Source organism: Phormidesmis sp. 146-33 (assembly GCF_052939515.1).
The window spans coordinates 1-57,671 of record NZ_JBJPHU010000033.1; the positions used below are offsets into that span (position 1 = coordinate 1).

Here is a 57,671-nt window from a genome sequence, read left to right on the forward strand (position 1 = left end):
TGCAAAATCGTACTCCAGCCTTCCCCTTCTGTTTGTTCGGGGCTGGCTCCGGTGTATTCATACCAGCGTTGGTTGTAGTATTCGTGATAGCCGTCGGGTCGCGTGATCCAAAACATTTGCGGCATCGTATCCGCCAGATTGCGAAATAGCAGTTCACTTTGTTGTAGGGCTTCTTCTGCTTGTTTGCGTTCGTCTTCGACGCGCATACGTTCGCTGATATCGATCACAACCCCAATCATTCGCACGGGTGTTCCTAACTCGCTGTAAAAAACTTGTCCTCTCGCATTTACCCAGCGCAACTCATCTGTATCAGCCCGAAACACTCGGTACTCACTTTGCCAATCCATAATCTGCTGCTGCATGGATTCTTGAAGGCTCTGTTCGACTCTAGAGATATCGTCTGGATGAACGCGATCGCGCCATCCTTCATATCTGCCGTCGTAGCTGCCCGCCGCAAACCCAAACATCTCTTCTAGCTGCTCATTCCATCGGCTGATTCCCGTTTTGACATTCCAATCAAAGCTGCCAATCTTTCCGGCTTTTTGAGCGAGTGACAAAAATTCTTGACTGACGGCTAATTTTTCTTCGGCGCGCTGGAGATCGGTCATGTTTCGACTAATCACCAAGACCGTCTCGACCAAACCATCCGCCCCAAATTCGGGCATCAGGGTCGCATCAAAATATCGCACCCCATTGATCCCTGGATACTTAAACTGCGCCGCTCGCTCCTGTCCGGTCGCAAACACCGTTTGTAAATTTTTTCTCCACACCGTGACCACTTCTGGCGGCATTCCCATTTCCTGGTGTGTCTTGCCGATAAATTGATGAGGCGCAACCCCAGTGATGTGTTCGATCGCGGGACTCACATAAAGATAGCGAAGGGCGCGATCGTATCGAGAAATCAGATCCGGAAGTTTGGCTAAAATCCCGGCGATCTGTTGTTCCTGATTACGCAAAAACGCTTCCGTTTGGAGTCTTGATTCTGTAGCGTCGCTCATTAGTCGCTCATGATTGGGAGTGAAAGAGGGAGGTCTGACGCACAGGGCAGTTTTGAGAAACGATCGTGGACTGATCCAGGTGAGCAAGTCACGAAGGCGCAACCACAGGTTTTCTACCCCTTTCCTGGCTGGGCTAGACTAGCCTATACCTCTGGACGTAGCGACACTTCCTCCTCAAGGTATAAACACGACGCGACGACCTGCGATTTGCTGTAAAAAGATTGTTACAAATTTCTGACATTTGACTTGACATCGCTAACGGAAACGCTACACATGAAAGAGTAGGGTCACTTTTAAGCACGCAGCGATCGAAGTTGTCGAGCAGTCGTCAGAGAACGAAGAATGTCGAAAGTGATCTGAGCGGTGCAACGCGATCGAAAAATTCTTACAATACTAAAATCCAAAAATCAATCATGAAACTGTTCAACATTTTCAAACAGGTGATGGCGGGATTTATTCGGGCGATGCTCAATCGCTGGTGGGTTGAGGTTACCACGGCTGATCCCCAATGCACTTACTATTTTGGCCCGTTTAACAGCGCATTAGAAGCCCGAAAAGCGTATCCCGGCTATGTCGAAGATCTCGAAGGCGAAGGGGCACAGGGGATCACTGTTACCATCAAGCTTTGCAGACCTGAAATTTTGACGATCTGCGCGTCGGGCGTTGAGTTTTGAGATAGACGCTGGGCAGGAGACGTTAGACTTTTGAGAAGAATCAGCATCAAGAATTCCTGGTTCGCTATCTCGCGTCTCATGTCCCTGGTCTTCGGTCTTCCCAATGGCAAAGTCACGCAAGCTTGAAGAAACTTTGGCGCTTTTGACGGCTGTGTGGTCTGATCCCACTTCGGAGGAAGCGATCGCTACACTGCATCAAGTTCTCAAGAGTAAGTTTGCGATCGCCGTTTCTCAAGCCACCAAAATTATTGGTGACGCTGAACTGTATGATCTAATGCCAGCTTTGGGCGAAGCCTTCGATCGCTTGATGGTCAATCCTGCTGAAACGGATCAAGGCTGTCAGGCAAAATTTCGGATTGCGAAGGCGCTCTATCAACTCAACTACAGCAATGAAGACCTGTTTTTGCGGGGCATTCGGCATGTTCAGATGGAGTCCGTCTGGAAAGACAAGCAAGATACCGCAGCGAGTTTGAGGGGAGTCTGCGCGCTGGGACTGGTGAGAATGAACTATCCCCACGTTTGGAGCGAACTCGCTGACCTCTTGGCCGATCCGGAGACAGATGCACGAGTCGCCGCCGCACGAGCCATCACCTACACCAACGACGATCGAGGCGTTCCGCTGTTGCGATTGAGAGTCCAGATTGGGGATCAGCCACCCGTGATTTCTGAGTGTCTGTTGGGGCTGCTGACGTTGGCACCGGGGCGATCGCTTTCTCTCGTGACTCGCCAACTTTACGCCCGCAAATCATCTCCTCTGCGCGAAGACACCGAGATTGCAGAAGTGGCCGCGATGGCTCTGGGTGAGAGTCGCCTACCCGCAGCCTTTCCCATTCTTCAAACCTGGTGGCACCAAGTCAAAGATGCAGAACTCAGACAAACCGGACTGCTGGCGATCGCGATGCTTCGACAAGACGAGCCGTTAGACTTTTTGCTGTCACTGGTTACGAGCAGACGGATTCAGGACGCTAAGGACGCGATCGCCGCTCTGAGCCTCTATCGCCAGGATCAAGACTTGTGGCAGCGAGTGAATGAGGCAATCAATCAACGAGAAGATGCCAGCTTGCTAAATCATCGGGAATTTTAGACCTTGTGATTTTTTAGTTTCTAGAATTCACGATGTTGAGGGCGACGGCCTCCGCGACTTTGATCCCGTCGATGCCCGCCGAGAGAATGCCTCCTGCGTATCCGGCTCCTTCTCCAGCGGGATAGAGTCCTTGAGTGTTGAGGCTCTGATAATCTTCTTTGCGCTTGATGCGAATGGGCGAAGAGGTGCGAGTTTCGACTCCAGTCAAGACGGCATCGTGCATAGCAAATCCAGCGATCTGTTTGTCAAAAGCAGGGAGAGCTTCGCGGATGGCAGCGATCGCATACTCTGGCAAACTCTGACTCAAATCGCCCAAATGTACCCCTGGCGCATAAGACGGCTTGACGCTGCCCAAAGTCTGAGAGGGACGATCGGCGATAAAATCTCCGACCAACTGCCCTGGCGCTTCGTAGGTGCCTCCACCCAGTTCAAACGCTCGTGATTCCAAGCGACGCTGAAAGTCAATGCCTGCGAGCGGATGACCGGGATAATCGTCAGGGGTGATGCCGACCACGATCCCACTGTTGGCGTTGCGCTCATTGCGAGAATATTGGCTCATGCCGTTGGTCACGACTCGTCCCGGTTCGGAAGTCGCAGCCACAACCAATCCACCCGGACACATGCAAAAACTATAGACCGATCGTCCGTTTTGACAGTGGTGAACCAGTTTATAGTCTGCCGCGCCCAGAAGTTTGTGACCTGCTTTTTCGCCAAAGCGGCACTGATCAATCAACGTTTGGGGATGCTCGACTCGAAAGCCGATCGAGAAGGGTTTGGATTCGATATAAACGCCGCGATCGAAGAGCATCTGAAAGGTATCTCTGGCACTGTGTCCCACTGCGAGAACGACATGATCGCTGCGGAGATATTCCCCATTCGCCAACGTTACGCCTCTCACCTGTCCGGCTTGAATGTCGATCGACTCCACCCGACTTTGAAAGCGAATTTCGCCACCGAGAGACTCGATCGTCGCCCGCATTTTTTCGACAATGCCCACCAGCTTGAAGGTGCCAATGTGCGGTTTGTTAATGTAGAGAATCTCTGGAGAAGCGCCCGCATTGACAAGTTCATTTAAGACCTTGCGCCCGTAGTGTTGAGAGTCTCGCACCTGGCTGTAGAGTTTGCCGTCTGAAAATGTGCCCGCGCCGCCTTCTCCAAACTGCGCGTTGGACTCTGGATTAAAGTCTTCTCTCTTTTTCCAAAAGCCAAAGGTGTCGGCAGTGCGTTCTTTTACCGATTTGCCGCGTTCTAACACGATCGGGCGAAATCCCATTCTCGACAGCATCAAAGCCGCAAACATGCCGCAGGGGCCGCTGCCAATGACGATCGGGCGTAGTGTCAAATCGCTGGGTGCTTGAGCAACCGAACGATAGCTAATATCGGGAGTGACCATCACATGAGGGTCTTTTTTGAAGCGTTGAAGCAGGCGCTGCTCTTGAGGCGTTTCCACATCCAAAATGTAGACCAGAGCGATCGCGTCTTTCTTTCGAGCGTCGTAGCTGCGTTTGAAGATCGAATAGCGGATCAGGTCTTTGGGACTGATTTGTAGCTTTTTGAGAATGGCTGTCTTGATCTCATCGTCAGGGTGATCAAGGGGAAGCTTGATTTCGGTTAGCCGTAACATACTCAGAAATTTCTGGACGATCTTAGTCATAGCGCAAACTGTGACGCTGTGGGGGGATGGGGTGGAGAATGGTGGAGTTGGGGGTTTGGTACTTCGTTAAGGAACGCGAGTTTATTAACCTGAGATTCTCTAAATATGCTTGGTCAGTTGATTTTGGCTTCGTTTCAATGGATTGCAGCCCCCTAAATCCCCCAAATTTGGGGGACTTTAAAGCTCAAAACCGTTTTGAATTCCAGAATTCTTTTGATCTCAAAGTCCCCCAGCATGGGGGATTTAGGGGGCGAAGTAACTTGGCAATAAACGATCTTATTTAATTCACAATCCTAAGAGAGGGATGAAGGATAAGCAGTCGGTCAGGAAGGATAAACGATCGGGCAGGAAGAATAAACGATCGGGCAAGAAGAATAAACGATCGGGAATGAACGATTAGCCGTTGGGCAAGAAGAATAAACGATCGGGAATGAACGATTAGCCGTTGGGCGAGAAGAATAAACGATCGGGAATGAAGAATAAACGATCGGGCGGGAAGGAATCGCTCCTAAATTGCTAGAGCGTTTGTTGATCGGTCTAAACTATCCAAGATCAAGCGTCTAAATTTGAGAGGTGAAATGGTGAAGATTGGCTTTTTAGGAATCGGGCTGATGGGGCTACCGATGGCACAGCGTTTGATCGATGCGGGGCACTCGCTCACGGTCTACAATCGTACCGCTTCTAAACTGGAATCTTTGACGGGAGCAACCATCGCTCATTCTCCCCAAGCGGCGATCGCCAACTCAGACTGTGTGATTCTCATGCTCACAGATGCTTCAGCGATTCAGGTCACACTGCTTTCTGATGCTGCGAAGCTGACTAGAAAAACGGTGATTCAGATGGGGACGATCGCCCCTTTAGAAAGTCAAGCCATTCGAGATCAGGTGGTGGCTGCGGGCGGCGACTACTTAGAAGCCCCTGTGTTGGGCAGCATTCCAGAAGCGCGATCGGGTTCACTCATGATCATGGTGGGCGCAGAGCCACAACAGTTCGATCGCTGGCTACCCGTGCTGCAAGTTTTGGGATCAGATCCCGTTCTCTTAGGTTCAGTCGGATCGGCGGCGGCGGTAAAATTGTCGCTCAACCAGCTTATTGGATCTCTGACGAGTGCGTTTGCGGCCAGTTTGGGATTAGTAGCGGCTCAGGGCGTGGAGGTCGAAGCTTTTATGAAAATTCTTAGACAGAGTGCGCTGTATGCCCCAACGTTTGATAAGAAATTACAGCGAATGCGCGATCGTGACTACTCCAAGCCCAACTTTCCGACCAAACATTTGCAAAAAGATATCAATCTATTTCTCACAGCCGCCCAGTCTGCAAAGCTCGAAGTCAGCAATGTCGAAGGCGTTCAGAAAGTTTTGGAGCGAGCGATCGCCCTGGGGTTATCCGATGCCGACTATTCAGCTTTGTTCTCCGCGATCGTTCCTGAGTAGAGAGAACGGCAAACCGCTAACATAAAGGTAGTCAGCTATTTACAAGGTTTTGTCCTATGCCTCCCCGTTGGTCTCGTATTCCCGATCGCAAAGACGCTGATTATCGTCGCCTGGACGATCGCATGACCTTTGCAACTCATGTGCCGCTATTCACTGCCTGTAATTCGGGGTTGTGGTTTTTTAAGATCATTCAAAATCACGATTGGCCCTGGGCAGTTGGAGTAACGGGCGGTTGGGCGGCGATTCTGGTGGCTCATGCCATCTATGTGTTTGCGATCGCCGACTATTCTGAACCGTCTCCCGCTACACCCGCGCCCGCAACAGGCTTTAAGCCGAAAGAAAAAGTGACGAAATCAGCCAAAAAGTAGAGTTTTTGCAACTAGCCAGACGCTAGAAGGATCGGATACAAAACAACTCTAAACTGACTTTTTTTATGGCAAACCTAAGTACCTCTGAAGCGATCGAGAATCTAGCCGCCGAAATTGGTGAAAATGTCTACATTGATGTTGCTAAATGGCATCTCTATCTGTCAGACGCTCATCTGCACACCGTTTTGGCAGAAAAGCTCTATCCTCTGCTCTCTAGCGGCTCGATCCAGGAAGATCAGATTCTCAAAGTTCTGCAAAGCATTCCCATTAAATTAGGGGGCGGCAAGCGAGAAGTGCCCTTGAGCGATCTGGTGCCGATGCAGTGTCAGGTCAGTTTGCTGGATTTGCTAGAAGAGTTTCAGCGCAATCTGTAGGCGGTTTCTTCAAAATAAAAACTCGATTTCTTCGCCTCGTCACTAACCGTTTCTGCCTCCTAACTCCCATTTATGGGAGACTTTAAGACATTTACACAAAAAAGGGATAGAAGACGGTTAAATCTCTACCCCAAAACAAACACAAATCATCTCAACCAGAACTCTGAAAGCGGCTAGATCTCAACGTCTACCGCTAATTTTTTGCCTAACGCTAGAAGTTGGGGCGATCGTTCCCTTTCCTCAGTCGATCGCAGCCAGACAAAATACAATTCTTGAGCTTGAGCCATTGTCAAATTGAATTGAAGCTTTTGCCCAAACTCAATCAACTGCTCAATACAGTGAATCTCCGTCTCAGCCGTCTGGGGATCAATCGGATTCAACAAATTCCAGAGCGATCGCCGCACCAATCTTTCGAGGGTTTGTTTGACTTCGGGAAGATTTAGCTGACAGTGTAGATGGTTGGCTTCGGTGGCGATCGCATCCAATTCGGCAATTCGACTGGCGCTAAGTTCCAGGCTATCGGGATCGCTGTGGTCTTGTTCGAGCGATCGTAGAGCGACAAGTAAGCGATGACCCAAAGCAATCTCAGCCGCGACCTGCAATTCTTGTGGAACGGGCAATTCGTCCCGATGAAACGCCATCAAAACGCCGTAGTTATCGCGATAGACCTGTGTATAAAGCTGATCCAATCGGGTCAACGTTTCTTGACTCAAGAGGCGCATAATTCGATGGCGTTCTTCGGCAAATAAATTTTGCAGACTGTGAGACTGGTTGCCAAACATCTGATTCATCGCCAAAATGGTCTGCGCCGCACTCGCCTGCTTGAGAGAGCCAAACAGAGAATCCTTAAGTTGAGCGTAAGTCCTGCGGCCGGCAAAAGGCTGAATGCAACAGTGGAAATCCCAGCCGCCCAAATGCAGCACCGCAAAAGCCAAATGCTCCGTCTCGCGAGTAATTTCGGACGTGAGTTGAAGCTGTCCGACAGCGAGAGTGAGCGATCCCATGCGCTGAAGCTGGTAATCTAACTGGTGAGCGGCATAGCAGTAAACGCGCTGTTCTCTCGTAAAGGTCTGGAACAAAGAACTGATCGCGTAGTGGGCAGCGACTTGCTCAAAGTTAATCTGTGCCGAGATCACCAACTGCCGATAGACTTCTGCTCCATTTTTAAAGCAATCTACATTACTGGGAGCCAGCGCCAGCCGTTTCACAAAGCCTTTTTCAAGCTGCACGCCTGCCACATCTCCGGCCAGCTCTAGCGCTCTGGAAGCGTAACGAAGAATTTGCGTTCCTTCGGGGCGAGAAAGCTCCTCAAAAAACCAGCCGCAACTCGTGTACATCAGCATGGCGTGACGCTGCATTTCTAACAGTCGTAGCGCGTCGATGCGTTCGATCGCGCTGAGTTTGTGGCGCTGATGTTGAGCAAGAAATCGATTGACATTGGCAGGAGAGCGATCGCGCACCACCTGAATGTACTCATCCCTCGTCAACCAGACATCTTTAAAGAATTTCTTGCCCGTCTCTTCGTAGACTTTGACCAGTTGATCCCGCAGCCAGTCAAGAGAATCGCGCAAAGGTCGCCGCCATTTTTGGTGCCATCCGCCGCCACTCGCGCAGCCACAGTCGTCTTGCCAGCGATCGACTCCGTGGGCACAACTCCAGGCCGTGACGGGTTTGAGTTCGACTTCCCAGGTAGGCGTGTTGAGGCTGAGGTAGTGGGCAAAGTTAGTGACCGTCCAGCCTTTACGAGAAAATTCATGCTCGAAGGCGTAGGCCAGACATTTCTCAGTCCCGCCTTTGTGGTGTCCAAAGGTTTCGCCATCGGTTGCCGCCGCAATTAGCTGAGTCGGACGATGATCCCCGCGCACCGCCTGACCCAATCGCCCCGCCAGATTATGAGAACTGCTGAGAGCGGTATCAAATCCCATATCGCGAGAAATCGGCCCATCGTAAAAGAAGATGTCAATATAGCGGCGTTCTGACTCCTCACTCCTCTCTCCTCTCTCCTCACTGTTCAAGAAACATCGGTAAGGACGAGTCGTATCAATCTGACCACCGCCGACTTCGATCCAGTTGGGAGCGTCGATCGCCCGACAGCGTTGAGCCTGGGAGGGAGCCAAAATGATAAATTGAACGCCTTCGTCTACCAAAGCTTCAAGCGTGGGATAGTCTACGGCAGTTTCAGCGAGCCACATACCTTCGGGATCACGACCAAAGTGCGATCGAAAGTCGGCTTTCCCCCAGCGAATCTGAGTGCGTTTGTCGCGATCGTTAGCCAGAGGCAAGATCATGTGATTGTAAGCTTGAGCGATCGCGTTACCGTGTCCATTCAGTCGCGCACAGCTTTTGCGATCGGCTTCGAGAATTCGTTGGTAGACTTCGACATCGTGACGCTCGATCCAACTCATCAACGTCGGGCCAATGTTGAAGCTCAAATATTCGTAGTTGTTGACGATCCCCACCAGTTCGCCCTGGTCGTTGAGAATGCGGGCAAAGGCGTTGGGGCGATAGCATTCGTGGTGGATTCGCTCGTTCCAGTCGTGAAAGGGGGACGCACTGGGCTGACGCTCGATCGCATCCAAATAAGGATTTTCGCGGGGCGGCTGGTAAAAGTGCCCATGAATCGTGACGTAAACACCGATCGCCGTTTTGAGGGGATGGTTTTCGTCTGGGGTGAGATCAAGACGCTGGGGATCGCCATTCTGCAAACTTGCTGCATTCGTTGCGGGGGCACACAAATCGAGTGAGGCATCAAAAATCGAAGTCATAGAGAAAGTTTTTGGGGTTAGGGAGATGGGGTAAAGCCTGCTGTAGAGGCAGAATCAAACAAATTGCCTCTAGCTAACGTAATTCATTTGTACTATACAGCAAGACTTTAATCGCGGGCGATTCGCAAGCTTCGTCAAAAACACGATCGCCGCAGCCAGGGTAGAAGACCAAAGGATCAGCTTAAAACAGCTTTGAAATTGGATAAAAACTTAACGGGAAACCGATTTTCAGAGTTTGAATCAGTTTCAATCAAACGGAACTATAGCGAAACCCTTCTCACAGACAAATCTGACTCAGCGCTTAGAATTTGGGGGATCAGGTCAGTCTTAAGCGTTACATTCTCAAGCGCTACAGATTTTTGAAAAGGCAGAGCGATCGATAGTCAGGCGTTTCACTCGGCCTTTCAAAAGGAATCGGAACCTGCAACATAACTGATTGAACCGCAAAGCAGAAGTCAACTTAAGGATGGCTTAAGAGTTTTGTACAAGACTTTACGATCGCTTCAGACCTCGAAAGGATTTGTAACTCAAATTGTTGCTCAAATTGTTTGGCTCAAATTGGTGCCTCAAACCGACGACTCAAATCAAAAGAAGCAACTTCCTACAAAGCGTTGCGATCGACTAGGTATTCTAGATCCCGACGAACTCCCTTCACCGATTGAGAAGTTTTAATGTCAGTCAAAAATCTAATTTTTATTTTCCTGCTGCTGTTTGTGCCTGTGTCGATCGCGGCTCACTTTCTGCATTGGGGATCGCTGGTCGTCTTTGTCACGGCAGGTTTGGCGATTCTACCTCTGGCCGCCTGGATGGGCACCGCCACCGAAGAAATTGCCGTAGTCGTAGGAGCCACCCTGGGCGGACTGCTCAATGCCACCTTTGGCAACGCAACGGAATTGATCATTGCCTTGGTTGCCCTTAACGCGGGACTGATCGATGTCGTCAAAGCCAGTCTCACGGGATCAATTATTGGTAACTTGCTGCTCGTGATGGGGCTATCGATGCTGCTGGGAGGACTGCGCCACAAAGAACAGGAATTTCAGCCGATCGTCGCGCGGGTCAATGCATCTTCGATGAATCTGGCTGTGATTGCGCTATTGCTGCCGACAGCGGTCAACTACACCTCAACGGGGATCAGTGACCTGACGATTCAGAAACTCTCCGTTTCGGTTGCCTTTGTGCTGATTGCTGTTTACTGTTTGACACTGCTGTTTTCTATGAAAACCCACACCTATCTCTATGATGCCGGGGTCGCAGAACAGGAAGTTGTCGAAATCGCCTCCGCCAACCTGACCGGAGAAACGGATCGCCACACCGTCAATCTCTGGCTTTGGGTGGGAGTTTTATTAGCCTGCACGCTGCTGGTGGCGATCGAGTCCGAACTTCTGGTCGATAGCCTAGAAGAAGCCACCTCTAAATTAGGATTGACTGCCCTATTTACGGGCGTGATTTTGCTGCCGATCATTGGCAACGCTGCGGAACATGCAACGGCGGTCACAGTAGCCATGAAAGACAAAATGGATCTCTCCGTCTCAGTCGCCGTTGGGTCGAGTCTGCAAATTGCCTTATTTGTAGCTCCGCTTCTAGTGATCGTGGGCTGGATTTTGGGAAAACCAATGGATTTAAACTTCAACCCATTTGAATTAGTCGCCGTTGCGGTGGCAGTTTTGATCACCAATTCGATTAGCTCTGATGGGCGATCGAACTGGCTCGAAGGTATTTTGTTACTTGCTGCCTACGTAGTGCTGGGATTAGCCTTCTACTTTCATCCAGTCGATTAATCAAACAAGCTGAGAAGCGAGGGAGAAATTAGCTCATTTATAAGTTGATGACTTAGAAACTCTCTCATCTCAGCCCAAAAGCGGATTGCAAATCATTACAGCCCTGCAACAATCTAACTGTCAGAAACAAGTAAGAATTTAATAAAAATTTACTAATTCAATAGAGATTGCTGAATTTGGATTAAATTCATTAAAAAAAATTGATTAACTGTTTAGCCTCTCCAGAAGGAAGTAAAACGCTAACTAAAACGATTTGCTACTCACTGTAATCAATCAGTAATCAATTAATTTCTCACGCTTAATTCCATTTGAGAGGCAAGTTCTAAAACTGTTTTCAGGCAATTGCTCTGAACACATTTTTTCCTGTCAAAGAGCAATTTTTTGTATTGGGCAATGACATGGATGAACAAAAAAATACAGACGATCGCACCCTAATCGTCAGACATTTAGAGCAAATAGAACAGCGTGAAGCTGAGTTGTATAAGGCCGTCAGTGAGGACTCTGTTGGACAATCTAGCCTACTTGGTTACTTGGCGGCGCTCTCGACTGCCCTTGAAGAACTGAGGGCCGCTGAAGGGGTTCTCTATCAACAAAATGAGCACCTCAACCACGTCCGGGAGACGCTAGAAACTGAGTATCACCGCTATCAAGACTTATTTGAATTTGCTCCCGATGCTTATTTAATTACTGATATCTACGGCAAGATTCAAGAAGCAAACCAGGCTGCATCAGAGCTTTTTAGCCTAAACTCAAAGTGCTTGGTGGGCAAGGTTTTAGAAAGTTTTGTGCGTGGAGATTATCAGCAAGCTTTTCGATCGTTGCTACTACAATTACAGACGGTCGATCGCATTCAAGAATGGGAAATCAAGCTAATCACTAACAACCAAATTTCTTTTGATGCAGCGCTGACGATATCAGTCGTTAAAGATTGTCAAAATTGCCCGATCGCGCTTCGTTGGCTAGCGCGTAACATCACGGCTCGCAAACAAATGGAGCAGCAACTTCAACAAATGCAGCTTCAAAATCTGGAATTGGTTGAAGCCGATCGCTTAAAATCACAATTCATCGCTACGATGTCTCACGAATTACGCACTCCGATGAATGCGATTCTGGGATTTTCAAACCTTCTGCTGCGCCAATTTCACCATCGATTTGAGCCACAGCACTTGAGGATGATCGAGCGAATTTTTCAAAACGGTCAACATTTACTGACGCTGATTGAGGACATTTTAGACTTTTCAAAACTACGATCGCGACAATTAGAACTTCACTTAGAATCATTTGATTTATGTGAGCTTGTGACAACTCTAGTCGAAGACGTGAAACCGCAAAAAAATCAGAAAAATATTCAAATACAAGTCCATTTGCCTCAAGAATTAGAGATTGTTAACGATCGCAAGCGAGTTCGACAAATTCTTGCCAATCTGCTTTCAAATGCGATTAAGTTCACAGACCAGGGATGGGTCACGATCGAAGTGGAAGTGTGGCGAGATGATCGAGTGGCGATCGCCGTTCGAGACACCGGAATTGGCATCGCTGACCAAGATCTCAAGTCAATCTTTCAAGAATTTCGACAAATCAACCAGACTGCGACCCGCTGCCAGGGCGGAACAGGATTGGGGTTAGCCATCACCAAAGCACTAACGGATCTAATGGAGGGAGAAATTTCCGTTGCGAGCCAACTGAGGCAGGGATCGACTTTTTTGGTTGAGCTTCCTCGCTATTTGACCGATCTACCCGCCCAAACCAGAAAGGCTAGAGAGTTGAACTAAACTAGAATTGGCAGCTTGGGGAGCGGAAGTGCTGGATACCGAAGCGAAAATTTTGCACCGCATTCACATTAAACTCAGTTGTTCTCAATGATGCCGCTCTTTGCTCTAAAGGTAGAGAACGATCGCTCCGCCTCTCTATCGCGTTGTAGATTCGGTTTGTCTTGGTGATGTCTTAAAGTATCGCCATAGAACGATAGGCAAAGGAGCGATCAGATGCCCGATTTGGGAGAGCAAGCCCTCAACAAGGTTGCAGAAATAGGAATTTCTAGCCAACTAGATGAAGTCGAAAAATTGGATGTAGAAATTGAAACCGATCCGCTAAAGCTAGTTTCAGGAGCGGTTGATTCAGTTTCCATCAAAGCAGAAGGGATGGTCATGCAGCAAGACCTCCGGATCGAAGAAATGCAGGTGAATACTGGAAGCGTTTCGATCAATCCGTTGAGTGCTGCTTTTGGCAAGATTGAGTTAAACCGTCCGACCGAAGCGGAAGCTTATGTTGTTTTGACAGAAGCAGATATTAATCGTGCTTTTCAATCCGATTTTATTGGTGAGAAAATGCAAAATTTGGATGTTCATGTCAATGGTCAAGTCGCGACAGTAGACACCCAAAAAGTTGAATTTGGTCTACCTGGAGAAGGCAAAATCGCCCTGAGTACTGATGTGATTTTACAGGACACCCAAGAGAGAAAGCGAGTTGCTTTTACGGCAGTTCCTAGAGTCAGTCCAGATGGTCAGCAAGTCCTATTAGAAGATCTGCACTATACAGAAGGACAAGACCTTCCTCCTGAGTTGACAAACGCGCTTTTAGAACAAGCTAAGAGTCTACTAGATCTCCAAAACTTTGAGCTAGAAGGCATGGCTTTGAAACTTAAAAAATTGGACGCTCAACCAGGAAAGTTAACCCTGGAAAGCGAAGCCCATGTAGAGCAATTTTCTGCCTCGTGATCAACTTATCAAGAGAATTTTCTCAAAGCCGATAGCAACTATTTAACCTCACTTTCTCACCCCACAGGAGACCCTTATGACACGCGCAAGAACCCCTAGCATTCCTCCCATTATTGAGGCGGATGAGGCAGAATATCGAGATAGCGGTGTCCCCAGTACCGTTGCGATCGCTGGTCATCCCCTTCACCCTTTGTTAGTCACATTTCCGATCGCTTTTCTCACGGGCGCTCTGGGCACTGATGTTGGCTACTGGCTCACCAGCGATTCTTTTTGGGCAAGAGCTTCTTTTTGGCTAATCGGAGCCGGGATCGTTTCAGGATTGGTGGCTGCGGCGACTGGAATGAGCGACTTTGTGAAAATCGATCGCGTTCGTGAACACAGTGCAGGCTGGGCCCACATGACTGGAAACGTGGCGGCTCTGGCAATTTCAGCAGCAAGCTTTTGGTTGAGATGGGGCAATCAAACTGGGGCAATTTTGCCCATTGGATTGATCCTCTCGCTGATAGTGGCTACGCTGATTGCGATTACAGGATGGTACGGTGCAGAACTGATTTATCGTCACAAAGTTGCTGTTATTGGCTATGGGCCAAAGCATCGTCCCTAGGGGTCTACTTCTCAATTGTTAGAGGTTTGATTCTCCCGCTTTTGGAGTACTCAACTATTCACTCATTTGAAGGAGGCGATCGCGCCTCTTTTTTTTTATATTTGTACTCATGAAATTTGAGATGTAACTGTTATGAACAAAGACTCAAAACCTGCTGATAATCAATCTGGGATCAACCAACCGATGACTCCCCAAGAGGTCGATCCAGAGCAAAAACGAGCACACAAAGAAGAGTTGGATAAAGAATATTTGGCGAGTAATCCTGGCGATCGCATTGACGAATCGAAATCGCTCGAAGAAAAGGCTCAACAGGTGGCTGTAGATGCTCCTGATATTACGGGTGATCACATTGTGGTTCCGACCTACTTTGTTTTTGAAACGTCAGAGGGTGAGAAGAAGCCACTACACCATGTCAAAGATGCCGAAGAGATTTCGGACATGATTCGTATGGCAAGATTGAACGAAGATGGAGAACAAGTTTGGCGTTAGATCTCTCTACCTTGCCGCTAATTTTTTGGTGATTAGCAGGTAGAAAGAGAAGGAGAGCTTGAGCAGATGTGAGTATCTTGTTCTTCTAAAAGTCGAATAAATAAACCTGCGACACAACTCCCCACTATTATCCCAAGAAGCTTATTTTTTGGGATTTTTGTTTGTCTGATCTCATCTGAATTTGAGTCAATTCTTTCGCTTCATCGTCCAGATTCTTTGTCCTCTACAAAATGACAAACTTTAGGACAAAATCGGCTCAAACTCTTCCCTTTAGCGGGGATATAGGAGAAGTTTTGGGTTAACAATTAGCGAAGCGTTTGATCAAATTCGCGCTAATTCAACTTCATCAAACCCATAACAAACCAAACAATTTAGTAGGAGAAATCTCATGTCTCAAACCGCAGAAACACAACAGCCTGCTCAACATCAAGATCAACGTCCCGGAAAAGAGTCTGAAATGCAACCCTTGCCCCGTAGTCAGGGGTTTCACTACAAAGGAAGTGAAAAGTTACTCAACAAGGTGGCTCTGATCACGGGGGGCGACAGCGGCATTGGTCGTGCGGTGGCCGTTCTCTACGCGAAAGAAGGCGCAGATGTCGCGATCGCTTATCTCAACGAAGATGATGATGCTCAAGAGACCGCAAAAATGGTCGAAAAAGAAGGACGACGCTGCCTATTATTACCTGGAGATTTGGGTGACGAGCAAACTTGTAAACAGGCAGTTCAAAAGACGATCGCTGAGTTTGGGCACCTGGAGATTCTGGTTAACAACGCCGCCGAGCAGCACCCTCAAGAAAGCATTGAAAACATCACCGCCGAGCAGTTAGAACGCACCTTTCGCACTAATATTTTTGCGATGTTCTTCTTAACCAAAGCGGCTTTGCCTCACCTTCAATCAGGTAGCGCTATTATCAACACGACTTCTGTTACCGCCTATCAAGGCAATCAACAACTGCTCGATTATTCGTCTACAAAAGGAGCGATCGTAGCTTTTACACGTTCCCTGTCTCAGTCACTTGTGAAGAAGGGAATTCGAGTAAATGGGGTTGCGCCGGGGCCGATTTGGACTCCATTAATTCCTTCGACTTTTCCAGAAGAGAAGGTGGAGAAGTTTGGTCAACAGGTGCCGATGCAGCGAGCGGGTCAGCCAGAAGAAGTAGCTCCTTGCTATGTGTTTCTTGCCTCTGACGATTCTTCGTACATGTCAGGTCAAATCTTGCACCCCAATGGTGGCGAAATTGTAAACGGATAAAGTGATGAAAAGCTGACAGTTATTTCGCTGAAACGCTAGAGATTTATAAGAACGATCGGGGCTGGTCTTGTTTGCCGTCCCGATTCGTTTTTTTAGATACAAAATCTCGCAATTGATCTCTCAAAATAGGTAAATTTTGTTTTTGATCTGTGGCTGATGATAGAGCGAAGAACTCTCGAAATCGCCCCAGTTGATAGAGTAACCGCCCTGGCTATTTCGCAATGATGAATGTACGCTGAAGGGAATAACAAATTCCAAAAGAAACGCATTCACTTTAAAGAATAGTCAAAATATACTTCACCATGTTTCAAACAATCCGATTTGAAAATGACTTTTTTGATCTAAAAACACCTTTAATTCGTCGCAAACACTCTGCCTTTGAAATCGAAGATTTGCCGGGTTTGTGGCGCGTTCACTGGCAGCTAGGTGACACAACAGTTTTGTCAACTTTTTATACTCGAATCGATCAAGCCTGTCTATTGTGGGGGCTAATCTCAGCCATCATTTTCATCACCGCACAGTTTGCCGCGATCGACTGGGGCACTCAAGCCATTCTCTGGTCAGGACTGACACTCATCGGCACTGCAATCATGGTCAAACTTGCCCGCCGCTGGACAACGATCGAGCCGTTAAATCAAGTCATTGCCGCCTGGGTCATCTTGATGCTTGGAGGTTTGATACTAACTAACCTGAGCGTTTTTCTCGGTTGGGGACAGGTCTTGGCGCAACTCTGCACGCTCTGGCTAGGACTCAATGCACTCGGCTACCTGTATACAGGGCTAAAGATGCGATCGCGGGCCTTTTTCCTCGTAGCGCTCGTACATCTTCTAGGAATTGCCGCTCTACCCTGCGTTGGGGTCTGGCAATTTTTGACCACTGGCATTCTCATGGGGTTTAGTTCGCTGCTGTTGGCTGAGTTGCAGTGGGATTCAAGCGGCGTTTGTGCAAATCATCGTTTGGGCGATTAGAAACACTTAAATCTGCGGGATTTCCTCTTGCTTAAATCTTTCTAAAGTTGGATACTTGAATTACAAACGGTAGCTTAAACTACAGAAATCTCGGAATCCCAGCCCAGTGTTATCCTATGCGACCCTCTCACCACAGCGCCAGTTATCGATTCCACGCCCCTACGCTGGAAGTCAGAGAAAGCGAACTGATTAGCCCTTTTGTGGTTGGTGGTTGGCAGTGTCACACTGCACTGGGTGCAAACCTCCCCACCAATTCTCAGCCAGCCGACAGCATCAAGGGTTTGGCTACTAACAAGTCTGGTCGTGAGTCCTGTTCTGAGTCCCGAAAGGTACGAACCGTCGATCGTCCTCTTCACATCTTGCAAGAAGTCGGGCACATCCACAACGCCAACATTCAGCGTAGTCTCACCCATCGGATACAGATGGCCAAACAGCGCGGCGACCAGCAACTTCTAGATGCCCTGGAGTCAGAATTTAGAGCGATCGCGCCATTCTAACCAGTTTTCTAAATTTGTCTAAACGGTTTTTCTAAGTTTGTAGGTGAAGGTTATGGGTGGTGCGAAGTTAACAGCTTGGTGCCACCTTTTTATATGAACAGCAATGTTGTGTGAACAGCAAAAAGTAACCATTAAGAATGGAGTAAGAAATGTTAAAGCTAAGGATCGTAAATTAAATAAGATCGTTTATCGCCAAGTTACTTCGCCCCCTAAATCCCCCATGCTGGGGGACTTTGAGATCAAAAAATTCTGAAATTCAAAACAGGTTTGAGCTTCAAAGTCCCCCATTTTTGGCGGATTTAGGGGGCTGCAATCCATGCAAACGAAGCCAAAATCAACTGACCAAGCGTATCTAGAGAATCTTAGGCTAATAAACTCACGTTCCTAACACTCTAGTGAATAACTTTCATCCCTCATCCCTCATCCCTATCCCCTAGGTCTAGAACTCCCTGCCAAAGGCTGAGTCACAACCTGATTTAACCCAACTGACTCCAGCAGTTTCTTCCAATTGTCCATTACCTTAGAATCTCTAGAATTAGTGCGCCGCTGATTGACCAAAACGGTTAGTGCTTCGTGCCAAATGCCTGCTTCTGCATAAATTTTGGAATATTGTTCAGGTCTTGATACCTTCAACACCTGAGATAAGGCTGGCTCTAGCTTTGTGCGTTCGACCCAACCTTCAGACCGCAACCCATTATCAGGCGCATCAGGACTACAAGCGATCGTCAGATACCAGTGATACTGTTTGCCCACTTCGAGGGCGGGAGCAGTTGCGGGGAGCGTAAATTCGACAATTCCGGCCGCAGGCAAGAGCAGCGTTGCTTCGTAAACAATCTTCGTGTCGTTGTCTGACAGCAAGAGAAATTGAGCCGTCTGAATAGTTGTCTTGGGCACAGACCAGAAAAAAGTAGGGCGTGGCGCAATCGTCAAACTCAGATTTCCGGGGGGCATCAGTGCCGTTAAAGGCCGGCCGGCCGGAAGACAAGATCCGCGAGTGGCTCCCCCGGCCGTCGTTTTGGGTGCACCCCGTTTGATAGGCTTGAAGGCTTGACTGATCAACGTCGGTTTGGCATCCGTCAGCTTAAGGGATTGAGCCGTCGCAGACGAGCTAGAGAAAAGAGCAAATCCAAGTGAGAGAGGAACGATCGCAGCACTGAGAAGAATCTTCATAGTCATGGGTAGGTAAAAAATTTCGCTTTGATGAGATGAAGGGGGCGATTCGTTTTAGGATCATCGATACAGCAAGAGTGCCCCCAAACCCTCACAGACCCTCAACTTCAGAGCTAATGACTTCAAGTAAACCTAATAAAAGCTGAATGGTAAGCAAGGCGAATTTGATGAAGGTTTTTCGCTTCGGTGTTTACATCTTCTGCCCTCCAAACTGCCAATTCTGAGGGACTTTAGAGCAAGATTTCCCTCATCCCTCCTCGCGCAGCGGATTACCCCCAAAGGGGGAACAGATCATCGAAGTTCTCCCTCCTCTACCCTACGGTGTACACACAAGTCCATGCTCACTTCGTTCTAGTCGGCTTCAGCCCCCTAAATCCCCCATTCTGGGGGACTTTAAGCAAAAAAGACTTCCAGAGTTTAGAACCCTGATCAGCGTTCAAAGTCCCCCAAATTTGGGGGATTTAGGGGGCGAAGGATTACGGCAAGTACAGATCAATTGACTTATGTATACACGGTAGCTCCTCTACCAGGGGCTACCAACCATCGTGAAGGATGCCCAGTAGTAGGGGTGAGCAAAAGAAGTGGTTTGACTCTCAGATTTGACCCGTCCTTTGAGAAGGCTTAACTGTGCCTGACGTAGGGCTTCGGCTTTGATCGGGGTCTTCTTTAACTGCTGATAAAAGTCCGTCATCAACAACAACGTCCCCTGATCACTGACCGCCCACAAACTGGCCATTGCTGATTTGACTCCCGCTTTTACCGCAAGCCCCGCAAATCCTAGCTCGGCTTCTTGATCGCCCAACGCAGTGCGGCAAGCACTCAAGACGAGCAGTTCGACGGGTGGATTGCTCCAGCCAAGCTGACGAATCTGATCAAGCCGCAACTGAGTATCTGAGAGTTGGATGTAGGAATTGCCGAGAGGGCCCGATCGAAACTCTGCATGAGTGGCTAAATGAATGATGCCAAAGGGTTGTTGTTGGCGCTGAGTCTTGAGGTTGTTGAGGGTAAAGCCTTCGTTGAGAAAAGTTCGACCTTTCCAAATATTAGAAATGGCGCTGATTTCTTGGGGAACGGCAGGAAGTGGAGTTTGCTGACTAAATTGAGAGGCTCCCATGGCCAAAATCTGGCTCTTTTGAATGTCACCCAGGCGCGTATCCGTGAGGCTGAGACTGGGCATCATGCCGATACTGTAGCGCTCGATCAAAAATCCTTTGCCATCGTGTAGGGCAGCTAGGGGCAGCGATCGCAGTCCCAGATCGGTGACAAAAACTAGATTGGTAATTTTGCGAGTTTGCAGATCAGACTCGATCGGAGCCATTAATTTCTGATAGAGCACTTGGGATGATTCTAAATAGCTGGTGGTTTGAGACTTTCGGCTGTCAGAGACTTCTCGCTGAAACTGTTGAGTTAGTTTGAGAACGGTGGCGCGGGTGGCTCCGGGGACTCGTCTGCGAATCGGCTGTCCTGTGGAGGTGACGACAAACAGTTCTAGCTCATCGCTGTCTCGCTGGGGGCTTGCACCTAACTTTTGTTGACCGTCTGACTTAATAGATGGGTCACTGGATTGAGCCAAACTGGATGGGACAAACAAGGCATACACGATCGCAGGTTTTACCCCCGTCGCCCGTTCGACTTTGCTCAACGTATCGCGCACTTCGGGAAGCGTCTCAGCCTGCACATCACTTTCGCCGAGGTAAGTTTCAAACGTATCGGTGAGAGAATCCTCAATCTCGCTGACAAAGGGATCGACTTCTACGATCGTTCCGGAGGGGTTGTCTGTGGCAGCGATTTCGGCTTCGGGTTCTTCGGCGGGTTCGGCTTCTACATCATCGGGATAATCTGGCTTGGCGGCTTCTGGTGTCGTGGGTGGGTTGAGAATCGGCTCGGTAGGTTCGGGTTCGGGAAGTGTTGGGGGAACTGGCTCAGCGGGCGGTGTACTTGGAGGCGGCGATGTTGAAGTGATCGTCACACTCACAGGCACCGGGACTGAACTAGAGATGCGATCGCTGGCAGCCAGCGTGAAAGCCACAATCTGACCCGTTGTACCCGGAGGCGGCGTGTACTCGATCGTCCCGGTTTCTCTACCCAAAGGAAAGTTTGCGCCCGGTTGCAGTTCAATCCCGTCTACTTTGAGAATGGCACCGGGGGCGATCGTCGCGACCGTAATCGTGGTGAAATCGTTGTTAGCATCGGTTGCCGTCGGAGCCAAATCACTGAGGCTGAGGGTGACGGGCTGATTTTCTGGCGTGTCGGGTAGATTTGAATTGACGGTAATGCCGGGGGCGACATTGTTAAACACAAAGCGAACGCCATCGGCAGCAGGATTGCCTTGATCGATCGTGCCTACAGATTCAAAAATGGTGGTGGGCGCGATCGTCACAGTGTTGGTTGAGATGCTGCCTGCGGTGCCGTTGGTGGTTGCGTCTCCGACGATAAAGGGATTGTTGTTGGGGCCGCCATCGTGACGAATTTCGACTGATCCGGTGGCGTTGGTCGATCGCGTAAAAATTGTATCTGTGGGAGAAGCTGCGACAAATCCTGTCCCTCGAATTTGACCATTGTCTGCTAGAAGTCTGACTCTGCCGCCCGTCCCCGCTCCACTTTGAGAAAGGGCGCTGGTGGTGATGCTTTCAAAGGTGAGATTTTGTCCTGCCTGTAGCGTCACAAATCCAGCGTTCGAGCCGTCTACAAACGCTTCAATATTCGTCGAGGTGTTGATGGCTCCCGTGAGAATGTCGCGTCCCGCCGTTAAGCTGACACTCCCCGCTCGACTGTCCGCAATTCCGGTGACAGAGGTGTCGATCGCTCCCGTTGTGATGTCGCCCGGAGCCGTCAGAATCACCGTGTTTTCTGGCCCGCCAAACGGATTTGAGGGTTTCTCTGTGCGAATATTGCCTGTGGTGATGCTGGCGATCGTACTAGGTGAACCGCTCCCAAAGTCAGTAGAGCCAAACGCAACAGGTGGACTGCCAAAGACGCTTCCAGGATAGCCAAAGGCGGTTTCTTCAAGGGTCGTGACTCCGGCTCTCAAGATGACAGCAGGCAGGTCAGCCAAAATTTGAGCATCGGGGGAGCAAGCAGTCAGACAAATCGAAGCCAAGTCAACATCTGGGCCAGTGATGGTGATGTCGCCTGCAGTGATGCTGCCTGTCGCTTCGACTTTGAGCGCGACCCCCGTATAGTTGCCAAAGGTGACATCTCCATCGGCGCTGACGATCGGATCATACAAACTAACAAAATTGCCGCCGCCGCCGCTCAGATTCAAAATCGAGAATCGTCCTTGACTGATAAAGTGGGCATCTCCAGAGACAATGCCATCGCTGATCAGGCTGAGATCGCCGCCGCTAACAAAAGGAGTCTGTCTGAGGTGATTGAGCGCCAGAATGTCGATCGCGCGATCGCCGCTCACGGTCAAATTGCCGCCCGATCGTGCCAGAAATGGATTGGTCAAACTGTCTCGCACTCGTACGGTGTCTTTTGCCAGAAGATTTAACGCTCCCGTCGTTTGCAGTTGGCTTTCGATCAGAGTTAAGGTCTGACTGGCTGCAAGGGTGGCAGTTTGGGCGGTGACGGTTTTGGCAACAATATCGCCATTCTCAATCACAAAGCCCGACCCGGTGAGTTGAACCTGTCCATTGGTGACGGTGAATCCTGTGGCGTTGCCGCCTACGCCGCCTGTGAGCATCTGGGGAAGGGTGACGATCGGTAGGCTCTGTCCCGTGGTCGCGGTCGGCTGAATGTCGAGACTCAACAAACTGCCCACCTGACTGAGCCGCATCAAACTTTGACCCGGAATCGTCGCCAGCAAAACTTGCCCTTGAGGTGCAGAAAGCTGACCCGGACTGGCGATCGTGCCTGCAAACAAGCTGAGATTCCCTTGTCCGACGGTCAAGTTGCCTGTATTGACGATCGCACCAGGCTGATTAGTAAAAGCGAAGGCGTTGGGCGATCCGAGTAGGGCTGAGTAGTTAATATCCGCAACATTCCACCAATTTGAACCAAAGCCAATCCCAGTTGCAGTCGTGGCAGTAAAGGAAGCTGGAACATTTAATCGAGCGCTGTCGCCAAAAATGATGCCCGCCGGATTGATCAAAAATAGGTTGGAACTGCCGCCCGTGACTTGAATCAGTCCATTAATGATCGAGACATCGCCACCGTTGACCCGTCCCAAAATATTTTGAATTGTGGGATTCGACAAAAAGTTGGCAATCTGATTTTGGTTTAGCCCAAACTGACTGAAGCTGTGAAATAGATTAGCGCCATCCGCCGATCGCGTTCCGCCTGTGATGTCTAATTGATTGCCGTTGGGGGTGACGATTGTTCCCGTTCCGTCGCTGGAGGGGGCGATCGATTGGGCGTGGGCGTTGAGTGAGGCAAAAGAAAGCCCCAAAACGAGAAGGGGAATCGAGAGACGCATAATCTGTTTCATCGCTGCTTTGGCTAAATCCTGTTTCAGTTTGCCCAAGCGATCGCAGCCACTAGAGATTAATCTGAATTCGACACCTGAGAACTCTATTGAACAATTGCAGCAACATCAGAGCGATTCACTAAACACCCATCTTCCAGGTAGATAATGCGATCGGCAAGATCCAGAATGCGGTTGTCGTGAGTTACGAGTAGGATAGTACAACCTTGCTCCTTAGCGAGTTCTTCCATAATTTCCACCACATCTCGTCCCGACTTTTTATCGAGTGCAGCCGTTGGTTCATCTGCCAGAATAATTTTAGGCTGACTGACCAAAGCACGGGCGATCGCCACTCGTTGTTTTTGTCCACCTGATAGATCGCTTGGATAGTAGTCCATCCGATGCTCTAGTCCCAGGGCGCTCAAAATAGTCCGAATTCGGGTATCGGCAGCGACAGCAGTCACCTCTTGAGTTTCCAACGCCATTTCAACGTTCTGATAGGCAGTCAGAAAGTTTAGTAGATTGTGCGCTTGAAAAATATAGCCGATATGACGACGAGCCAGAGTCATCTGTTCTCTACTAGCTTGAAGCAACTCTTGCCCCAAGATGCTCAAATTCCCTTCTTGAACCGATCGTAAGCTTCCCATCAATGTCAGCAAGGTTGTTTTACCCGAACCTGACGGCCCTGTCATGATGACAATTTCGCCACGATTAATTTGCAGATTAATGTCAAACAAAACCTGCTTTTGCAGTGAACCTTGTCCATAGTAATGATTCAGATGAGCGATCGAGACGGCAGGTTCAGATAAATTTGTAACCATGCTCAACTCCTAAAAAATATCAGCCGGATCAGCCGTTTGCAGCTTACGCACTGCGATCGCAGCCGAAAGCGAACTCATGATTGCCGTCAGCACAAAAACAAACACCACTCGTCCCACATCCATTGCCATCGGCAGCATTGTAGCGATATTCGTAATCCGATAGATGCCTAAAGCAATCAGCGTACCGGGAATAAATCCCAGGGCTGCCAGGATTAAAGCCTCTTGAAAGACAACGATGAGCAGATAGCGATCGCGAAACCCCATCGCTTTGAGGGTGGCATATTCAGGCAAATGATCGGTGACATCGCTGTAAAGAATCTGATAAACAATCACAGCGCCGACAATAAAGGCAATCACTACGCCTAAATCAAAGGTATAGCCCACGGGTGTACTAGCGTTCCAAAAAGCAACTTCGGCTTTGGCATAATCTTCTCGCGTCATTACTTTGACATCATTGGGCAAGCGCGATCGCATCTCTGCTAGAACCGCTTGGACATCGGCATCAGGCTTAAGTTTAATCACACCCACATCAACCAGTCCTCCCTGTCGGAAAGGAGCCATGCGTAAAAAGTTGATATCGCTCGTAATCAGATAAGCATTGATGCCAAATGTGGGGCTAAGTTTGAACAAGCCTTGGATTTGAACTTGGCGTTCATTGATTTCGGTAATGATGGTTTCTCCGGTCTGAAACCGATGAGCGATCGCGCCAAATTCTTTGCGAGAACCCAGATTAAACAAAGCGGTATCTGGCTGGCGCAGTCTCTCACGGTTGGCTTGGACTCCCGGAATGTTCAAAACCTGATGTTCTGGATTAATACCAATTGCGTAAATGTCCCAGATCTCTTTGTTTTCAGGATTACGCCACTGAATCGCATTCAGGTAAACCGGACTGACTGACGCAACCCCTGTGATGCCTGCGGCTTGGTAAAGTCGGCGCTCTGTAAATCGATCGAGGGAAATCAAAGACCGCGATCGCCCACTTAACATGACAATTTCACCGTTCAAGCTGTTGTGGAATTCCACTGCACTACTGAACAATGCTCCCCGAAAGCCCATTTGCAGAAACATCAGCACATCGGCAAAACTAATTCCAGCGATCGCCACCAACAAACGCGCCCGTTCTTTGCGTAACTGTAACCAGGAGAGAAACAGCGGTTTCTTTTTGGGGGTCATTGCAGTCATGTCATTGCCTCAAGAGTTGACATCAAGGGAGACTTGCACACTTAAATTGGTTAAGCCAGCAACTCGACGGCTAGACGCTTCATCTAACAGCACTTTTACTTCCACCACTCGCGCATCAAACTGTGCCGCCGGATCAGTATTCAACACGTCTTTTTTATTGATTTCTAGTCCGACTTCGACGACTTTGCCGTGCAGCACATCTGGAAAAGCATTGTTCTTGCTAATCACGGTTGCGGCTTGCCCTGCTCGAATGCGATTGATATCTAACTCATACACTTCTGCCACTGCCACCATGCGCTGAGTTTGTCCCAGACTGATGATGCCCTCACTTCCGACCAGTTCTCCAGGACGAGCGTGGATTTTGAGGACTTGTCCGGCTTGGGGCGATCGTACCGTCGCCAAATCGAGTTCTGCCTGTGCCCGTGATACTCTGGCTTGCGCCTCTGCCACTCGTGATCGCGCGACCTTGACATCCACGGGACGCACCTCGGCAATTTGGTCGAGCGTCGCTTGCGCCTCAGAAATCTGCTGCTGCCGCGATCGCTGGATTCGGCTCAAGTTCACCTGTGCCTCGTTAAGTTGTTGTCGAACTGTATCAGCAGCTAATTGCTTACTATCCCGCAAAGATGCGGAGACAGCGCCTTCTGCATAAAGCCTCTGATGCCGTCGATTCTCCAGTTGTGCATTACGAAGTTCTGCTTCCAACCGAGCGATCGTGGCTTCCTGCGCCTCAGTTTCGGTCTGCAATTCGACCCTTTGGCGATCGACGACTCGCGCCTGTGCTCGAATTTGCCCTGATTTCGCGCCCGCTTCTACCTGACCCAACTGAGCTTGGGCAACGCTCACCTGTTCTTGGGCTTCCTGTAAGGAGGCCTGCCGCCGCTTATAGCTATCCAAAACTGCAATTACATCTCCCTGACGAATCCGCTGCCCGTTGCTGACTCGGAGGCTTTCAACTCGTGCCCCTTCTGACGATGTGGGCGCAAATACCTGAATAACCTCACCTTCTGGCTCTAATCGCCCCAGAGCAGACACTGTTTCAACCGTTGGGGCAGCAGCTACCACAATCGACTGCTGAGTTGGATGAATCAACCTCATTCGATAGACCATGCCACTGCCAACCAGCAGTAGACAACCAAATCCCAACATTGCGCTTCGGCGGGGCGATCGCCATTTCGTTCCCCAATTTATGTTGACCATAGATGACTCCATTTTTTAACCTCAAGTTTTTGCATTCAAACAGGTCTAGAGCCATCGACGAACCTTCTCTTTGTATTCGCTGTACGCTTGTCCAAACTTTGCATCCAGCACATGTTCCTCAGGAATAATTTGAAAGCGCGTGGTGAAGAGGATGAATGCGATCGGGCCTAGAAGTACCCACGGAACTGCCAAGTACGCAGCCCAACCCACCAGTAAAGCGGCAAAGCCAACGTACATGGGATTGCGTGTATAGCAGTAAATTCCGCCAGTCACAAGTGAGGATGCCGCTTCAGGATTCACAGGATTGATCGTCGTCTTAGCCTGACGAAATGCCGCAATTCCTAGCGCTAAAACAGTAAAGCCTGACAAGGCGATCACGCCTGCGATCACGAAATGCAAATTCTCTTCGATTTCAAACTTAGGCGTGGACTGAGCAGTTACCCACATGGCTGCTCCGACAAGTACGACAACTATCGGCGGCGGAATCTTGTGATCTAGAGCATTCATGGTTTAACTCCTGAGATAGTTGGGCGAGAAAGAGACTGTAAGGACAGACTATTCTAGTTTTTTTACTCAATTATTTGAATACAAAAACTAAGGTACACTTAATCTATTGAATCCGTCAAGTAGTTTTTTGGTTATGGCACTCAAGCACACCATCCTGGCATTCCTGTCTCGTCAACCTCTCAGCGGCTATGACGTTGCCAAAGAGTTTGCCGAGGGATTTGGCAGTTGCTTCTGGAAAGCGAGTCAGCAGCAGATCTATGCCGAACTCACCAAGCTAGAACAGCAAGGCAGCGTTACTTATGAAGCCATTCCTCAACCAGGACGACTGGATAAAAAAATCTATTCCATCACAGAGCAAGGTCAACAAGAACTGCTCGATTGGCTAATCAAACCCTGCGAACCCGCAGCCATCCGTGAAGATCTAGGCGTGATGGGGCTAGCGGGTCATCTAGTGCCCTCTCAGGTGGTGATTCGTGAAATTGCACGACGGCGACAGTTACATGTTGAGATGGTGCAACAGGTCGAAAAGTTAGATCAGCATTTTGCCCAACAGCTCGATTCGCTAGACCTCAAAGATCTCTATATGCATCTAATTATTCGTCGCGGCATTCGTTATCAAAAAGAGTGGGTAGCCTGGTGTGACGAGGCGCTTCAAGCGATCGAGCAGGCTGTAAAACATTAAGCAGTCGAAATGATTAACGCAGCGGTCTTTGGTAATTTTCAGCAAAGAATATACCCACAGGCTTCGACTCGGCTCAACCGAATAGAACTGTGCTTTGAGCCTAGAGATTGATCTGAATTCGATAGGCGGTTGAAACCGCAGCTAAAGAACAAAATTCGCCTTCGCGGATTAGCGAACCTTTGAATCGATTTGGGTTGCCTTTGCAGACTTCGTTCTTTTAACCGCCAGCTTTGATCTTAAAGTCCCTAAAAACTGGGGGTTGGGAGGCAAAAGGCCAAGCAGCGCAGCGAAAAAACCTCATCGACACAGGCACTCATCAGCCTTGAACTGCAAAAATCTTTCAGAAGATACGTGCTGTTTCGCATCATTTGCCCTATGTTGGGTGTTGCAATTTACATAGGTGCGACAGGGCGATGCAAGCCAAAAGAGTGAACCGCAGATGGCTAACGTTCCTACTGTGTGCGATCGCACTGATTTTGGCGCATTTGACAGCCCTGCTGTTTCGCGTCCAGCCTGCGGTTTCGCTGTGGTTTCCTCCGTCGGGGGTGGCGGTGGCGATCGGAATCTGGCTGGGTCTGCCGGGAATTGTCTTGACGGGGCTGGTGTCTTGTCTGATGGCTTCGTTTTGGGGTAATCACGGCTGGGCGCAGCTTGTCGGTTGGACAGATAGCACCGAGCCGCTCGTCGCCTGGTTTTTGTATCGAGTCTGCTGGCGTGGGTCACCCTTCTTAACCGATTTGAGAGAAGCAGGCGCATTTATTTTGGCAGCTCCCGTAATGGGTTGTCTGAGTTCGGCGATCGTAGGCAGTTTGTCACTCGTAGCCTTGGGCAAAATGTCGTTAAACACCTTGCCAGAAAGCATTTCGTATTGGTGGTTGGGCAACGCGATCGGAACGATGACGATCGCTCCCCCGGCGCTCTTGTTGCTGACCCCGCTGCTACAAAAATTGGGCTATCTGATTGGCGAAACAGACCCTCCCAGAAAGGCAGCTAACTTTCGTCGGTTGCGCGATCGTCGCGATTGGGCAGAAATTTTTGTAATTTTGATCTTTAGTACGAGTACCGCGTTTCTCACCGTTTCTCAAACGACTAGAACAGGCTTTTCGTTTCAGCAGTTTTCGTTTCTCAATTTTGTGTCAATTATCTGGGCGGCGACTCGATTTGGCGTGGTGGGCGGCACGTTGACGGCGAGTTTTTGTGTGTTCGCTACGCTGATTGCTTATTTGACGACTTATCCCAATGCGATCGCGTTGCCCAGTTTTCCGGTGAGTGCGGAGGTGTTGTACGTTCACAAGTTGAGTTTGCTGATGCAGTGTGGGGTGAGTTTGCTGATGGGCATTGCGATGACTCAAAGGGCTGCAACTCAGGTGGCTCTAGCGGTTGAAAAGGTCAAGGGGCGAGAATATCAAGCCCGCGTCGCCCTAATGGAACAACTCGAAGCGACGAATACTCAATTAGAACAATCGAATGCTGACAAAGATGAGTTGCTCATTCGCGAACAAGCAGCCCGACAAGAAGCCGAATCGGCCAATCGCCTCAAAGACGAATTTTTAGCCGTCTTGTCTCACGAGTTGCGATCGCCCCTCAATCCGATTTTGGGCTGGACAAGTTTGCTGCGGACTCGTAAGTTTGACGAAGCGGCGACCAGTCATGCCTTAGAAGTGATCGAGCGCAATGCAAAATTGCAATCTCAACTGGTTGAAGATCTGTTAGATGTCTCAAAAATTTTGCGCGGTAAAATCAATCTCAATTTTGTGTCTGTGTCATTGCCCAATGTGATTCTGGCTGCGTTAGAAACGGTGAGAATTGCTGCCGAAGCCAAATCAGTTGCGATCGAGACGCAGTTTGACTCAACCATCGGCCCAGTCAGAGGTGATCCCAATCGGTTGCAGCAGATCGTCTGGAATTTGCTCTCAAATGCGGTGAAGTTTACGCCCGCTGGAGGACAGGTCAATGTGAGTCTGGAGAGAATTGAGCTTCCTGCTTTAGAGTTTCCGCCAGAGGCTTTAACCTCATTTGCTCAAGTCGTTGTCAGCGACACAGGTAAAGGAATTGGGGCTGATTTTTTGCCCCATGTGTTTGATTATTTTCGACAAGAAGACAGCAGTACCACGCGATCGTATGGCGGGTTGGGTCTGGGACTGGCGATCGTCCGTCAACTCGTCGAACTCCACAACGGCACGGTTTTGGCCGAGAGCCTCGGAGAGGGACAGGGGGCACGATTTACGGTGAGGCTGCCCTTGGGAGGGATGAGGGATGAGGGATGAGGGATGAGGAATGAGGGATGAAGGTTAGACATTAAACCGAAGACATTAGACCAAAGACTCAATTTTCCGGCGTTGCTGAATCAGGGAATGGATTGCCCCAAAGCGGCGGGAAACCCAAGGTTCAAAGTTCCCCATTTTGGGGGATTTAGGGGGCGAAAAGATGGACACTTCCCACAGATTCATCCCTCCAATCAGCAACGCCCATTTTCCTGTCTAGCGTCCAGAGTCCAACGTCCAACGTCCAAAAATTCCCCGCGTGGGTACTGTTTGTTGACGGGTGTGCTTTCACAATTAGGGCAGAAGCATTTGAGAGTAGCGGACTGCTGAATCGAGCCAACTGAACGCAGAAATCAGAACAGGCCTTTCCTCCCTCCTCCCTCATCCCTAACTAATTCCGCAGGAGCCAACGTGTTTACCAATATTCGTCTGAGTCAGATTGATAATGCTGTTTTTAGTAAAGCTGCCGTTCGTCTGGCCGAACCGATGCCCCTCGTCAGTGAAGTTGCCGCGATCGAGACCGTTCCCGTCGTACAACCTGCCTTGACTGCCCAATTAGAAAAGGTGCGCTGGATCAATCCTGAATTGGCAGCGGGGATTGCCATGATTCGAGAACCGATCGTCGGGGTGCCTCGTAGTCAAATCACAGTCCCAATTTCGCCCAGTGCAACGGTCACAGATGAAGGGCTGTTTGAGGCGAATGGCGCAACGTTTTATCTGCCGCGCTATCGAGTAGCCGAACGTAATCAACAGGTACAAATCTCACTGGGAGCCAGTCCTCAAGGCTGGAGTCTAACCATTCACCTCGAAAAGTATCCCGCAGCAGCCATTCAAGAATCTGCGAGAACGGCTCAAGAACTCAGCCACGCGGTCAGCGTCATTTTGCAGCATCGCTTAGTGCCGGGGGTGGCGAATGGGGGACAAAAAGAACTAATTTTTCAAGAAATTACTACAGAATCAGGCGGCATTCAGGCTGTGTTGCAGGTGCCTTCGATCGCAGAGCGCGATTTACTTTATCAAGTTCTGACCAATTCTGACTATGCAGCCGTTTTGACGATTCGGCGATCGGCGCGGGTGGGCATTCCTTTATCTGATGTGGCAACGACAGCAAGCGCGATCGTTTCGTCCGGCACAGGAACCATTCGCGGCACCTGGACGTTTAGCTTTGACACGGGCACTGAGGGCGGCGAGGGCGATGTTTGGTGGAATCAAGAAACCAATGTGCTGCGGCAAATGGTGCCCCGTGGCAACGCTCAAATTGTGCATTTAGGAAGCCGCAACTTTGATGAGATTACGGTCAAAGAACTGCAATCTTTGGCTTACGGAACAACGCCGATCGATGGTTCTGTAATCCGCAAGCGATTTCCTAAGCAAACTATTCCCATTCGCAGACCGATTGACCAGGAGGTTGTGCGAATTAATCCTAAACTCAAGCCAAATGTGATTCGGGAAAGGGTTAGTCCGTTTAGACCCATTGATAACAAAGGTGAGACCATTTGGAGAGGCCCGATTCTCGAAGATGATGATCCAACTGCTTTTCGTCGCAATCTGTTAACTAACGGAAATGTATTCGCCGTCAGAACGAATAGCGGTAATTTTGCCAAGGTACAAGTGTTGTCTTATGGATACGATTTGCAAGTCCAGTGGGTGACGTATCGATCGTCTGTTGAGCCACAGTTTCGAGAAGTGACGCGGGTTTTGGATGTTGAGAGCAATCGCCTTCCTTTTGTTTTTCCACCCAGTCTGCATCCCTATATTTTTAGCAGCATTACAGGCAACAACACCCCCTTTAAGCCGACGCTACAACAGGTTAATGGACATAGCTATTACCAAGATCCAGTCGAGCGGCATGTGTTTTATTATTTGCCCGATAGTTTCAAGTTAGTGCGCCGTCCTGAGAGTCCTCATTATCCTTTGTTGTCGATTCAGTTTCATCCCGTGGGCGATTCCGAAGAAGTGCGGGTGACGATCGGCTATTGGGCGTATCCCTATGTCGATGCGGCTCGATTAGAAACGGCGGCCAGTGAGTTGACCAAAAAGATTCCCAACCCTCTGCCTGCGGGAGTCACCGGAGTCGTCTATCAGCCTTTGGTGGCGAGCAATCCGCGTCTCTATCTGGGCTTGCCTCAGAGTGATGGGTCTCTCGCCTATCAAGAACGCCCCGAAGTGTTGGTCGAACTGCGAACCGGATTTCGCGATTCTCGCACCCTCTCACTTGAGGAATTTCAGGCGATTTACGATGCGATTTTTAGCTCCACGACTCAGCTATTTCAAGGACAAGTTCAAGTTTCGTTTCCCGACGGCCAACACACTGAGATCATTCCGTTTACTGCTCAGATGAATGATTTGGTTGGCGAAAAATTTGACTACAGCAAAGAAATTGATCTGGCAACCGGATCAATTCGAGCCACGCTCAAGAATGCGATCGAGAGTCCCATCCGCATCAATCAACTCACCGCAAAGATTACTCACGACAACGCTCAAGTGAATGGAGTGATCAGCTTACTCAGCATCCCGTTACCCGCCGTATTACCGCCCGGAGAGTCACTTTCATTCACGGTTACACCCGCTAGTATGATCGCAGGCAGCAGTCCTCCTCAAGTCACATTCGATCTCAGCGGCGTTGAAGTGTTAGCCGACTCAAAAGCCATCTGGGACAAAATCGTGTTGCCTCAATCGACAATGACTTACAAGCGCAAGATCAGCGTTAACACCACACAAAGCACCTTTGGCGATCGCATTGATGTCATTAGCGTTGATCTCAAATTGGGCACGACGATCAATTTCACTCGTGATGTTTCGCTTGATGCCAATGGCGTTCAGACCAGTGTTACGACTCCGATTCGCGATCTGATTTTACATGAGGCTGATTCTGGTATCTATGAGTATCGATCGCTCGTGATTCTCAAAGATGGCACCAGGGTCGAAGATCCGGCAAATCAATGGCGATCGGAGACCTCAGAAACGCTGTGGATCACGAATACAAAGCTGCCAGCCTTTTAGAAAGGGCTAGGGGGATCTCAACTTCTCAGCCTCCGATCGTCCAAACTGCCTCTTAGCATCATCTACCTATGTCACTGCAAGGACTTCCTGATTTTCATCACCCTATCCAGACAGAAGAGGGGCCGATCTTTTTTGCTTACGAAACGGGGGGTTGCTTTGTTTTGCCGAATGCGGTGTCGATCGCAAACCGCCCCGATGCACAGCCTGACTTCGCTTTGACGCTGGTTCGGGGACAAAATCCGACCTTACCTCCCAAGCCTTACGGACTCCTGGATTTTAGGTTACAGCCCCACTATTTTCTCGATGCGGCGTTGGCTGCGGTTCGTCAACAAAATGCTCAAGCGACCGTAGAGCCGATCGGCTTTCAGTCTGGTTTTTTGCGCCTCTACCCCGAAGTAGACGACATTCCTGGCGATCTAAAAGTGCCGATCGCGCTGGCGTGGAATGGATTAACGAGTGCCCGCTACAGTCTTAAGCTGTCCGAATCGACGGCGATCGCGCTCAAAGGGGCCCTGACGGGAAACATCCTCAGACTTCGGGGACAGGCTGAAATGGAAACGATCGGCGTTGCTCCCCGCTTGCCGATTCGCGTCCGATTTGATCCCGCAACCTTGCTCAACCAGCTTGCCGCTTTAGGAAATGCCCAACGCCAGATCGCCTGTGAGGACGTTCTAAACTTCTTTCGCAAAGACATTCAAGCCTTGCCGTTAGAAGCGATTTCGACCACGCCCCTTGAGGGATTTTTGGAGGGATTTGCAGAAGCGATGACCGATTGGATTCGGGCTTATTTTGGCACCTTCATTCCCTCGCCGATTGACGATCGCCGGGCGTACATTGCGCTGTCTTCCGCAGATCACGGCAGCTTTGAATGGGATTTGTCTCAACCGTTGCAAGCCTATCGCACGATCGTGTTTTCGCTTGATCCGTTAGAGTCCGCTCGTCAACTGGTACAAAATCAGGGATTAGAAGCCGTCTTTCAAGAACTGACCGTTCCCCCAATTCCGACGGGCACCTGGACGATTAGAGCCTCTGCCAATCTACCCGATCGTCGTCTTGGAGTGATTGCGATCGGAGTCACGCTAAAATCTCCGCCTGCTCTGCCTTATCGTCCTCAAGCGAGAATTGCCTCTGCCCAATTTATTCCACCTGACGACACAGCAACGTTAACACTGCGACTATCGCCTATCGAAAAGCTGGAATACAAGTTTTTTACATCAGTTGTTTTAGAAGATGCCACTGGAACAAGAGAACTCAAAAGTGAAGAAATTACTCACCAGGGAGAACGCCTATCGATCAGACCTGATCAATTTCCAGTCAAGTTTTTGATGATTGAAGGAACACGATCGCTGCTCACATTAGCCACACTTCGAGGAATCTGTCGCTGGCAAGAAGCCGAACAGGTCAATACACAAACTTTTGATTTAACCGCAGCCGACTCGATGATTGCGATCGCGCTTCCCAGAGACATCAGTAACGCCACACTAGAAATTTTTGCCCAGTCTCTAGAAGGCAATCAGACGCTACACCTCGACCCTTTCCCCGCCAAAAGCTGTCAGATCGGACTTCACTCCTTTCGAGAGTATGGTGTGCATCAAATCAGCGTCGAATGTGAGTTTAGCGAAGCCGTGAAACTGTGGGCGATCGACCTTCTCCCCGATGGTGCCCCCGAATCAGAAATGAGTGTCCTATTTTTCACACCGTCTCAGCCCCAAAAAACCTGGAGTTGGTTAGCAAAATCTCCCTTTCGATCGGGCTATCGCTACCGTCTCCATCCCACGATCGGTGCCCTTCCCTCAGACTGGTCAACCCTCCAATCCCCGTTTGCCTCTCTCAAGATTCAGACGAACTCACCCTAAAGCACGTCAGTTCAATCTAGTTTCCTGGCTGCGGTGTTTACATCTTCTGCCCCCCAAGCTGCCAATTCTGAGGGACTGTAAACCAAGAATTCTGGCTTTCATCCTCCCTCCTCCCTCCTCCCTCCTCCCTCCTCATTCAGGTAACAAAATGACCCCACTTCCCCAAGGCTTCGACTACCAGGGCATCTACTGCTATCCCAATCCGACAGAGGCTTCTAGCTTTTACTACATTCCTGGCGCTCCCGTTTCACAGCACACTTCTCAGGGGTTGCCTTCTATATCGCTAATGGCGATCGATCAGTTTGCAATACTTCAGGTTAGCAGCGAATGGACTGTCGCTCCAGAACAGTTAGAGGCTATTAGCAACACGATTGCCTCTCAATGCCATCCGTCTGATATTCAATTACAACTGGCCCCGATCGTCGTCGAATCTGTGACGCTGCTGCTCAAAAATGAACGAGGCGAGTTTGAAATTCTCGGTACAACTCAATCGTCCGGCTATGTGCCATTTTCAGCGGTGTTTAGCGTGCAGTTGGTGAATGAACAAAAAGCCCAGGCGATCGCAGCCTTCAATGGGCGAGCTGATCAGCTCAAAGTGACCTACAAAGCGACGTTAGAAGTTGAAGTTTCTGCCAAAGTCACGATCGCCGGAGACATCACAGCCGACCTCAAAAAACTGCCCAAAAACCCAGAAATAACCGACTGTCAGACTCAAATCGAAAGCGCGATCGCCCATCATCGCCTCAAAGTAGAGCAGTCAGCTTCTCCCCATGCCTCAGACGACTTGCAAAAAAGAACTCTAAAACTTGCCCAAGACCGAGCCGCAGACCTGTTGTTGCACTTGGCTCAGGGTGCCCCGATCGTTCACGACCGATCGACCTTTCGCGCATCGGCTGATCTGATAGAGAGCCTTCCCGTTTCACTAGAGCGATCGGCTGATATTAGCACCTGGTTTGCGACGGGCAGCGGAATGGACTATGTGCAGCTAATCGGCTAATCCAAGACTTTGAACTAGAATTCGGCGTTGCTGAATCAGGGGATGAATTGCCCCAAAGCGAAGGAAACCAAATGTTCAAAGTCCTCCAAAGTTGGGCGATTCAGGGGGCGAAAAGATTAACACTTCCCACGCATCCCTCCAATCAGCAACGCCAGTTTTTCCTTATCTCACCAATCCCGTCCGCAGTGCCCGCACCGCCACCTGAGTCCGATCGTCAGCACACAGCTTATTCAAAATATTGCGAACGTGAGTTTTGACCGTGCCGATCGTGATGTACAGCTTTTCTGCAATCTGCGCGTTGCTGCATCCATCTACAATCAGCCCCAACACTTCTAGCTCACGCCCCGTCAGCGGGTAAGCCGGAACAAAATCACCATCTTCAGAAGACATGCGATTGATGGTAATCGTCGAAGACCCACTATTGGGATTGGTGTCGCCATAGTTTCTCTGGTTTTGGTGAAGGACAATCCGAGCGATCGTAGGATCAATCCAGGCGTTGCCCTCAGCCGTGACTCTTAGCGCCTCAGTCAAGCGATCGATGCTGGCATCTTTCATACAATAAGAATCCGCACCAGCCGCAAAAGCCGCCAAAACGGTCTCCTCATTGTCCTGCATCGTCATAATCAGAATGCGAGTGTTGGGGCATTCTCCAGCCGCTTGAAACTGTCTAAATTCGTGAGTTAGATCAATTCCATTCATATCGGGCATATCTACATCCACAATTGCCACATCTGGCTGTGTTGATTTCAACAGTTTTAGCCCCGATTTACCGTCTCTTGCTTCACCAATCACTTCGACCCCTTCTTTGCGTTGGAGCGCCGATCGCAGCCCAATCCTAGTCAGGTCATGATCTTCAATTAAAACAATTCTAGTGGTATCCATAGCTCAACCTCAAATTTTAATAGTGGGTGACAGAGATCACTCTTGAGACAGGTGAACGTCTGTGAAAGGATTTTATGCGATCCCTCGATCGGCTCTGTGTATCTTGAGAGGCATCTATTTGCTCAAAAAGTTCTTACTCAAGATAGAGAGGTATAACTTGACACAGGAGCTAACTTGCTTTCGGTCTATAATTGGATTGAGAGGGTCTTTCACATTTCTACCGTCAACTTAACATTCCAGTAGTTTTGTATCTCGGAATGTTGCGAAAGCTGTTGAAAGATTGCAAAAACTCATATCTCAGGGATTCCTCACAAGTTCCTCAGATTCTGACTTTAGTCTCAAACCGTGATCCCTGAGAATTTTATCCCTGCTGTCGCGATCGCTCCTTAGAAAGGACACAGGGAAATAAATATTCAATTTTTAATTCCCTTAAAAACACAATGTCTAATTGTCCTTGCTGCTCCGATCAACTATTACGCCAAGTTCACCGGGGGTCACTCTCCTGGTTTTGTCGCACCTGCTGGTCAGAAATGCCCAATTTTGAGGCAGTGCGATCGCAAATAGACTCCAGATTACACCTCAATATTACTGACTCCATCAGCCAGCCTACTCTCAAGCCGCTACGCCCTCACCGCCCACAGGATCTAGCAGCCTGACGATACGATCGCCCAAAAGCAGAGTTCTTGATCAAGATCATGGATTCAATAAACTCAGCTACCGTTAGCTTCGCAAAGTGCATTCAGCAACACAGCCATCAAGACAAAACCAACCTTTCCAGGCTAAAGCTTTTTTCTAGTCTACGAAGGTGGACTTCGTTCTCTTGAGCGCAGTTTGAACCATCAGCCAAAATTAGTGTCTTTTCTGAGAATCAATTGACAAGACGGCCCAAACCCTCGATCGTATCCTTGTTGACACCCGATCACGGAGCGCGCCCCCGGCCAGATACCGTCCATGACTCAGATTCCTTTTGACCAACTCGCCAAACAGTTTCTCCAAACCGTACTTACGCCCCTGGGCAATGTTGAGCGCAGCCTCGAAGTGCCGGGAGAGTCTAAGTTTGTTGATGTCTGGTTTGAGCCTGCAACCACTCCAGTCGTTGACCCAGCCAGTCTGGGCGTATTGGGTAAAATCGCCGCAACCCCCTGTCTGCTCGAACCCTTCCGCAACCCTCCCACGCGCACCGAAGTTCGGACTTGTTTGCTCAAGCTTTTGTGGGTACAAGAAGAAGAACATCGCAAAGCCACTCGACAGGATTCAAGACTTGCAGAAACCGAATTGTCTCAGTTGTGGATTCTCGCTTCTGCGGTTTCCAGACCGCTGCTCGAAGATTTTGGGGTGACGCTCAGAGATGATTGGGTGGCAGGGATTTATTTTTTGCCCAATTCGCTCAAGAGTGCGATCGTCTCCATTAATCAACTTCCCGAAACTGAGGAAACCCTATGGCTGAGAATTTTGGGTCGAGACACCACTCAGAGACGCGCGATCGCTGAAGTCATTGCATTACCCCAAGACGATCCCCGGCGGGCAGAAACGTTACAGATGCTAACCGCCTGGAAAGTTACAATCGAGATGAATGAACCCCTGGAAACTGAGGATGAGGCACTTCTGATGGCACTATCACAAGCTTATTTGGAATGGGAACAAGCCACTGAGCAACGAGGCGAACAACGAGGCGAACAACGAGGCGAACAGCGAGGCGAACAGCGAGGCGAACAGCGAGGCAAACAGCAAGTCATTGAGGCTCTTCTTAAAGCTAGATTTGGTGAACTGGATGCGTCTTTGGGGGCGATCGCTCCTCAGATCCTAGCCCTGCCTACCGAGGAGTACGCTGTTCTCTTGCTGCAACTTTCTCAACTTGCCCGTGAGGAATTGTTGGCACGATTTGCTTCAGATGTCTGACGATTGATTATCGGTTGGCAAAGGGACAATCATATCAAAATGGCATGGTCTAGAAACTGAGGATGAGGCACTTCTGATGGTACTATCACAAGCTTATTTGGAATGGGAACAAGCCACCGAGCAACGAGGCGAACAGCGAGGCAAACAGCAAGTCATTGAGGCTCTTCTTAAAGCTAGATTTGGTGAACTGGATGCGTCTTTGGGGGCGATCGCTCCTCAGATCCTAGCCCTGCCTACCGAGGAGTACGCTGTTCTCTTGCTGCAACTTTCTCGTGAGGAATTGTTGGCGCGCTTTGCGAATGAAAGGCAATGATGGCAAACGTTGGCTATTTTAGAGACTCCAGGCGATCAAAAACGAACTTGCGATGTAAGCAAAGGCTTCGATCAATCCTGCGCCCACGTTGGGGACTGATTGATGAACAATTTCGTCTGAGATTTTTACTCCAGGCACTAACACCAAATCTGCAATCCAACGCACGATCGCCAGCGCAATCAAACAAAGCACTAACACAGTTCCGTATTCAATGAAACTCTGTTGCCAGCTTTGAAATTCTGATGCGAATGAGATTCGGACAATGTTGCCCGTCCCGATTAGTAAGCCTGAGAGTGCGAGTCCGGCGGCGAGGTTGTTGCGATCGTAAATCTCACGAAAGACGTTGTAGCGGGTCATGCGAGGATAGAGGCGCGTCGCGATCGTCAAAACGCCCAACCCCACTAGCCAACAAGTTAACCCAACTAGCCAGGAGCCACTTTGCCCGGCAAGCGCTGTGCTGAGAATCAAACCGTTTGCAATGTGAACGCCCGCTTCTACTAAAGCAGCCCCGATGTTTTGTTCTTCTTTGACCTCACGGGCGCAGTCACAATGACGCAAAATCAAGCGATCGCCTATCCAAGCTCCGACCAACATCAACAAAATCACCAGGGCACCATAGCTGATCAGATTCACAATTTGTTGTTGCCAGGTTTCGGCTGTCTTATCTAATACGCCTGCCAGGGCTGTCACGATGCCGAGATAGTAGCCGACGAGGGCGATCGCCACTGCGACGTTATCTCGAACAAACAATTCCAGGTTTAACTCCAGCCGACGAAACAGTTTTTGGTAAGCTAATTGTCCTACCCAGAAAAGTCCAAAGCCTACGATAATTTCGAGGGCTGTCAGTCCAATTTGAGAGAATCCAGTTTGCAAAAATAGCGGCATAATAAGGGGTGAATTTTGAACGGGAATAGGAGAAAAAGTATTCTTTAGTTTGGGTTTGTGATCTGTTGCCAGGTGTGGATCAAAGTGTCAGCGAGACGGTCGTAAAAGAAGTAGTCTTGAGCGCCGATCGTAGTCACGATGCGACCTCCAAACTGTCCTTTAAATTGAGAAAATTTGGCATAGCTGTGTTGTGGATCGCGAGTGTATCCATAGAAGTCGTAAAAGTGACAACCTTTTGATTTTGCACGCTGCATCGCGGCCCAGTGTAAAGCATAACTTGCCATCACTTGAGGATGATTTGTGCTGCGTCCGCCGTAGAGATAGGTGGCACGATCGCCCCAATAAATAATTAGAATTGCGGTTAAAACTTCGCCCTGCCATTTTGCAAAACCCACTTCTGCTATGTTGGCTAAAAAGAGCGTTTGACAGAGGTTGATAAAAAATTTGTAAGGTTCGCTCAAAAATTGCTGTCGCTTTGCAGTTTCCCAAAAAATTTCGTAAAAAATAGGGATGCTCTGAGAATCTGTTGTGAATTGAGTTTCGACTTGGTGACGCTGGCTTAATTTGAGATTGTAGCGTCCTTTGGGTTTCATTGCGGTCAGCATTTCTTTGAGGGTGGGGCGTAGATCAATGAGAAGCGTTTCTGAAGGCATCCAGTCAGCGGGGGCGCGAACAAAGTCTTTTAGATGGTTTGGTTTTTTTGAGATTAAGGGTTCAATTCGGAGAGCGATCGCGCCTACTTCTTTTGCTAATTTTGCGGCTTTTTCTAATATTAAGGGCATAGCTTCTAACTCAAAACCCGGTAATAAAATAGGCGCACCTGGAGCAATCAATAAATTTGCAGAATGGGGGCGAGGGTAATAATAAAAGAGACAGCCGCCGACTAGTTTCTCTTGATTAAAAACACCATACCGAAACGTTTGGTAGCCTTCTAACTCTTTGAAGTCTGCCCAAATACAGGATTGCATAAAGCAGCCTGATGAGGTTTGTGTAAGGGCATTCCAGGTCAAAAAGTCTTCTTGACTTAAGCAACGAATGATGAGATTTGAAGCTTCAATTTGCATCTCAAATTACTCTTCTTGCTGAGATAAAATAGCCCAAAGCCATGCGCCTCCTATGAGTAAAAAGCTAAATCCAAAAATTGGAAAACTGCCGTTAGAACAGGTATAATTACCATTTGCATCGTAACAACTACCTGAGCTACTGCTGCCACTTGAATAGGAAGATCCTTTAGCAAAAACGGCATCGGGAGCCGCCAAACTCGCCATCAATAAGGTGACAGAAAGCAAAATAATTACTTCATTCGCTTGATTAGAAAGAGAGATGATTGGTTCACCAGTACGGAGTTTTTCTTTGAGTTGTTTGAGTTCGGTTGCGAGGTGAGGCGGCAATTCTTGAATGCGATCGACCAGACAATCAACAAGCTGTTTGAGATCAATTTCTTCTAAAAGTGACTTCAAATGTCCAAACCATTCCTGGGTCATTTTAGAATCATGGGAATGGTGCTGAACGGGGAGAAGTTGATGAATTTGGGCTACGTCTGCCTGCTGAAATTTATCTAGCCAAATTTGCGCCAGAGATTCTAATTGCAGGGGATCTTGAGTACTAATCAAATGTGATCCAGCTTCTTGAATATCGATGAAGTCGATCGCTCCTTCTTCTAAGTCATCACAATTGGATGGATTGAGCAGGTAATAAAATAACTGAGGATGCTTTAAGGTATGAAGGCTAACGGAGTGGCGATCGCTGGCAATTTTGTTAGGAAATCGAAACGCCGATCGCCAGGAATTCTGCATTCCGTTTAGTGAATGGGGAAGCATAATCGATTCGAGTTCTGACTTGAGAATGGGCGATTCAGATGCTAGAAAAAATCCCCAGGTTCCGTAGTCGTGACGATCGAAGGAGGGAATCTCAATCTGCATTGGTTTTGCTTGAAGTTTTGCTGCCAATATAGTTTGATAAAGGCACCAAAAACCCGTTGTGTTTCGTTCTGGAGAAACGCCATTGGTTGCCATTACGCCACCCCGATAGAGAATGCGCTGCAACTGTTGAAACCATTCTAAACTGTAGACCTGAGTTGCTTCTGAAGAAGTGGGGAACGTGAAATCGCAAATAACAACGTGGTAACAGCGATCGGGCAACGCCGCCACAAATTCAAACGCCTCACGAGTATGCACCGTCACCCGATTTTCGCCCAAAGCGCTATTAGGATTGTCTATTAAACTGCCGCAATTGTAGGGTGCAAAGGTTGTTCTTCCTAACTCCACTACGTCTGGATCGTAGTCTACGATCGCCACTTCACTAACTTGAGAAAACCGCAAGATATCGCGTACCGCCAATCCATCACCACCGCCACAGACGAGAATTCTCAAAGGCTGATTGGGGAAACGCTGACAGGCGAGGGCGATCGCAGGCACCACTAAATGTTCGTGATAAATTGCTTCGTCTGCGGTATCAAACTGCAAGTCTCCATTGATGTAGAAGGCGAGTCCGTGGGGATGGGTTTCGACGAAGAGAGAGGGCATTGGGAGGGAGGAGGGAGGAGGGAGGAGAGAGGAGGGAGGAGAGAGGAGGGAGGAGAGAGGAGGGAGGAGAGAGGAGTTAGATGCCAGCGAAGATTAGGAGGATGCCGATGAGGGCGATCGCGGCGGCAATGATGATTTGAATTGTGCGGGCATCGGAGGTGAAGGGTTTGGTGGATTCTAGGGTGTCTGACTCGTCGTTGTAGCTTGAAAGTGAGGAAGCCCCGATGTAAGCGCGTTGTAGGTCGCTAAAGTCAGTGGGGTGAACTTCTTTAGTGGAGTAGACGACCAGGGTGTGATCTCTTCGAGTTACCCGCAAGGGGTCGCTCCAGGCTTCTAGGGCCAGATTCCACAAATGGGGCTGATCCCAGTAATCCCAGGTGATGCGCGTTGTGGGGGTGTCGTCTGATTGGTAAGTGCCTTCGGTGCGCGACTCAAATTGGTAGACACGGTTAAAAACTTGTAGTTCTGGATAGGGCGTTTTGTTAGAGCGGATATCTTCTGACAGCGTGAGAAACAAATCTCTGGTTGACCCTGGCTCAACGATCGTGGGATTTTGCAACGCTTCGGCGATGTACCAGGTGACAGGCTTTTCTAAATTGGCTGGATCGACCTCACGTAGAAGATAGTAGGCTTTCGCAGATTCTGATTTTAGCAACCACTCTTCTGTCTCATAACCCTGCGGATCGGTGTAAGTACTGTAATCACGAATATGCCACAAAACTCCGTAATATCTCACGCGATCGCCTGCTCGAAGCTGTCTAAGTTCTGTTTCCGTTAGCGTTAAAGACATGAGAAGAAAGGGGTTGAGTAAGGTGCAATTTTGCTGAGTTTTGGTTTAGCTTATTTGGTTTGATTTATCCAGTTGCGAGTAAATAGCTCCAGTGAACGGTTTTGTGATTAGTCGTGAGCGCAATCGCTAATAGCTCGGTTAATCGTTTGGCTTTGTCAAAATTATCTTGATAGTAATCACAAACATGAATATCGACTGCGATTTTGCTAGTTTCAGTCCAGATATGTAGAGCGACGTGAGACTCTTCTAAAATCAACACAACAGAGACACCCTGTGGCTCAAAGAGCGTAGCTAACTCTCCGACTGCGTTGAGACCTGCCGATTGTACACAACTTCTCAGCAAACCAAGTAGCTCGGCGGGAGATTGAGTCATCAGGGTCTCGGCAGCAGTCAGAATGGCAGAAAAGTGATGTGATCGAATCATTTGTGACAAACGATTGCAGTCAATGGCGGGTTGAGATTGAGACGTGACAAAGCGCAAAAAACTTGGTGACTTGAGCGATCGTTACTCTAACAGTTTCTTTAGCAAGATGAGTCATATTCATGAGTTTTTTGTAACGTTTGTTGGTGCAAATTGTTTAGGTTGATGAGAACTCGTTCTTTGTGGTGATTTGGAGAATTTTGGTTTAGTGGTAAAACGGGCAAATTAATCGAGCACCAACAAACATGGATAACGTACCACCTACCAATCGTCAGCCAGTTTGGGATCAGATCAGTACGAATGCGATCGTGCGTTTCTTGCTGTTTTTTGCGGCAGGTTGGGCGTTTGTTGCCCTGCTTCAGTATTTTGAGTATGTGATTTTTGTGTTTGCGTTTTCGGCAATTTTGGCGCTGTTGTTAAATTATCCGATGCGGTTTTTGCAGCGATTTGTTGGGCGCAGTGTTGCCTTGGGACTGGTGATTACAGTTAGTCTGATTACGATTATTGTGCTGGTGATTGCGATCGGGCTGACGCTGACCAATCAAATTCAACAATTAGCGACGCTGCTCCTTCAAACGCTCAACACGGACAACAATCCGCTTGACCAGATGCAAACGATGCTGGCAGCCCGAAATATTCCGCTTAACCTGGATGCGATCGAGGCTCAAATTCGCAATACCTTTGTGTTTGGGCTGAATTGGGTTGTGAGTTCTTTGCCCGTGCTTTTACAAAATTATGTGACCTTCATTATTATTTTAGTTGTTTCCTTTTTTATGCTAATTGATGGTGCAAAACTATGGCGGTTGGTTCTCAAACTGGTGCCTGCTCAAAATCGCAACCGTGTCTCGATCGCAGTACAAAGAAATTTTGTAGGATTTCTACGAGGTCAGTTATTAATCTCGTTTTTGTTAAGTCTGTCAACTTTTTTAGTGTTTGTATTGTTTCAAATTCCGTTTCCATTTTTGTTGGCGGTGACGGTTGGCATTTTTGATTTGATTCCGGGTATCGGCGCGACTTTGGGAGTGAGTCTGGTGTGTTTGGTTATTTTGGTGCAGAGTGGTTGGTTGACAGCGCTGAAGGTATTAGCGATCTGTGTTGTTTTGCAACAGCTACAAGATAATTTTGTTTCGCCGCGCGTGATGCAGAGTACCGTTCATCTTAATCCTGTCGTTGTGTTTTTTGCGTTGCTAGTGGGGACGCGCGTATCAGGACTGTTGGGAATCTTTTTGGCAATCCCGATCGCGGGTGTCATTGTCAGCCTTTTAGAGATCGAAGAGGCCCAGGGAGACTAAAAACTTTTGCTTGAGAACTCTAGTTTGAGCGGTTGATTTTGGTGAAGTTCTATTTCTATCGATCGGCAGATATTAGAAAATGGTCGCACCTGCTATATTTTCAACAGTTGGAGATTAAAGGAATAACGATGGAAGCCACAAGAGATCTGGTAGTCTATCTGAGAGACTCGCGGTTTCATTGTGATAGCTGAAGTTCTGTCTTTGAAAGACGTGCGAGAATCTATCTAACGTTTAATAGCTGACTAAAATCTTAGGCGTTGCTGATTGGAGGGATGAATCTGTGGGAAGTGTCCATCTTTTCACCCCCTAAATCCCCAAAATTGGGGGATTTTGAACCTTGGGCTTCCCGCTGCTTTGGGGCGATTCCTCCCCTGATTCAGCAACGCCAAATCTTATTTGCGATCGCCGATTCAATTTGCGTCCTCTATTGATTAAGTGTATCCAGGGTTGTACTAAGAGTTGTGTTAAGGGAACTGTGCCAAGGTAAAGTCCATGAGTTTTGACCTCTCACCTTCACCTGAGATTGCCCTAGACTCACCTGCGACGGTGACTGAGATGGACGTGTGCATTACTCCATTGTTGGCGCAGCGTTCCTCAAGGCGAGCCAACTTTGAGGCAGAAAATCGAGCCTTTCAAACCTTGGCGCAAGCCCTGGCAGGAGATGCCCGATCGCTCCTCAAAACGCTAACTCACCTGGCGCTTCCCCTCTGTCAAGCGGATACCGTCGGCATAAGTTTGTTAGAAACGTTGGGTGAGGAATCTGTTTTTCGGTGGGTGACAGTGGCGGGCAGTTTGGACTCATGGGAAGGGGACATCATGCCTTTTCTCAGTCCGTGTGGAACAACCGTGCAGTCAGGACAGCCACAGCTATATACCCATCCCGAACGCTATTTTTGTTATCCCCAGAAACCCTGTTCACCGATCGCAGAGGCGTTGTTGATCCCTTTAATTGCAGACCAGCAGGCATTAGGAACGATCTGGCTAGTCACCCATGATCCCGATCGCCATTTTGATCTCGAAGATCAACGCATTCTCACCAATTTATCTGGCTTTACAACTGCGGCATTAACCAACCTCAAAGCGCGACACCAAGCTGAAGACCTGTTACAGCGCGAACAAGCAGTCCGACAAGAAGCGGATCTGGCGCGTCAGGCATTAGACCAGTCCGCAAAACGCGCGATCGACATTCTCGAAAGCACAACCGACTGTTTTGTAGCGCTCGATCACGACTGGCGCATCACCTACGTCAACCGCACCACCGCAAAACTCAATAATCTGTCACCCCAAGACATGATCGGTAAAACACACTGGGAAATGTGGGACTGGTCACCCGGTACGATCGTCGAACAAAATTATCGTCAAGCCGTTGCGACTGGACTTCCCGTTGAGTTTGAGGTGCTGTATGAGCCGTTGCAAATGTGGCTAGAAATTCACGCCTATCCTACCAGCGAGGGATTGAATCTTTACTTTCGCAACATCACCGATCGCAAGGAGACTGAAGCCAAACTTCATGAACAGTTTGAAGAAATTGAGGTGATTTACAATACGGCTCCGATCGGGTTGGCAGTTCTTGATTGTGACTTGCGCTTTGTTCGCATCAATTCAAGGCTGGCCGAGATCAATGGACTTTCTGTAGAGGCGCATTTGGGGCGCAGCGTCAGAGAGATTGTCCCTGATTTAGCTGATGCCGCAGAGTCGCTCTTTCGTCACATTTTTGAAACGGGAGAACCGCTGCTCGATCTAGAAATTAACGGAGAAACCTTTTCCCAACCGGGCGTTAAGCGCACCTGGAACGAAAACTGGTTTCCCCTGCGGGACACAACGGGTCGAGTCGTCGGTGTCAATATCGTCGTAGAAGAGATCACTCAGCGCAAACAATTTGAGGCGGCTTTGGGCGAGAGCGAAGAACGATTACGTCTGGTGCTAACGGCTGCAAACCAGGGCTGGTATGACTTAAATGTACAAACCGGAGCCTCGATCGTGTCTCCCGAATATGCTCAAATGCTTGGCTACGATCCCAAAACGTTTGAGGAAACGAATGCAAAATGGCGCGATCGATTACACCCCGATGATTGGAAACCAGTTAGCCGCGTGTATGAAGACTACATTGCAGGCGATCGCAGCGAATACCGCGTAGAATTTCGACAACGCAAACGGTCTGGCGATTGGATCTGGATTTTGTCTCTAGGTAAAATCGTCGCGTGGGATGCTGACGGTCGCCCTTTACGAATGCTCGGAACCCACACCGACATCACCGATCGTAAGCACGCCGAAATCGCCCTACAAGAACAAACCAGACTCCTGCAAGTGATCATCGACAGTATCGGAGATGGCTTGATTTTGGCCAATTCCAATGGAGAGTTTGTGCTATTTAACCAGGCGGCAGAGCGCATTTTTGGTCGGCTCTCTAACGATCGCCTCTGTGAAGACTGGTCACACACCTATGGGCTATATTTGCCGGATCAACAGACTTTCTTTCCGTCTGAGCAGCTTCCACTATATCGGGCTATGCGAGGAGAAGCGGTCAATGATGTCGAGGTCTTTGTTCGCCCTGATCTGACCAGAGAAGGACGCTGGATCAGTATTAGTGGGTTTCCGGTGGTTGACCAGAGTCAAGAAGTGACGGGGGGCGTGATTACCTGTCGAGACATCTCAGAGCGCAAACAGGTCGAAGCCAAACGCCGACAAATCGAAGCCGAATTAATTCGTACCAATCGCATCAAAGACGAATTTTTAGCGGTGTTGTCCCACGAGCTTCGTACGCCGCTCAATCCGATTTTGGGCTGGGCTAAAATTCTGCAAACAGGCAACTGTGATGCTGCCAAAACACAACAGGCCTTGGCGACGATCGAACGCAATGCCAAACTTCAAACGCAGCTTATCGACGATCTACTTGATGTCTCTCGAATTTTGCGCGGCAAGCTGACCCTGGCTTCTGAACCTGTGAATTTGACCAGCGTGGTTGAGGCGGCGATCGAGACCGTACGGTTGGCAGCGGAGGCTAAATCGATCGCCATAAAATCTCAACTAGAGCCAACTCTCAGCGTATTGGGCGACGCGGGGCGCTTACAGCAAGTCGTTTGGAATCTACTCACCAATGCGGTCAAGTTTACGCCCAACAGCGGGCGAGTCGAGATTCAGGTCACTCAGGTAGACAGTACGGCTCAGATTCAGGTGATTGATACGGGTAAAGGCATTCGTCCAGACTTTTTATCTCAGGTGTTTGAGCGATTTCAGCAGGCCGATTCTTCGACGACTCGACAGTTTGGCGGTCTGGGATTGGGGCTGGCGATCGTTCGTCAACTCGTCGAACTTCACGGCGGCACCGTCCAAGTCAGCAGTCAGGGCGAAGGGCTAGGGGCGACCTTCACCGTTTGGCTACCGCTCATTCCTGGTGCGTCTTCCATTCAGACTGTCTGCAATCGAGCAATCTTTACGTCACTACAAGGTCTGCGCGTTTTGGTCGTAGATGATGAAGCCGATGCGCGTGAGCTAGTCCAGTTTGTGTTGGAGCAAGAAGGCGCGATCGTCACCAGCGTTTCATCCGGCAGGGCAGCGCTTAAGTCTCTCAAGCAGGACACCTTTAATGTGATCATCAGCGACATTGGAATGCCCGACATGGACGGCTATGGGCTGATCGAGCAGATTCGCTCCGATCTTCCAACAAGTCGTCAAATTTTAGCGATCGCGCTGTCTGCCTATGCGGGAGAAGCCAATGAGCGTCAGATCCTAAAAGCAGGATTTCAGAAACATTTGGCGAAGCCTGTTGACCCGATCGAGTTGGTGACATTGGTCAGACAGTTGATTTCACTCCGATCGGCTTCTGCCCTCTAAATCCTCTAAAATTGAGGGACTTTGAACCCTTGAGAAATTGCTTAGGAATGAGAATGGAATAGAATCGATGATTGCCTGGTTGCTTCGCCCCCTAAATCCCCCAGTCTGGGGGACTTTGAGAAAGCAGACATTCTAGAATTTAAGGCAGTTTCGCAGTTCAAAGTCCGCCAAATTTGGGGGATTGAGGGGACAGAAGCCGAATCAAACGACGCGAAACCGCGAGAATTACAGGTTGTTTAATTCAACGTGAATTCGATGGAGTTTTTCCGCTCCGTTATTCAGCACTTCTGCCCCCCAACCCCCCAATTCTGGGGGACTTTTGGACAAGATCTCTCGTTCAAAGTCCCCCAAAATTGGGGGATTTAGGGGGCTGAAGCTGATTGAAACGAAGTGAGTCACTCTCATCGAACTGACGTTAATTCACGATCCTTAAGCTCTGGAAATCTTTCTCTCTGAACAGTTCCTCAGAATGGAGGATTTAGAGGGCAGAGCATTTTGGCCGTGAGCGATCGGCCGTTGAGGCTAGCGTGCTGTTAGCTTCACAGCCTAGATTCATCCAGGGGTTTGGAAATTTGCGCAGATTTTGTTCTTTAGCTGCGTTTTTAACCGCCAGGCTAATTTGAAACCGACCAGAATTCATTCTTTGTTGAGTAAAAAAGATTAATTTTTTCTATAGTGTGTGAGATCTATTCCTTTTGGATGTGCCCCCCCGCAAATCTGCTGACTAATGTACTAATAGTTTCTGGCTGTCTTTCATGCGTCAAATCCCAGGAATCTTTGGACTCGTGATCTACTGGCACTTTGCGAAGTCAATTCGTCTGACAGTGTTTGTGGTGATGAAGTTTTTGGCAACTCGTTGAGTGATAGCTAAAAATATCGATCGCTCAGACGATCTCGGTGTGGATCAATGGGTTATTTAACCTGCTGCTAATCCAAAAACAACCTTTCTGACTTATATCTACTAATGATTGCAGGGATAGTGATTGCAAGAAATGTACAGCGTTTTATGTGGTTGGCATCTACGCAATCTTTTGTGGCAATGCTATTTGCAAAGAAACGGGTTTGACCTGACTTGCGATCGCACTCCACCTCCAGTTTTTGCCCAAGTTTTTGTTTGAATCCATCAAAACTCATGAGTATTGTTGAAGCGAAATGCACTGCCACGGATACGGTTTTTCATGTGGAGGGCTACGAAAAGATCGAATTTGATTTGCAGCTTGTCGAGGGCGTATTTGAGATTGAGAATGCGGTTTTGGCTCAGAGCTACCAAAGTTTTGGGCGCTGTCTGGCGGTCGTCGATCACACTGTCAATCGGCTCTACAGTCTGCAAATGCAGGAATATTTTCGATACTACGGCATCGATTTGACGATTTTTGCCATCCAGATCGAGGAACCTGCCAAAACAATGGAGACATTGCAGGCGATCATTGATGCTTTTGCAAGTTTTGGTCTGGTACGTAAAGAGCCTGTGCTAGTGGTGGGAGGGGGACTTGTGTTGGATGTGGCTGGCTTTGCCTGTGCCACTTATCGCCGCAGCACCAATTTTATTCGCGTACCGACGACGCTGATCGGGCTGATCGATGCCGGAGTCGCGATCAAAGTCGCAGTCAATCACGGCAAACTCAAAAACCGTCTGGGAGCTTATCACCCGCCCAAGCAAGTCTTACTCGACTTCTCGTTTCTCAAAACGCTGCCGATCGACCAGGTGCGAAACGGGATGGCAGAGTTAGTCAAAATCGCCGTTGTCGCCAATGCAGATGTCTTCAATTTGCTCGATGCTCATGCCGAAGCGTTATTAAGTACCCATTTTGGCTATCTAGGTGGCAGTGAAGCCCTGAAAGCAGCAGCCCATCGCATCACCTACGAATCGATCAAAACCATGTTGGAATTAGAAACGCCTAACCTGCATGAACTGATGCTCGATCGCGTCATTGCCTACGGTCACACCTGGAGTCCGACGTTAGAACTTGCGCCCAGTGTTCCTTTACTGCATGGTCACGCCGTCAACATTGACATGGCTCTGTCTGCCACGATCGCTGCCCAGCGGGGATACATTTCTGACCTGGAGCGCGATCGCATTCTCACCCTGATGAGCCGTTTGGGATTGGCGATCGATCATCCCTTACTCGATGGCGATTTGCTCTGGTATGCGACTCAATCGATCACTCAAACACGAGATGGGTTGCAACGAGCCGCCATGCCTCGCCCGATCGGAGACTGTTTTTTTGTCAATGACTTCACCCGACCAGAACTTGAAGCCGCGCTTGCTCAACACAAACAACGGTGTCAGACCTATCCGCGTCAGGGCGCAGGGGTAGACGCTTACATTGGCAGCACCCAGTCTGACTTAGTGGGGAGTGCATCATGACAGGCACGATTTCACGAATTGCAGGCGATCCGGTGCGTCCGGTGACTCCAATGGGGATTTTGGTCGATCAGCTTGAAGCGATCGTCACTCAGGCGACTCAATGCCATCTCCCGGTTGATCTAATGGCTAACTTACAAACGGCCTATCAACTCGCTTCGGGACTCGATCCCTATGTAGAAGCTTGCACTACAGTAGAATCGTCCGACCTGGCAGCGATCGCGACACGCACCCAAAACGAGCGCTGGAGCCAACGATTTAGCGAGGGTGAAACCGTACGTCAACTCGAACAAGAAATGCTCTCAGGGCACGTCGAGGGGCAAGCGTTGAAGATGTTTGTCGCAATGACCAGAGCGCGACGCATTCTTGACATTGGCATGTTCACCGGATATTCCGCTTTAGCAATGGCCGAGGCACTTCCCCCTGACGGAACGCTACTAGCTTGTGAAGTCGATTCCTATGTTGCAGGTCTGGCAAGGGAATTGTTTGATCGCTCTCCTCACGGCCACAAAATTAAGATTGCGATCGCGCCCGCTCTAGAGACATTACAAACGTTAGCTAAGGCAGGTGAATCGTTCGATTTCGTGTTCATTGACGCTGACAAAAAGGAGTATGTTCAGTACTTCCAACTGCTGCTCGACTCTAGTTTGCTCACGTCGGATGGCTTGATCTGCGTTGACAACACTCTGCTACAAGGACAACCCTATCTATCGAATCCCTCCGCCAATGGAGCAGCGATCGCTCACTTTAATCAAGTGGCTCAGGCTGATTTGCGAGTTGAGCAGGTGTTGTTGCCATTGCGAGATGGCGTGACGCTAATTCGACGAGTGACCTGATGTTGAGACAGATCAACCAGAAAACATCTCTCTAACAGAACGTCTATTTGATGAAGTTTTTTCGCTTTGGTGTTTAGTGCTTCTGCGCCTCAAGCTGCCAATTTTAGGGGTTCAAAGTCCCTGACTTGTCAGAATTTGAGAGACGTTTCTAACCTAACCATCGCAGCGGAAAGACTTCATCGAATCTACGTTCAGAAACCTCTCCTACAGTTCGACAATGGTGAATTCTATTAGGTGGCGCATTTGGGCGATCGTGCAAAATTTACTGACGCTGATGGCGCTCACGATCGCGCTTCCCTTTAATCTCAGTCTGGTGTTGGGGGCGTGGGTTGGTCACTGGCTGCGCGGCGATTCTACTGTTGTGCAAGCTGATGATCCCAAGACGATTTTGATCACGGGCGGCAAAATGACCAAAGCGCTGCAACTTGCCCGATCGTTTCACAAAGTCGGTCATCGCGTTGTTTTGGCAGAAACACAGAAGTATTGGCTAACAGGACATCGGTTCTCAAATGCTGTCGATCGCTTCTATACAATCCCGGCTCCACAACCAGATGCTGATAGCTATATTCAGGCGCTTTTGGCGATCGTCAAACAAGAACAGATTGATGTGTATGTTCCTGTGTGTAGTCCCGTGCAGAGCTACTACGATTCGTTGGCTAAGTCAGTGCTGTCTGGTTCCTGTGAAGTGTTTCACTTTGATCAGGATGTGACTCGAATGTTGGATGACAAGTTTGCGTTTGCGGAAGCAGCGAGAGCGATCGAGCTGTCTGTTCCCAAATCCTACTTAATTACCCATCCTCAACAGGTGCTTGACTTTGATTTTTCGAGTGAAACGCGCCCCTACATTCTCAAAAGCATTCCTTACGATTCTGTGCGCCGATTGGATTTGACCAAGCTCCCTTGCCCCACTCGCGAGGAAACTGAGGCATTTGTCCGCAGTCTACCCATTAGCGACGAGAAGCCCTGGATCATGCAGGAATTCATTCGCGGTCAGGAATATTGCACCCACAGCACCGTGCGAGATGGTGAACTAAGACTGCATTGTTGTTGTAAATCTTCAGCCTTTCAAGTCAACTATCAGCAGGTCGATCAGCCAGAGATTCTCCAATGGGTTAGTAAGTTTGTTCAAGCAGAAAATCTCAACGGTCAGGTATCCTTTGACTTTATTCAATCTGAAGAGGGTGAAGTGTATGCGATCGAGTGCAATCCTCGGACTCATTCTGCAATCACCATGTTCTACAACCATCGCGATGTAGCGGATGCTTACTTAACCGACAAACCGTTCACAAAACCGTTGCAACCCTTGCCAACTAGCAAGCCGACCTACTGGATCTATCACGAAGTTTGGCGACTCAATGAAGTGCGATCGCTCCAAGATACCCGCAAGGGATCGCTGTCAGATCTCCAACACTGGTGGCAAACAATCCGACAAGGCAAAGATGCCATTTTTGAGCCTGATGATCCGCTCCCCTTTCTCATGGTTCACCACTGGCAAATTCCTTTACTACTCCTCGACAATCTACGTCGGACTGCTGGCTGGATTCGCATCGACTTCAACATTGGCAAACTCGTCGAACTAGGAGGCGACTAGCTAAAGCCTTCAGCGTTAAATTACCCAATGTTCAGTGTCCAATGTCTAATGGCTAATGTTCAATGTCCAACAACACTCAACACTCATGACAACAACCCCCTTGTCGATCGCGCCCACCAACACCGAAGCCAAACGCAAAATCTTTGGCATGATTCAAGCCTTTTGGCAAAGTCAATGTCTTTATGTTGCAACGCGCCTGGGCATTTTCAACCTACTGCACGACGAAGGCGCACAATCAGCCGAAACGCTGGCTCACAAAACCGTAACCAAAGTTGATCGTCTCTATGTTGTCCTGCGAGCCCTCGCTCATTTAGACCTATTAGAAGAACGCCCCGATCGCATCTTTGCCCCGACTGAAACCTCGACACTATTAGTCACGAATCACGGGCCGTCGATCGGACATTTTGCAATGCATATCACCGAGCCTGCCCAATGGGATGCCTGGAATCAGCTTGAAGCCGCTCTGCACACAGGAGAAGTCGCTTTTGAGCGGGCTAACCAAAAATCAGTCTATGACTTCTGCCAGGACGACCCCCGGAGCGGCGATGTGTTTATGAATGCGATGAGCTTTTTGACCGACCATGCCGTTGATGCACTGTTAGAGGTTTATGACTTCGATCGCTTCTCGACAATTATGGATGTGGGCGGCGGTCAGGGCGGTTTGATTGGCAATATCGTCAAGCGTTTTGGCTGCAAAGGGATGTTGTTTGATGTCCCTTATGTGACGGCGACGGCTCCTGCTTATTTGCAGAAATTGGGAGTTGCTGAAGGTACGATCGACATTGTTTCTGGTGATGTGTTTGAGGCAGTCCCGACGGGGGCGGATGCGATCGTCATGAAGTACTTCATCTCTGCCTGGAACGATGACGACGCTCGTGTGATTCTCAAAAACTGTCGGGCTGCACTTCCTCCCCACGGCAAGATCATTCTTCTGCAAGCGTTTGTTCCTGATCTCGACGACCCCAAAACTGCTCCAGACGGCATCATGCCCGGACTTTTCGCAGTGCAAATCATGGTTTCCGTCCCCGGTGGCGCTTGGCGAACACGACAACAATTCAAAACGCTGTTTGAAGAATGCGGCTTTAAGTTAGAGAAAACAGTAGACACCGGGACAAATCTATCAGCAATGGAATTTGGACTCGCTTGAGAAAGACATTAGACATTAGTTCAATAGACGCTGGACATTAGACATTAAACTTTGGTTATGAAGTCCCCTAGAATTGGCCTACCGTGTACACACAAGTGGATTGGTCAATCATTGCCGAGATCCTTCGCCCCCTAAATCCCCCATTCTGGGGGACTTTGAAATAGAAAGATTTTCACAGTTCAAGCAATTTCTCAGGGGTTCAAAGTCCCTCACTGGTGGGGGGTTTAGGGGACTGAAGTCGACTGAAACGAAGCAATTTATGACTTGTGTGTACACGGTAAAGAATTGGCAGTTTGGGGGCAGAAGATTTGAACAACGGGGGGAATAACCTATATCAAACACACCTCATCAAATTAGCCAAGATCTAATTCTTGCTAAATTACGATCGCTTTCCTCAACCACTCTTACTCTCTTTTGTCTAATTTTTTGTCTAATCTTTTGTCTAAACATTGACATGCAACTGTCACCCTTCCAACGTCGAATTCTTAGCCAGCTTGAATCATTGCCCACGGGCGTTTCTGAATTGGTCAAAGCTAGTTTGATCGAGCGCAGTCAGATTCAATTAGGCGAGGCGATGACCGGACTCTTACGATCGCTCCGTCCCAAACAACCCATGATCTGGGACCCGTGGATTCTCAAAACGGGCAATCTCTACCGTCTCTACTACCTGCGCGGACTCGAAGGCCAAACGCCCTGGTGGACAGTCAGCAACCTCTGTGGGGCGGTCTCTGAGGACTTAGAGAACTGGCACGATCTAGGGACGCTCCTCAAACCCAACCCCAATCACTCCTGGGAATCTGGTCGCATCTGCGCGGGCTGCACCTACCAAGAAGACGGCGTTCTCTATCTGTTTTATTCAGCAGGCGGCAAAGAAATGCCCGACTTGCGAAATGAAGCGATCGCGTTAGCCACCTCCACTGACGGACTTCATTGGCAGCGTCAACATGACCATTTTCCATTGATTCCCACTGAGCAAGATCCCTGGTATGGTCGCTGCAATTTAACCCAACACGTTCACTGGCGCGACCCTTATGTGTTCAAAGACCCCCAGGACGATCGCTATTACTTGTTTATTTGTGCCAGTGCCAAAACTCCCGGCAACTTTCAGGGCTGTGTGGGGTTAGCCGTCAGTGATACGATCGCCGGCCCTTATCAACTCTTGCCGCCTGTCTCTGCCCCAACTTTAGAAACCGCTGACCATTGGCCCTTCTACCACATGGAGCGACCACAAGTATTGTTCAAAAATGGACGCTATCATCTGTTCTTTTCTTGCTTTCGGGTCTATCTCAATCCAAGTTGGCTAAGTCAAGTTAATTCTCGCTACATCACCAACTCAACGTTGTATTGGTATGTCTCCGATGCCGTAACGGGCCCTTATCTGCCCATGTTTGAGAACGAATCGATCGTTCCGGGTAGCGATCGGGTGGGCATGTATGGCATGAACTTTTTACCTGTGACCGAGCGCTTAGACGACTTCATTGCTTATGGGTGGTATCACCGTCTGCATACGCTGGGAGTCTCTTCAGCCCTGAGAGCAACTTGGAAGGAGCGCGATCGTATCCAACTTTTTTTTGACGCAGCCAACCCGATAGCTATCCCATTTGAGTTGTGAAAATTCGGTGGTTAGTCTCGTCAATTAATGGCTAAGAACGAATCACTAATACCAAGTTGAAAATAAGCTGCAACCAATTGATCAGTCAAACTTAGTCAAAGTCCCCCAGAATTGGGGGATCTAGGAGGCGAGAGAACTCAAACCCGCTCAAACATGCTTACTCAAGCGTTGATAAACTGTTGCCAAAGCGATCGCGTCTCCAACATTGCCCGGAAACAGCACAACGGGAAGATTAGGGAAATCGGGATGATCGGCAGGCGTTCGTACCATTGAAACTCCCGCTAATACTTGACCCAGCAGATTTGCAGTTCTCAACGCCAAGCCCTTACTCAGCGTGTCATTGGACGTAATGCCCCCTTTGCTGATCAAAAAACCAATATCAGAAGGGAGCGATCGCAACACATCCATCAATAATCCAGAAACCGCTTCGCCAAAATCCAGTCTAGTTTGCACACTATCGAAGGTGAGTTCTTGGCGGCTAGTGAAGATAACGGGCGTTTTATCTGCGTTGTGAGCGTCGTTAACTTTTTCAAGCGTGTCGCTAAGTAGCGTAGTACGCGCATCGCCAGCGTCTAATAGCTGAGATACCTCAATCTCAATGCCCACCGTTCCCGGCGTGTGTAGAAGGGTTTGAAGTTGCTCGGTGGTTTTTTTGACGTGAGAACCAACGATCACCGCTCCCGGCTTGCCTGCCCGCACGTATCGAGCCATTTCGTCAGGGGCGATCGGCTGTTTGGGTAATTGCGCCAGGGCAGTCAACACACTCGCTGCACTGCGAAACAAAAACCGCTTTCCGGTTGAGGCGGCCGTCAACACATCCGTTGCAAATCGATTTAAATCGTCCTGAGTTTCGGCATCGACGACACAGCACTGATTATGGTGCAAATTCAGCAAACGATCTCTTTGAGATACCCGCAAGCGGTCGCTCACCCCAGACCGAATCTCCGCCAGCAAAAACCGTTCTACCTGCGCGGCTTGAATCTGTCCCTTGGTCTTTTCTTCGACATAATCGGGCAAATAGCTATGCTGATAGCCAAACACGGAATCCTTAGCAAACTCAGTTTGGTGAACTGGCGTATCGACCCCGTTGACCTTCAGATAGTGAATGCTGTCTCGCGTGGTGCGTCCCCCTTCAAGAAAGGCAGGAACTAGAAAGTGAGCATCAAACGGGCCAAGCTCCTGTGCGATCGCATCCGTCTCGATCGGGTAATGTCCCCGCAGCGTGGAATCAGACCGACTGACGACTAAAAAATCTTGAATCTTTTCGAGGGCGATCGCCTGCTTAAGATTTTGACAAACTTCTCTCGTGACGGAGGCTGCTCTATCTGGAGTCAGCGCCCTAGTGTTAGTCAACACAAAGAAAATTGGAGCCTCGTCAGCCAGCCCAATCCGCAGTGTCTCAACATCCCACCGCATCAGCAACAGACAACTATGAACCGTCTGGGAACCCGTCGGGTCATCATCCAGAACAATAATCTTAGGTCGTGTACTCATCAACTCACCTGGCAGTCTACCTTCGCTCAATCTACCAGGAAAGGGA

At 49.1% G+C, this 57,671-nt stretch carries 46 protein-coding genes; 29 read left to right on the top strand and 17 right to left on the bottom strand.

Annotated elements, in window-relative coordinates:
• Nucleotides 1-998 (bottom strand): PAS domain-containing protein (locus tag ACJ2PR_RS15120; RefSeq protein WP_446877597.1); only part of this gene is annotated, 998 nt, incomplete at its 3' end.
• Nucleotides 999-1,411: 413 nt separating this feature from the next.
• On the opposite strand from ACJ2PR_RS15120, the gene ACJ2PR_RS15125 reads away from it, so the two are divergent.
• The gene (locus tag ACJ2PR_RS15125; protein WP_446877598.1) at nt 1,412-1,672 is read left to right on the top strand and encodes a DUF1816 domain-containing protein; all 261 of its coding nucleotides are present in this window, start codon (nt 1,412-1,414) and stop codon (nt 1,670-1,672) included.
• Nucleotides 1,673-1,775: 103 nt separating this feature from the next.
• Nucleotides 1,776-2,756: a HEAT repeat domain-containing protein gene (locus tag ACJ2PR_RS15130; protein ID WP_446877599.1), complete on the top strand. Its 981-nt coding sequence runs from the start codon at nt 1,776-1,778 to the stop codon at nt 2,754-2,756.
• A 13-nt stretch (nt 2,757-2,769) separates the two neighbouring features.
• On the opposite strand, the gene ACJ2PR_RS15135 is transcribed toward ACJ2PR_RS15130, so the two are convergent.
• On the bottom strand, nt 2,770-4,410 hold the full coding sequence (locus ACJ2PR_RS15135; RefSeq protein ID WP_446877600.1) for an NAD(P)/FAD-dependent oxidoreductase: 1,641 nt from the start codon (nt 4,408-4,410) through the stop codon (nt 2,770-2,772).
• 578 nt (nt 4,411-4,988) lie between these two features.
• On the opposite strand from ACJ2PR_RS15135, the gene ACJ2PR_RS15140 reads away from it, so the two are divergent.
• The 3 genes from ACJ2PR_RS15140 (at nt 4,989) to ACJ2PR_RS15150 (ending at nt 6,582) form a co-directional block, all read left to right on the top strand.
• Nucleotides 4,989-5,840 carry an NAD(P)-dependent oxidoreductase gene (locus tag ACJ2PR_RS15140; protein WP_446877602.1) on the top strand — a complete coding sequence of 284 codons (852 nt, stop codon included), beginning with the start codon at nt 4,989-4,991 and terminating at the stop codon, nt 5,838-5,840.
• Between the two features lie 56 nt (nt 5,841-5,896).
• Nucleotides 5,897-6,208, top strand: a complete 312-nt coding sequence (locus tag ACJ2PR_RS15145) for a 2TM domain-containing protein (protein WP_446877603.1) — start codon at nt 5,897-5,899, stop codon at nt 6,206-6,208.
• 65 nt (nt 6,209-6,273) lie between these two features.
• Nucleotides 6,274-6,582 carry a DUF3181 family protein gene (locus ACJ2PR_RS15150; RefSeq protein ID WP_446877604.1) on the top strand — a complete coding sequence of 103 codons (309 nt, stop codon included), beginning with the start codon at nt 6,274-6,276 and terminating at the stop codon, nt 6,580-6,582.
• Nucleotides 6,583-6,755: 173 nt separating this feature from the next.
• Here ACJ2PR_RS15150 and ACJ2PR_RS15155 read toward each other — a convergent pair whose 3' ends face one another.
• On the bottom strand, nt 6,756-9,347 hold the full coding sequence (locus ACJ2PR_RS15155) for a DUF3536 domain-containing protein (protein ID WP_446877605.1): 2,592 nt from the start codon (nt 9,345-9,347) through the stop codon (nt 6,756-6,758).
• A gap of 480 nt (nt 9,348-9,827) precedes the next feature.
• Between ACJ2PR_RS15155 and ACJ2PR_RS15160 the strand changes: the two genes are divergently transcribed.
• The 9 genes from ACJ2PR_RS15160 to ACJ2PR_RS15200 all read left to right on the top strand — a co-directional run bounded on the left by ACJ2PR_RS15160 (nt 9,828) and on the right by ACJ2PR_RS15200 (nt 17,652).
• Complete coding sequence (locus ACJ2PR_RS15160) at nt 9,828-10,019, top strand: hypothetical protein (protein ID WP_446870147.1); 192 nt, start codon at nt 9,828-9,830, stop codon at nt 10,017-10,019.
• A complete protein-coding gene (gene cax / locus ACJ2PR_RS15165) occupies nt 10,019-11,125 on the top strand; it encodes a calcium/proton exchanger (protein ID WP_446877606.1) in 1,107 nt (368 codons plus the stop codon). The genes ACJ2PR_RS15160 and cax overlap by 1 nt, the downstream gene beginning before the upstream one ends.
• A gap of 398 nt (nt 11,126-11,523) precedes the next feature.
• Nucleotides 11,524-12,897, top strand: coding sequence for an ATP-binding protein (locus tag ACJ2PR_RS15170; RefSeq protein WP_446877607.1), 1,374 nt, complete (start codon nt 11,524-11,526; stop codon nt 12,895-12,897).
• A gap of 213 nt (nt 12,898-13,110) precedes the next feature.
• Entirely contained in the window at nt 13,111-13,842 is a 732-nt protein-coding gene (locus ACJ2PR_RS15175) for an LmeA family phospholipid-binding protein (RefSeq protein ID WP_446870149.1), read from the top strand.
• Between the two features lie 76 nt (nt 13,843-13,918).
• Nucleotides 13,919-14,446, top strand: coding sequence for a DUF2231 domain-containing protein (locus ACJ2PR_RS15180; protein WP_446877608.1), 528 nt, complete (start codon nt 13,919-13,921; stop codon nt 14,444-14,446).
• Between the two features lie 132 nt (nt 14,447-14,578).
• Nucleotides 14,579-14,935 carry a hypothetical protein gene (locus tag ACJ2PR_RS15185; protein ID WP_446877609.1) on the top strand — a complete coding sequence of 119 codons (357 nt, stop codon included), beginning with the start codon at nt 14,579-14,581 and terminating at the stop codon, nt 14,933-14,935.
• Nucleotides 14,936-15,323: 388 nt separating this feature from the next.
• Nucleotides 15,324-16,187 (top strand): SDR family oxidoreductase, encoded by an 864-nt coding sequence (locus ACJ2PR_RS15190; protein ID WP_446877610.1) that lies wholly within the window; start codon nt 15,324-15,326, stop codon nt 16,185-16,187.
• A 302-nt stretch (nt 16,188-16,489) separates the two neighbouring features.
• Nucleotides 16,490-17,155 (top strand): hypothetical protein, encoded by a 666-nt coding sequence (locus ACJ2PR_RS15195; protein ID WP_446877611.1) that lies wholly within the window; start codon nt 16,490-16,492, stop codon nt 17,153-17,155.
• Nucleotides 17,156-17,271: 116 nt separating this feature from the next.
• Nucleotides 17,272-17,652 carry a hypothetical protein gene (locus ACJ2PR_RS15200; protein ID WP_446877612.1) on the top strand — a complete coding sequence of 127 codons (381 nt, stop codon included), beginning with the start codon at nt 17,272-17,274 and terminating at the stop codon, nt 17,650-17,652.
• A gap of 426 nt (nt 17,653-18,078) precedes the next feature.
• Here the strand turns inward: ACJ2PR_RS15200 and ACJ2PR_RS15205 are convergent, their stop codons facing one another.
• From ACJ2PR_RS15205 to ACJ2PR_RS15230, 6 genes are all read right to left on the bottom strand, one after another.
• The gene (locus tag ACJ2PR_RS15205) at nt 18,079-18,822 is read right to left on the bottom strand and encodes a DUF928 domain-containing protein (RefSeq protein ID WP_446877613.1); all 744 of its coding nucleotides are present in this window, start codon (nt 18,820-18,822) and stop codon (nt 18,079-18,081) included.
• Between the two features lie 523 nt (nt 18,823-19,345).
• Nucleotides 19,346-23,251 (bottom strand): CHAT domain-containing protein, encoded by a 3,906-nt coding sequence (locus ACJ2PR_RS15210; protein ID WP_446877614.1) that lies wholly within the window; start codon nt 23,249-23,251, stop codon nt 19,346-19,348.
• Nucleotides 23,252-23,334: 83 nt separating this feature from the next.
• Nucleotides 23,335-24,048 (bottom strand): DevA family ABC transporter ATP-binding protein, encoded by a 714-nt coding sequence (locus ACJ2PR_RS15215; RefSeq protein ID WP_446877615.1) that lies wholly within the window; start codon nt 24,046-24,048, stop codon nt 23,335-23,337.
• Between the two features lie 9 nt (nt 24,049-24,057).
• Nucleotides 24,058-25,230, bottom strand: a complete 1,173-nt coding sequence (devC, locus tag ACJ2PR_RS15220; RefSeq protein ID WP_446877616.1) for an ABC transporter permease DevC — start codon at nt 25,228-25,230, stop codon at nt 24,058-24,060.
• A gap of 9 nt (nt 25,231-25,239) precedes the next feature.
• Entirely contained in the window at nt 25,240-26,430 is a 1,191-nt protein-coding gene (locus ACJ2PR_RS15225) for an ABC exporter membrane fusion protein (RefSeq protein ID WP_446877617.1), read from the bottom strand.
• Nucleotides 26,431-26,475: 45 nt separating this feature from the next.
• Nucleotides 26,476-26,937, bottom strand: a complete 462-nt coding sequence (locus ACJ2PR_RS15230; RefSeq protein WP_446877618.1) for a methyltransferase family protein — start codon at nt 26,935-26,937, stop codon at nt 26,476-26,478.
• A gap of 133 nt (nt 26,938-27,070) precedes the next feature.
• Here ACJ2PR_RS15230 and ACJ2PR_RS15235 point away from each other — a divergent pair, with 133 nt between their 5' ends.
• The 5 genes from ACJ2PR_RS15235 to ACJ2PR_RS15255 all read left to right on the top strand — a co-directional run bounded on the left by ACJ2PR_RS15235 (nt 27,071) and on the right by ACJ2PR_RS15255 (nt 35,739).
• The gene (locus ACJ2PR_RS15235) at nt 27,071-27,619 is read left to right on the top strand and encodes a PadR family transcriptional regulator (protein ID WP_446859835.1); all 549 of its coding nucleotides are present in this window, start codon (nt 27,071-27,073) and stop codon (nt 27,617-27,619) included.
• Between the two features lie 413 nt (nt 27,620-28,032).
• A complete protein-coding gene (locus ACJ2PR_RS15240; RefSeq protein ID WP_446877619.1) occupies nt 28,033-29,886 on the top strand; it encodes an MASE1 domain-containing protein in 1,854 nt (617 codons plus the stop codon).
• 408 nt (nt 29,887-30,294) lie between these two features.
• Nucleotides 30,295-32,886, top strand: a complete 2,592-nt coding sequence (locus ACJ2PR_RS15245; protein WP_446877620.1) for a hypothetical protein — start codon at nt 30,295-30,297, stop codon at nt 32,884-32,886.
• A 68-nt stretch (nt 32,887-32,954) separates the two neighbouring features.
• Nucleotides 32,955-34,742: a hypothetical protein gene (locus ACJ2PR_RS15250; RefSeq protein WP_446877621.1), complete on the top strand. Its 1,788-nt coding sequence runs from the start codon at nt 32,955-32,957 to the stop codon at nt 34,740-34,742.
• 148 nt (nt 34,743-34,890) lie between these two features.
• On the top strand, nt 34,891-35,739 hold the full coding sequence (locus ACJ2PR_RS15255) for a hypothetical protein (RefSeq protein WP_446877622.1): 849 nt from the start codon (nt 34,891-34,893) through the stop codon (nt 35,737-35,739).
• Nucleotides 35,740-35,901: 162 nt separating this feature from the next.
• Here the strand turns inward: ACJ2PR_RS15255 and ACJ2PR_RS15260 are convergent, their stop codons facing one another.
• Nucleotides 35,902-36,621: a response regulator gene (locus ACJ2PR_RS15260; protein ID WP_446861824.1), complete on the bottom strand. Its 720-nt coding sequence runs from the start codon at nt 36,619-36,621 to the stop codon at nt 35,902-35,904.
• A gap of 440 nt (nt 36,622-37,061) precedes the next feature.
• Between ACJ2PR_RS15260 and ACJ2PR_RS15265 the strand changes: the two genes are divergently transcribed.
• From ACJ2PR_RS15265 to ACJ2PR_RS15275, 3 genes are all read left to right on the top strand, one after another.
• A complete protein-coding gene (locus ACJ2PR_RS15265; RefSeq protein ID WP_446877623.1) occupies nt 37,062-37,277 on the top strand; it encodes a hypothetical protein in 216 nt (71 codons plus the stop codon).
• A gap of 295 nt (nt 37,278-37,572) precedes the next feature.
• A complete protein-coding gene (locus tag ACJ2PR_RS15270) occupies nt 37,573-38,520 on the top strand; it encodes a flagellar assembly protein H (protein ID WP_446877624.1) in 948 nt (315 codons plus the stop codon).
• 76 nt (nt 38,521-38,596) lie between these two features.
• Entirely contained in the window at nt 38,597-38,833 is a 237-nt protein-coding gene (locus ACJ2PR_RS15275; protein ID WP_446877625.1) for a hypothetical protein, read from the top strand.
• Nucleotides 38,834-38,851: 18 nt separating this feature from the next.
• Here ACJ2PR_RS15275 and ACJ2PR_RS15280 read toward each other — a convergent pair whose 3' ends face one another.
• From ACJ2PR_RS15280 to ACJ2PR_RS15300, 5 genes are all read right to left on the bottom strand, one after another.
• Entirely contained in the window at nt 38,852-39,718 is an 867-nt protein-coding gene (locus ACJ2PR_RS15280) for a DUF350 domain-containing protein (RefSeq protein WP_446861827.1), read from the bottom strand.
• Nucleotides 39,719-39,762: 44 nt separating this feature from the next.
• Nucleotides 39,763-40,782 (bottom strand): lipid II:glycine glycyltransferase FemX, encoded by a 1,020-nt coding sequence (locus ACJ2PR_RS15285; protein ID WP_446877626.1) that lies wholly within the window; start codon nt 40,780-40,782, stop codon nt 39,763-39,765.
• A gap of 6 nt (nt 40,783-40,788) precedes the next feature.
• Nucleotides 40,789-42,243 (bottom strand): spermine/spermidine synthase domain-containing protein, encoded by a 1,455-nt coding sequence (locus ACJ2PR_RS15290; RefSeq protein ID WP_446877627.1) that lies wholly within the window; start codon nt 42,241-42,243, stop codon nt 40,789-40,791.
• 76 nt (nt 42,244-42,319) lie between these two features.
• On the bottom strand, nt 42,320-43,033 hold the full coding sequence (locus tag ACJ2PR_RS15295; protein WP_446877628.1) for a DUF4178 domain-containing protein: 714 nt from the start codon (nt 43,031-43,033) through the stop codon (nt 42,320-42,322).
• Between the two features lie 64 nt (nt 43,034-43,097).
• Entirely contained in the window at nt 43,098-43,406 is a 309-nt protein-coding gene (locus ACJ2PR_RS15300; RefSeq protein ID WP_446877629.1) for an S-adenosylmethionine decarboxylase family protein, read from the bottom strand.
• A 293-nt stretch (nt 43,407-43,699) separates the two neighbouring features.
• Between ACJ2PR_RS15300 and ACJ2PR_RS15305 the strand changes: the two genes are divergently transcribed.
• Nucleotides 43,700-44,746, top strand: coding sequence for an AI-2E family transporter (locus ACJ2PR_RS15305; RefSeq protein WP_446877630.1), 1,047 nt, complete (start codon nt 43,700-43,702; stop codon nt 44,744-44,746).
• 492 nt (nt 44,747-45,238) lie between these two features.
• The gene (locus ACJ2PR_RS15310; RefSeq protein WP_446877631.1) at nt 45,239-48,580 is read left to right on the top strand and encodes a PAS domain-containing protein; all 3,342 of its coding nucleotides are present in this window, start codon (nt 45,239-45,241) and stop codon (nt 48,578-48,580) included.
• Nucleotides 48,581-49,507: 927 nt separating this feature from the next.
• Here the strand turns inward: ACJ2PR_RS15310 and ACJ2PR_RS15315 are convergent.
• Nucleotides 49,508-49,714, bottom strand: a complete 207-nt coding sequence (locus ACJ2PR_RS15315) for a hypothetical protein (protein WP_446877632.1) — start codon at nt 49,712-49,714, stop codon at nt 49,508-49,510.
• Here ACJ2PR_RS15315 and ACJ2PR_RS15320 point away from each other — a divergent pair.
• The 5 genes from ACJ2PR_RS15320 to ACJ2PR_RS15340 all read left to right on the top strand — a co-directional run bounded on the left by ACJ2PR_RS15320 (nt 49,713) and on the right by ACJ2PR_RS15340 (nt 56,131).
• Complete coding sequence (locus tag ACJ2PR_RS15320; RefSeq protein ID WP_446861835.1) at nt 49,713-50,948, top strand: sedoheptulose 7-phosphate cyclase; 1,236 nt, start codon at nt 49,713-49,715, stop codon at nt 50,946-50,948. The two genes, ACJ2PR_RS15315 and ACJ2PR_RS15320, sit on opposite strands and share 2 nt — an antisense overlap.
• Nucleotides 50,945-51,781, top strand: coding sequence for an O-methyltransferase (locus tag ACJ2PR_RS15325; RefSeq protein ID WP_446877633.1), 837 nt, complete (start codon nt 50,945-50,947; stop codon nt 51,779-51,781). Before ACJ2PR_RS15320 ends, ACJ2PR_RS15325 begins: the two co-directional genes overlap by 4 nt.
• 217 nt (nt 51,782-51,998) lie before the next feature.
• Entirely contained in the window at nt 51,999-53,372 is a 1,374-nt protein-coding gene (locus ACJ2PR_RS15330) for an ATP-grasp domain-containing protein (RefSeq protein ID WP_446877634.1), read from the top strand.
• 85 nt (nt 53,373-53,457) lie between these two features.
• A complete protein-coding gene (locus tag ACJ2PR_RS15335) occupies nt 53,458-54,519 on the top strand; it encodes a methyltransferase (RefSeq protein WP_446877635.1) in 1,062 nt (353 codons plus the stop codon).
• A 454-nt stretch (nt 54,520-54,973) separates the two neighbouring features.
• Complete coding sequence (locus ACJ2PR_RS15340; RefSeq protein ID WP_446877636.1) at nt 54,974-56,131, top strand: beta-fructosidase; 1,158 nt, start codon at nt 54,974-54,976, stop codon at nt 56,129-56,131.
• Nucleotides 56,132-56,278: 147 nt separating this feature from the next.
• Here the strand turns inward: ACJ2PR_RS15340 and ACJ2PR_RS15345 are convergent, their stop codons facing one another.
• Nucleotides 56,279-57,625 carry a four-carbon acid sugar kinase family protein gene (locus ACJ2PR_RS15345; protein WP_446877637.1) on the bottom strand — a complete coding sequence of 449 codons (1,347 nt, stop codon included), beginning with the start codon at nt 57,623-57,625 and terminating at the stop codon, nt 56,279-56,281.
• Nucleotides 57,626-57,671: the final 46 nt, after the last annotated feature.

Coding starts and splice junctions, on each gene's coding strand:
- ACJ2PR_RS15125 (WP_446877598.1), top strand. CDS start 1,412: ATGAAACTGTTCAACATTTTCAAACAGGTGATGGCGGGATTTATTCGG.
- ACJ2PR_RS15130 (WP_446877599.1), top strand. CDS start 1,776: ATGGCAAAGTCACGCAAGCTTGAAGAAACTTTGGCGCTTTTGACGGCT.
- ACJ2PR_RS15135 (WP_446877600.1), bottom strand. CDS start 4,410: ATGACTAAGATCGTCCAGAAATTTCTGAGTATGTTACGGCTAACCGAA.
- ACJ2PR_RS15140 (WP_446877602.1), top strand. CDS start 4,989: ATGGTGAAGATTGGCTTTTTAGGAATCGGGCTGATGGGGCTACCGATG.
- ACJ2PR_RS15145 (WP_446877603.1), top strand. CDS start 5,897: ATGCCTCCCCGTTGGTCTCGTATTCCCGATCGCAAAGACGCTGATTAT.
- ACJ2PR_RS15150 (WP_446877604.1), top strand. CDS start 6,274: ATGGCAAACCTAAGTACCTCTGAAGCGATCGAGAATCTAGCCGCCGAA.
- ACJ2PR_RS15155 (WP_446877605.1), bottom strand. CDS start 9,347: ATGACTTCGATTTTTGATGCCTCACTCGATTTGTGTGCCCCCGCAACG.
- cax (WP_446877606.1), top strand. CDS start 10,019: ATGTCAGTCAAAAATCTAATTTTTATTTTCCTGCTGCTGTTTGTGCCT.
- ACJ2PR_RS15170 (WP_446877607.1), top strand. CDS start 11,524: ATGGATGAACAAAAAAATACAGACGATCGCACCCTAATCGTCAGACAT.
- ACJ2PR_RS15175 (WP_446870149.1), top strand. CDS start 13,111: ATGCCCGATTTGGGAGAGCAAGCCCTCAACAAGGTTGCAGAAATAGGA.
- ACJ2PR_RS15180 (WP_446877608.1), top strand. CDS start 13,919: ATGACACGCGCAAGAACCCCTAGCATTCCTCCCATTATTGAGGCGGAT.
- ACJ2PR_RS15185 (WP_446877609.1), top strand. CDS start 14,579: ATGAACAAAGACTCAAAACCTGCTGATAATCAATCTGGGATCAACCAA.
- ACJ2PR_RS15190 (WP_446877610.1), top strand. CDS start 15,324: ATGTCTCAAACCGCAGAAACACAACAGCCTGCTCAACATCAAGATCAA.
- ACJ2PR_RS15195 (WP_446877611.1), top strand. CDS start 16,490: ATGTTTCAAACAATCCGATTTGAAAATGACTTTTTTGATCTAAAAACA.
- ACJ2PR_RS15200 (WP_446877612.1), top strand. CDS start 17,272: ATGCGACCCTCTCACCACAGCGCCAGTTATCGATTCCACGCCCCTACG.
- ACJ2PR_RS15205 (WP_446877613.1), bottom strand. CDS start 18,822: ATGAAGATTCTTCTCAGTGCTGCGATCGTTCCTCTCTCACTTGGATTT.
- ACJ2PR_RS15210 (WP_446877614.1), bottom strand. CDS start 23,251: ATGAAACAGATTATGCGTCTCTCGATTCCCCTTCTCGTTTTGGGGCTT.
- ACJ2PR_RS15215 (WP_446877615.1), bottom strand. CDS start 24,048: ATGGTTACAAATTTATCTGAACCTGCCGTCTCGATCGCTCATCTGAAT.
- devC (WP_446877616.1), bottom strand. CDS start 25,230: ATGACTGCAATGACCCCCAAAAAGAAACCGCTGTTTCTCTCCTGGTTA.
- ACJ2PR_RS15225 (WP_446877617.1), bottom strand. CDS start 26,430: ATGGTCAACATAAATTGGGGAACGAAATGGCGATCGCCCCGCCGAAGC.
- ACJ2PR_RS15230 (WP_446877618.1), bottom strand. CDS start 26,937: ATGAATGCTCTAGATCACAAGATTCCGCCGCCGATAGTTGTCGTACTT.
- ACJ2PR_RS15235 (WP_446859835.1), top strand. CDS start 27,071: ATGGCACTCAAGCACACCATCCTGGCATTCCTGTCTCGTCAACCTCTC.
- ACJ2PR_RS15240 (WP_446877619.1), top strand. CDS start 28,033: ATGCAAGCCAAAAGAGTGAACCGCAGATGGCTAACGTTCCTACTGTGT.
- ACJ2PR_RS15250 (WP_446877621.1), top strand. CDS start 32,955: ATGTCACTGCAAGGACTTCCTGATTTTCATCACCCTATCCAGACAGAA.
- ACJ2PR_RS15255 (WP_446877622.1), top strand. CDS start 34,891: ATGACCCCACTTCCCCAAGGCTTCGACTACCAGGGCATCTACTGCTAT.
- ACJ2PR_RS15260 (WP_446861824.1), bottom strand. CDS start 36,621: ATGGATACCACTAGAATTGTTTTAATTGAAGATCATGACCTGACTAGG.
- ACJ2PR_RS15265 (WP_446877623.1), top strand. CDS start 37,062: ATGTCTAATTGTCCTTGCTGCTCCGATCAACTATTACGCCAAGTTCAC.
- ACJ2PR_RS15270 (WP_446877624.1), top strand. CDS start 37,573: ATGACTCAGATTCCTTTTGACCAACTCGCCAAACAGTTTCTCCAAACC.
- ACJ2PR_RS15275 (WP_446877625.1), top strand. CDS start 38,597: ATGGTACTATCACAAGCTTATTTGGAATGGGAACAAGCCACCGAGCAA.
- ACJ2PR_RS15280 (WP_446861827.1), bottom strand. CDS start 39,718: ATGCCGCTATTTTTGCAAACTGGATTCTCTCAAATTGGACTGACAGCC.
- ACJ2PR_RS15285 (WP_446877626.1), bottom strand. CDS start 40,782: ATGCAAATTGAAGCTTCAAATCTCATCATTCGTTGCTTAAGTCAAGAA.
- ACJ2PR_RS15290 (WP_446877627.1), bottom strand. CDS start 42,243: ATGCCCTCTCTCTTCGTCGAAACCCATCCCCACGGACTCGCCTTCTAC.
- ACJ2PR_RS15295 (WP_446877628.1), bottom strand. CDS start 43,033: ATGTCTTTAACGCTAACGGAAACAGAACTTAGACAGCTTCGAGCAGGC.
- ACJ2PR_RS15300 (WP_446877629.1), bottom strand. CDS start 43,406: ATGACTCAATCTCCCGCCGAGCTACTTGGTTTGCTGAGAAGTTGTGTA.
- ACJ2PR_RS15305 (WP_446877630.1), top strand. CDS start 43,700: ATGGATAACGTACCACCTACCAATCGTCAGCCAGTTTGGGATCAGATC.
- ACJ2PR_RS15310 (WP_446877631.1), top strand. CDS start 45,239: ATGAGTTTTGACCTCTCACCTTCACCTGAGATTGCCCTAGACTCACCT.
- ACJ2PR_RS15320 (WP_446861835.1), top strand. CDS start 49,713: ATGAGTATTGTTGAAGCGAAATGCACTGCCACGGATACGGTTTTTCAT.
- ACJ2PR_RS15315 (WP_446877632.1), bottom strand. CDS start 49,714: ATGAGTTTTGATGGATTCAAACAAAAACTTGGGCAAAAACTGGAGGTG.
- ACJ2PR_RS15325 (WP_446877633.1), top strand. CDS start 50,945: ATGACAGGCACGATTTCACGAATTGCAGGCGATCCGGTGCGTCCGGTG.
- ACJ2PR_RS15330 (WP_446877634.1), top strand. CDS start 51,999: ATGGTGAATTCTATTAGGTGGCGCATTTGGGCGATCGTGCAAAATTTA.
- ACJ2PR_RS15335 (WP_446877635.1), top strand. CDS start 53,458: ATGACAACAACCCCCTTGTCGATCGCGCCCACCAACACCGAAGCCAAA.
- ACJ2PR_RS15340 (WP_446877636.1), top strand. CDS start 54,974: ATGCAACTGTCACCCTTCCAACGTCGAATTCTTAGCCAGCTTGAATCA.
- ACJ2PR_RS15345 (WP_446877637.1), bottom strand. CDS start 57,625: ATGAGTACACGACCTAAGATTATTGTTCTGGATGATGACCCGACGGGT.